The sequence below is a fragment of the Streptomyces sp. NPDC111606 genome (genome assembly GCF_055656945.1).
This window is the reverse complement of sequence record NZ_JBVKBY010000001.1, coordinates 510,658-567,729: the sequence shown is the minus strand read 5'-3', so window position 1 is coordinate 567,729 and position 57,072 is coordinate 510,658. Positions and strand designations below refer to the sequence as shown.

The following is a 57,072-nucleotide window of genomic DNA, read 5'->3' as shown; positions in this document are numbered from 1 at the left end:
CGCGGGATACGAGCTGGAGTCCGTCATCCCCAGCTGGCGGGAAGCCAAGGTGCTTGTCGAGAACGACTCGTACCGGCCGCCCTACCTCGCCAAGAAGAAGATGAACGGCGGCCAAGTAAGGCTCTACATCTTCGTACCCGAGGTGTTCGCCGCCCCGGCCGACGAGGACGGAGAGTGACATGGCCCTCCGGTCTCAGGTAAAAACCCTCCCTCTCTCCGGCCAGAGTGCGTACCCCCGCTCATGGGGACGAACTCCGCAGGTCAACTCCTATCCGGTAGGGGTACGCGGCCGTGCGTACCCCCCGAGGGCGGGGCCAAGGGGTACGCGGCCGTGCGTACCCCCAACGTCCCGAGCATCACCGCAGCTCAGGCGGTACGAGACACCCCCCGCTATAGGGGGTACGCAGTCGTGCTCTCAAGAGAGCCTGTTTTTCCATCGCAGGCAGACAGGAGTAACCGACAGTGACCCGTGCCCGCCACCGCTGCGCCGTATGCGACCGCCCGCTCAAGGCCGGCCGCGGCAAGCCCTGCGTCCGCGACTGCGGCGCCCGCCTCTGCCGCACAGCCCACATCCCGCCGTGCAACGACGTTCACGGCGGCCAGTGCCCCAACTTCCAACCCATCGAAAGGAACTGACCATGAACAACCCGCTGACCCAGGAAGACCCCACCGTCCACGCCGTGTACGCCGGAGGGCAGTGGCGAGCTCGGGGGCGCAACCTCACCACCCGCGACGTCACCACCCTCCAGCAGGAGTTCGCCCGCAAGGTCGAGCAGATCAACGGGCGCCGCGCACTCTCCGCCGAAGCCAAGCGCATCGAGATCGCCCGCGCCTACCGCGACACCCGCAACCAGATTCAGGCCGCCGGACAGATGGTCGTCGACCACGTCACCAACGAGCGCGCCCGCCTCTCCCGCAAGCTGTTCGGGTACGAGGGCACCGCCGACGCGCAGACCGTCATCGTGCGCCGCGACGCAGCCGACCGCGCGGCCAAACTCACCAACCCCGACGAGGCACAGCACGCACTCCAGCGGGCCGAGAACAACGGCGACGTCCACCTCGCCCAGGCCATCGCTGGACAGTCCTTCGCCAACGGCTGGGCGGACGTCGTCCATACCTGGTTCGCCGCCAACCCTCAGGCAGGCGACACGGCGAGGGAGCTGCAGGAACTGCCCGACCCCAACGACGGTGTGTGGCGCGTGCAGCACGCCATGACCTACTCGGTCGTGGCACCGCAGGAGCTGGCCGGCCTCGCCGACTACCAGCTCGACCGCCTCGCCGACACCGACCTCGACGGCGACACAGCAGCCTGACCACAGACTCGGCGTCAACGGCACCGACCTCGCAGGGCATGACGAGCATCGGGCCCATGGAGCGGGAGTCTTCACCGTTCTCGCCCGCACCAGCGCCGACCCCCTACCCCCCTCCCCCCCCGGGGGGGTGGGGGTAGGGCACAGGCACAGCAAGCAGTTGAGTTCGATCAACTCGAAGAACAACTCAAGAACGAAACAAGATCAAAAGACTTGAAATCGAATCGAATTGAGTCGATCAACAGGGTTCGAGCGGCGATTCGGCGAGCTGAACCAGGTACGACGGCCCCGAGGGGGCGCCGCTCGCCAGCCGCGGCCACCGGTGAGGGCCCTCTGGGGGTGGGGGGATACCCCCCTCCCGGGCCCCTGGGAGATCGGGCCCGTATAGCTCTCGACCTTATGCGTGCTCGCCGCGCTGTGTTTTTCCTGATCTTGGAAGGGGGCCGGAATGGCTCTGATGGATCCGCCCGAGGGCCTCGGCTCGCAGGGCACGTGTCTGTGGGAGGAGATCTCAGGGGCGTTCGTGCTGCGTGTCGACGAGCTGCGCATCCTCGGCGACGCGTGCCGGGAGGTCGACCTGATCGAGCGCCTGGAGGACGCCCTGCGGGATGCTCCGCTGGTTGTCACCGGCTCGCAGGGGCAGCCGGTGGCGAGCCCCCTGGTGCAGGAGCTGCGGCAGCATCGGTCCCTGGTGGCCCGCCTGTTGGCCGCGCTGAAGCTGCCCGACGAGGAGGACCAGGAGCAGCACGACGCACGGGAGCGCTCGGCGAAGGCCCGGCACGCGTCCCTTGCCCGATGGCGGGGGACAGCGTGAGCAGGCGCCGGCCCGCGGTCCGCGACGACGGGATGCCCGACTGGCTCGCCGAGTACCGGCCTGAGTTGTGGGCGGAGGACCTCGACGACCCGCTGCAGGTCTACTACTTCGGCCGCTGCGCGTGGCTCGACGCCCGCACGGAGTGGCAACAGGGCGGCGACCCGCAGCCGAAGATCCAATCCCCCAGACCCGTACACGGGGGCAGCGCCAATACGTCGCCGATCCCCGAGCAGGCCGTGCAGGGGGTGTCCCCCCAGGCCAATCGGGCGAGCGTTCAGCCGGTCGCCCGACCGATCAGAACCCGCTGACAGAGCAGCCCCTAGGCCCGCGCCATGGATGCCGCAGGGGGTGAACCCACCACAGAGAGGCTCAGAGATGCCGACGAAACTGGCACAGCAGATGAACACCCTGATCCGAGGCCAGCAGCCGCAGGCCACGACCGGACAGGGCAAGGCCGACGAGATCCGCGGCCTGTACAAGCAGGGCCTGCAGCAGCTGCGCGGCCAGCGCAACATGCACCCCGACGCCCGCCGCGTCGAGATCGCCCGCCTCTACTCGACCGCCCAGGCCGCGCTGCGCAAGGTGCAGCAGGAGCAGCTGCAGACCGACCGCGAGACGTTCGACAAGCTGGAACGCCAGCTGTGGGGATTCGATGACGTGCGGGCCTCCGCGTACAGCAGCGCCGACCGTGCGGCCGTCGACGGCACTGTGCGCGATGCACAGGACCGAGCTGGCCGGCTGAAGAAGCGAGGAGACGCAACGCGTGCTCTCGCCGAAGCCGAACAGGCCGGCGACAACGTGCTCGCCCGCGCCATTGCCAAGCGCGCTCACGACATGGATTGGGACGACTTGGTCGACGGCTACTTGTCCAGCAGGCCCACCGCGGCCGAGCGGTATCGGCAGGCCGCCGAGATCTACACCCGGCAGCACACCACGGGTGGCGCCCTGGCGCACGGATTCCTCGGCAGCCTCCGGGCGCCCGACGAGCTGCACGGCATGAGCGGCAAGGACATCGAGGCCATGGCCGACCCGGGCGAGCCGGCCGCATAGATCCGGCGTCAACGTCACCCGCTGCGGACGCATGTTGTAGGCCCGTCCGCACACGGGATCGATGGCGGCGAGCGAGTCTTTCCTCCTTTCCCTCGCACAGACCCGCCAGCGCCGACCGGAACGGGCCAGGCAATCGGGCCTGGCCCGTCCGGAGACCAACGATCACGGCCACGCGGGTGGGGGCGCACCCCCGCCCGCGCGCGTAGGTGACCGCGGGGGAGGGCAATTCGTGGCGCCGCGAATCAGAGCCTTTTGATCAACGGGAGGGGAGTCGGGATCGCGAGGCAAGACCCTCGGGGGACCGACGCGGCCAGCAAATGGCACGCCTGCTCAGAAAGTGCATGAGGGGGGCGGGCGCCGCTGATTGTCAGCGCCCGGTGGAACGATGACGAAGTTTGAGAGCTTGAGAGGAACCGTATGGCGAGCAAGAGCATCAAGAAGCGCCCGAACGGTAAGTGGCGTGCCCGGTACCGGGACCTTGCTGGCAAGGAGCACGCCCGGCACTTCGAGCGCAAGCTCGACGCTGAGCGCTGGTTGGACGAGGTCACGGCCGCTCTGGTGACGGGCGCCTACGTCGACCCGAAGGACAAGAAGCTGACGGTCGACCAGTGGTGCGACTTGTGGATCGAGTCCTACGCGAAGCGCGAGTCGACGGTGCGGCAGGCAAAGGTGCATCTGGCGCAGATCCGGGAGGAGTTCGGCCCGTTGCCGCTGATGGCGGTCGACGAGATGGCCGTGAAGAAGTGGATGGCTCGCCTGCAGCGGGAGGGTGTCTCTCAGTCGTACCGGTTCGCGCTGCACAGCCGTCTGTCCCAGGTGATGCGGGCCGCGGTGCGGGCGAAGAAGGTCACGGCCAATCCGTGCTCGCGGGAGACGTCGCCGGGCGGGGGCAAGCAGCGGCCCTACGTCTGCACGGACGCGCAGCTGTGGCAGCTGTACGAGGCCGCGGAGGAGAAGTACCGGCCCGCCCTGCTGCTGGGCGCGTTCGCCGGCCTGCGCACGGCCGAGGCGTGCGGCCTGCGCCTGGTCGACGTCGACCTCGACGCACGGACGGTCACGCCGACCGTGCAATACCCGGCCGTGCCCCTCAAGACGGAATCGAGCATGGCTGCCGTGCCGATCCCGGACGTGTTCGTCGGCGAGCTGAAGCGGCTGCTCGACGGCCGCACGGATGGCTGGGTCCTGCTCGACGACGACGCCGTGCAGCTGGGCCCGTGGAAGGTCGAGCGGCACATGCGCCGCATCCGCAAGCAGGTACCCGGACTGTCGCCGGTCTTTCGCTTCCACGATCTTCGGCACTACTACGCGAGCATGCTCATCGCGAGCGGCGCCGACGTGAAAATTGTGCAGCAGCGGCTACGGCACTCGAAGGCCACGACGACGCTGAACACATACGGTCACCTCTGGCCCGACTCGGACCAGTCGACCAGGGCCGCAGTCGAGCGTGCCATGGGCCCCTTGATCACTAACGCTGCGGACCCCCTGCGGACTGTCGATGAGTCCGCAGAGGGTCCGTCCAGCGTATAGCGCTGTTGATCTTTACACGTCGAAGTACAGCTCGAACTCGTGCGGGTGCGGACGCAGCTGCAGCGGGGCGATCTCGTTCGCGCGCTTGTAGTCGATCCACGTCTCGATCAGGTCCGGCGTGAAGACGTCGCCCTGGAGGAGGAACTCGTGGTCGGCCTCGAGGCGGTCGAGGACGGCCGGGAGGGAGGTCGGGACCTGGGCGACGCCCGCGTGCTCCTCGGGAGCCAGCTCGTAGAGGTCCTTGTCGATCGGCTCGGCCGGCTCGATCTTGTTCTTGATGCCGTCCAGACCCGCGAGGAGCAGGGCCGAGAACGCCAGGTACGGGTTGCCGGAGGAGTCGGGCGCGCGGAACTCGACGCGCTTGGCCTTCGGGTTGGAGCCCGTGATCGGGATACGCATCGCGGCGGAGCGGTTGCGCTGCGAGTACACCAGGTTGATCGGGGCCTCGAAGCCCGGCACCAGACGGTGGTACGAGTTCACCGTCGGGTTGGTGAAGGCGAGCAGCGACGGGGCGTGCTTGAGGATGCCGCCGATGTAGTAGCGGGCGGTGTCCGACAGGCCCGCGTAGCCCGCCTCGTCGTAGAAGAGCGGCTGGCCGCCCGTCCACAGCGACTGGTGCACGTGCATGCCCGAGCCGTTGTCACCGAAGATCGGCTTCGGCATGAAGGTCGCGGTCTTGCCGTTGCGCCAGGCGACGTTCTTCACGATGTACTTGAAGAGCTGCAGGTCGTCGGCGGCCGCGAGCAGCGTGTTGAACTTGTAGTTGATCTCGGCCTGGCCGGCGGTGCCGACCTCGTGGTGCTGGCGCTCGACCTGGAGGCCGGAGGCGGCCAGCTCCAGGGAGATCTCCGCGCGCAGGTCGGCGAAGTGGTCGACCGGCGGGGCCGGGAAGTAACCGCCCTTGTAGCGGACCTTGTAACCGCGGTTGTCCTCCAGCGCGCCCGTGTTCCAGGCACCCGCCTCGGAGTCGATGTGGTAGTACGCCTCGTTCTCGGCGGTCTTGAAGCGCACGCTGTCGAAGACGTAGAACTCGGCCTCGGGGCCGAAGTACGCGGTGTCGGCGATACCGGTGGAGGCGAGGTAGGCCTCCGCCTTCTTCGCCACGTTCCGCGGGTCACGGGAGTACTGCTCGCCCGTGATCGGGTCGTGGATGAAGAAGTTGATGTTGACCGTCTTGTCGCGGCGGAAGGGGTCGACGCGCGCGGTGGACAGGTCGGCGCGAAGCGCCATGTCGGACTCGTGGATGGCCTGGAAGCCGCGGATCGAGGAGCCGTCGAACGCGAGCTCCTCGGCCGGGTCGAAGGCCGTGGCAGGGATCGTGAAGTGCTGCATCACGCCCGGCAGGTCGCAGAACCGGACGTCGATGAACTTGACGTCCTCGTCCGCGATGAACTTCTTGGCCTCGTCGGCGTTCTGGAACATCCAGCTCCTCCTACTCCCGACCCGTCGGTCCGGGGTGGTAGTTCGGTCGTGCGGCCAGTGCGGTGGCACACGCTGGCCTCGACCCTAGGGACGGGTGATTTCTCGGGCGTGACCCATTTGTTTCGCACACGTTAACCGGACATCCCCGACCTCCCCCCACCTGTCCACATCGCAAAACGGGCACAGTACCGTGGTCGCGTGGACAAGAGGCAAGCAATCGGATCCTGGCTCTCGGGCCCCCGCGCGGCCGCCGAGGAAGCCGGTGTCGACTTCGGATACCGAGGTCAGCAGCTCGGACTGCCCGAGGAGGGACCGGGCTCCATCGCCCGCCCGGGACGCCGGCTCGGGGCACTGGCCGTGGACTGGGGCATCTGCGTCTTGATCGCATACGGTCTCATTACGGATGGCTACGGTCAGGCGACGAGCAACTGGGCGCTGCTGCTGTTCTTCCTGATGAGCGTCCTGACCGTGGGCACCGTCGGTTTCACCCCGGGCAAGCGCCTCTTCGGCCTGCGCGTGGTCGTCCTGGAGACCGGCAGCGTCAACCCGCTGCGCGCCCTGCTGCGTACGGCCCTGCTGTGCGTCGCCATCCCGGCCCTGATCTGGGACCGCGACGGCCGTGGCCTGCACGACCGGCTGGCCCATACGGTCGAGGTACGGATGTGACCTCCGTACGCCTCGCATAAGTCGAACGTACTCCTCGTACCGGACGGGCCGCACCCGGCGGTTCGCATACAACCTCCCTCATACGACGATGGGGCGCCCGGATCACTCCGGGCGCCCCATCGTCGTATGAGGGAGGTCAGCGGGCCTTCGGCCCGCCCTTCGGCAGCTTCATGCCCTTGGGCATCGGGCCCTTCGGCAGCGGCATGTTGCTCATCAGGTCGCCCATGGCCTTGAGCCGGTCGTTGGTGGCGGTCACCTGGGGACCGGTCAGCACGCGCGGCAGCTTCAGCATGGTGGTCCGCAGCTTCTTCAGCTCGACCTGGCCCTCGCCCGTGCCCACGATCAGGTCGTGCACCGGCACGTCCGCGACGATGCGGTTCATCTTCTTCTTCTCGGCGGCCAGCAGGGTCTTCACCCGGTTCGGGTTGCCCTCGGCGACCAGCACGATGCCGGCCTTGCCGACGGCCCGGTGGACCACGTCCTGGCTGCGGTTCATCGCCACCGCGGGGGTCGTGTTCCAGCCCCGGCCGATGTTGTCCAGCACAGCCGCGGCGGCGCCCGGCTGGCCCTCCATCTGCCCGAAGGCCGCCCGCTCGGCCCGGCGCCCGAAGACGATCGCCGACGCGAGGAAGGCGAGCAACAGGCCCAGGATGCCGAGATAGATGGGGTGACCGATCAAGAAACCGATCGCGAGGAAGACACCGAAGGTGACGATTCCGACAGCCGCGAGTACAAGACCGATCTTCTTGTCGGCCCTGCGGGTCATCTTGTAGGTCAGAGCGATCTGCTTGAGTCGCCCGGGGTTCGCAGCGTCCGCTGCCGTGTCCTTCCTCGCCATGCCACGAAGTCTACGTGCCCCCGGGAGCGCCGACGACGGCAGTGCCGTGCCGAGCGCACGGGGAGCGCGGCGGGGTCAGGGACGGACCGTGGTGACCTGGTCCAGAACGCGCTGCGCCTCGACCCGGTCCTTGGCGCGACGGCGGTCCTCCAGCACGGACGTCCAGGCGTTGCGGCGGGCGGTGCGCTGGCCGCTGCTCATCAGCAGCGACTCGACGGCACGCAGTGCAGTGGTGAACGACGGGATGGCGGTGGCGCGAACGGGCGCGGCCTGCATGGTGGAGGTCCCCCCTCGGGAATGGCGGCTTCGTGAGTGATGCACGGGGTGTACAAACAGGGTCACTGATTGGTGTTACCAGGGCGTGACCGACCGGTCAAACACCAATGAAACCTTGATGCGCGGCCCGAAACGCTTGACGCGGCCCTGACGTTGCCCCTATCTGCGGGGACGTCCAGGACCGCGTCAATCGGCCGCTGCCGAAGGGCAGTTGCTTGTGCGCAGATTCACATGAACCGAGTGGCACTCCGTGCCATCAGACGGCCTGAGAGGCGACGTAGGAGCCCCGCTTCTCGATGGCCATCTGGTAGAGCCGCCCGGCACGGTACGAGGACCGCACCAGCGGGCCGGACATCACGCCGGAGAAGCCGATCTGCTCGGCCTCGTCCTTCAGCTCCACGAACTCCTGCGGCTTGACCCAGCGCTCCACCGGGTGGTGGCGCACGGACGGGCGCAGGTACTGCGTGATGGTCACCAGCTCGCAGCCCGCGTCGTGCAGCTGCTGGAGCGCCTCGCTGATCTCCTCGCGGGTCTCGCCCATGCCGAGGATGAGGTTGGACTTGGTGACCAGGCCGTAGTCGCGGGCCTCGGTGATGACCTTCAGGGAGCGCTCGTAGCGGAAGCCGGGGCGGATGCGCTTGAAGATCCGGGGCACCGTCTCGACGTTGTGCGCGAAGACCTCGGGGCGGGAGGCGAAGACCTCCTGCAGCAGCTCCGGTACGGCGTTGAAGTCGGGGGCGAGCAGCTCGACCTTGGTGCGGCCGGCCTCGCGCTCGGCGGTCTGCTGGTGGATCTGGCGCACGGTCTCGGCGTACAGCCAGGCGCCGCCGTCCGGGAGGTCGTCGCGGGCGACGCCGGTGATGGTGGCGTAGTTCAGGTCCATGGTGACCACGGACTCGCCGACGCGGCGCGGCTCGTCGCGGTCGAGTGCCTCGGGCTTGCCGGTGTCGATCTGGCAGAAGTCACAGCGCCGGGTGCACTGGTCGCCGCCGATGAGGAAGGTCGCCTCGCGGTCCTCCCAGCACTCGTAGATGTTGGGGCAGCCGGCTTCCTGGCAGACCGTGTGCAGGCCCTCGCTCTTCACGAGGTTCTGCATCTTCGTGTACTCGGGGCCCATTTTCGCCCGGGTCTTGATCCACTCGGGCTTGCGCTCGATGGGGGTCTGGCTGTTGCGGACCTCCAGGCGCAGCATCTTGCGTCCGTCCGGTGAGACTGCGGACACGTCGGCTCCCTGTGCTTCGATTCTTCGGCGTACACCAGGGTACGCCCGTGCTAACCAAGCCCTGCTGTCAGGCCAACCTCATCGCTCCGGGGCTGATTCCCGGCGTCAGGCGGTCGCCTTCTCGATTTCCCGCGGCTTCAGGTCCGCGTTCTCCACCACGTCCCGCAGGTGCCGCTCGGCGACCGGCAGCACCTCGTCGATCGTGACGTCCCGGCCGAGCTCGGCGGCCAGCGAGGCGACGCCCGCGTCGCGGATGCCGCACGGGATGATCCGGTCGAACCATTTGTTGTCCGGGTTCACGTTCAGGGCGAAGCCGTGCATGGTCACGCCCTTCGCGACCCGGATCCCGATCGCCGCGATCTTGCGGTCCTCGCGCCGCTGGCCGGCGTTGGAGGGGGCGTACTCGGGGCCGTTCAGACGCGGGTCGAACTCGTCGTCCGTCAGACGGGGGTCGAAGTCCAGCGCGAGTCCGCCGAACGACGGACGCTGTTCGACCGGGTCGCCCAGGACCCACACCCCGCTGCGGCCCTCGACGCGACTGGTCTCCAGGCCGAACTCCGCACAGGTGCGGATCAGGGCCTCCTCCAGCCGCCGTACGTGGGCCACGACGTCCACGGGGCGCGGCAGCTTCTGGATCGGGTAGCCGACGAGCTGGCCCGGGCCGTGCCAGGTGATCTTGCCGCCGCGGTCCACGTCGATGACCGGCGTGCCGTCCAGGGGCCGCTCGTTGTCCGCCGTGCGCCGGCCCGCCGTGTACACCGGAGGGTGCTCGAGCAGCAGAACCGTGTCGGGGATCTCGTCCTCGAACCGCGCCGCGTGCACCCGGCGCTGCTCGTCCCACGCCTGCTGGTACTCGACGGCGTCCGCCCCGAACCCCATGCGCACGAACCGCAACTCACTCACGGCAAGCGCCTCCCTGGTGCCTAGAAGGTCGTAAGGCACAAAGAGTGCCTACGCCACTGTACGACCGGCTCGTTCGGGTGACGTCTCGCGGTCCGCGTCAGCCCGGTAGGGCAATCCTCACACGATCGGATGAATGGGCGGCGAAATGTGCGATCGGCTGCTTACTCTCCGCTACATTCGCGCCGTTCGAGCAGGCCAAAAGGGCTGCTCACCGGCAATCCGGGCACCCGCGGCCGTACGGCCCCGCAAGGCCCGAAAGGCAGGAGACCGCACCGCAGATGACGGAACGACCCGCGCAGCGCACTCCCAACCGCCAGCTCGCCGCGCTCATCGCAGAAGCGGGATTCTCCAACGCGGGTCTCGCCCGCCGGGTGGACCAGCTCGGCCTCGAACACGGGCTTGATCTCAGATACGACAAGACCTCGGTCACCCGCTGGCTGCGCGGACAGCAGCCACGCGGTACGACGCCCGCGCTCATCGCCGAGGTCTTCACGCGCCGCCTCGGCCGCCGGCTCTCCGCCCAGGACCTCGGCCTCGACGCCTGCGCGCCCGTGTACGCGGGGCTGGAGTTCGCCGCGACACCGGAAGAGGCCGTCGACATCGTCAGCGGCCTGTGGCGCAAGGACTCGGGCAGTCACGCCGAGCTGCGCAAGATCGCGTTCACCCCGGCCGGCCTCGTCGTGCCCAGCCGGGACTGGCTGATCGGCCGCGCCGACGAGAAGGTCGCCCGGGGCGAGGCGATCGCCCGCATCCCGGTGCAGGGCCGCCCGACGGCCGTACCCAGCCAGCGCGGGCAGGCCGAGCGCGGCCCCGGCCAGAAGGTCACCGGCGGCGACATCGCCGCGCTGCGCTCGGTCGGCGAGCTGTTCCGCTCCCTCGACGACATGTACGGCGGCGGTCACGCCCGGCAGGCCCTGGTGCGCTACCTGGAGCACGAGTGCGAGCCGATGCTGCGCGGCACCTACGGCGAGCAGACCGGCCGCCGTCTGTTCGCGGCCGCCGCGGACCTCACGAGGCTCGCGGGCTGGACGTCGTACGACATCGCGGCGCACGGGCTCGCCCAGCGCTACTTCGTGCAGTCGCTGCGGCTCGCGCAGGCGGCCGGTGACCGTGCGTTCGGCTCGTACGTCCTGGTCACCATGAGCCGCCAGGCCGTCTACCTCGGGCACGGCCGTGAGGCCGTCCAGCTCGCGCGCGTGGCCCAGCAGGGCGTGGGGACCAGCGCGCCGCCGGTCGTGCAGGCCCTGCTGCACGCGTGCGAGGCGCGCGGACACGGCGTACTGGGCGAGGTGCGCGCCTGCACCGCCTCCCTGGTGCGGGCCGAACGTGCCCTCGAAGCGGCCCGCCCCGTCGACGACGTCCCGCACTGGGCGCGCTTCTTCGACGAGGCACAGCTCGCCGACGAGTTCGGCCACTGCCACCGGGACCTGCAGCAGTTCCGCGCGGCGGCCCAGCATGCCGAGCGGTCCCTGCAACTGCGCGCCCCCGCCTACGCCCGCAGCCGCCTCTTCTCCCGTGTCGTCCTCGCCTCCGCCCGCCTCGGCCTCGGCGAACTCGACCAGGCCTGTGCGTTGGGCGCGGAGGCGGCGGGCGCTGCCGCGGAGATGCGGTCGGTACGGGCGGTCGAGTATGTCCGGGACTTCGAGCGGAGGTTGGAGCCGTATCGGGATGCGGCGCCGGTGCGGGGGTATCGGGACAAGGTCGCGGCGTTGGGGTAGGGGGCATCGCCGTGACTCCGACCGGAGGTGTGCCCTCTGCGGCCGCGTTGTGGCTGGTCGTGTCCGCGCGGCGGAGCCGCATTTCGACACACCCCCGCGCCCTCGAAGAGGGGCGCGGGGGTTCCCGAGACCTATGCCGCTGCCCGTAACGGTTCCGCGCGGTGCAGGGAGCCCGCCGCTCCCAGGTCCGTCAGGATCGCCGCCGCGGCCCGGTGGGCCGAGTGCAGGGCTCCCTGGACCGTGCTGGTGTCGCGGTGGTCGCCGCAGACGTACAGGCCCGCCAGGAGGCGCACCGGGCGGCGCAGGTCGTGGGGCGGGCGCATGGCGGGGACGGCCTCCGGGGTGTGGTGCACGGCGAGGGTCTCCCAGCGTGCGGTGGAGGTGCCGTAGAGGCGGGAGAGGTGCATCCGCACGGCCGTGTCGACGTCGGGCGGTGGCGTGCCGAGGACCGTCGACGACACGAGTGTGCGGCCCGCCGGTGCGCGGCTCGGGTCGATCTGACTGATCACCGCAGTGTGCGCGACCGGGCCGCCCCGGTCGGCGTCGAGCAGCAGCGAGGCACCGGTCGCCGGCGGCTCGTCGGTCGTGTGGTGGACGACGGTCACCGGGTGGAAGTCCGGTACGCGCAGGCCCGGCAGCAGTTCGGCGGCGCTCCGTGCGTCCGTCGCCAGCAGGACGGCACGACAGCGGATCTCGCCGTGCTCGGCGGTGGTCACGGACGTCGTGGCGACCGATGTGACCCGCACACCGGTGTGCACGGTGCCCGGCGGCAACGCCTGTGCCAGCAGCTCCGGCAGCGCCTCGGCGCCGCCCTCGGGCACACACATCCGTCCGCTTGCGAAGGAACGCAGCGCCAGATCCGCGCACCGGCTCGACGTCGTCAGCTCCGGGTCGCACAGCAGCGCGGCGAGCAGCGGTCGCAGGAAGCCGTCGATCGTCCGCGCCGGAACACCCCGCTCCGCGAGCGCCTGCGCGGCGGGCAACTCGGGGCGGGCCAGCAACCGTTCGACGGGCAGGCCGGCCAGCCGGGCGAGCGCGGCGCCGAGCCGGGCCTGGTCGACGGCCGTACCCAGCGGTGCGCCCGCGCGGACCCGCGGTATGGGCGTCTGTCCCGGAACTCCCCGTACGGGCCCGGTCCTCGGGGCGCTCGCCAGGGCGCGCACCGCGTGGAGTGCGCCCCTCGCGCGCCGGGCGCTCAACGGGCTCGCCACCGCGCCCGCGCGATGCCGGCGCCCGTCGCTGTGCAGCAGTACGCCCGGCGCGAAGGGGCGCAACGCCAGCGCGTCGAGCCCCGGCGTCAGCCGTAGCTCCGGATACGACGTCGACAGGAGCTGCCCGATCCGGTCGAGCCGGAACCCGTCGACCTTCTCGGTCGACATGCGGCCGCCCGGGTAAGGGGCGGCCTCCAGCACTGCGGTCCTCACTCCTGCGCTGGTCAGCCGATGTGCCGCGGAGAGTCCGGCGACCCCGGCTCCCACGATGACGACGTCCGCCTGGTACGCGGGCTCAAGCACGTGCCCCTCCTCGAGGTTGCGCGGCCGGTGGAGACGTCATGCCCCCAACTGGCTCCGGGGATACCCGAGTTCGGGTCGAGGTTAGGGCTGTGATCGGTCAAAAACAGTCGCGCATGGGCAGAGCACGGTCGCACAGTGGTCGCATACGGGCGCTCGGTGCCGCCCGGCCGATACATGGCGGGCGCCCGGCTTGACCCTTCGATTACTTGGCGGCAGCTCGGATCGCCCCCTCGATGTCCGGGAACGCGAAGGTGAATCCGGACTCCAGTAGCCGCTTCGGCAGCACCCGTTGGCTGCCCAGCACATCCCCGGCCAACTCGCCGAGTACCGTCCGCAGCACCGGCTCGGGGACCGGGAAGAGCGTCGGCCGGTGCAGGACCCGCCCCATCGCCTCGGTGATCTCACGGTTCGTCAGCGGCTGCGGCGCCGTCACATTGAACGGGCCCGACAGATCGTCCCGGTCGATCAGATGCCGGATCGCGGCCACCTCGTCGTGCAGTGAGACGAACGACCAGTACTGCCGTCCGTCCCCCAGCCGCCCGCCGAGCCCCGCCTTGAACAGCGGGAACAGCCGCCCCCAGGCCCCGCCCTGCCGGGCCACCACCAGCCCCGTGCGCGGGAACACCGTCCGTACGCCCGCCTCCTGCGCGGGTGCCGCCGCGCCCTCCCACTCCACGGCCAGTGAGGGCAGGAAGCCCTCCCCGGGCGGGGCGCTCTCGTCGACGGCCCGCTCGCCGGTCTCGCCGTAGTAGCCGATCGCGCTGCCGTTCACGAACACCCGCGGCGGCTCGTCCAGCGATGCCATCGCCTCCGCCAGCGCCGCCGTACCCTGCACCCGGCCGCTCCGGAGCTTCGCCTTGTACGCATCCGTCCAGCGCCGCGAGCCCACGTTCGCGCCGGCCAGATTGACCACGGCGTCGCACCCGGCGAGCCCGGCCGCGTCCACGTACGTGCGCTCGGGGTCCCACCGGACCTCGTCCGCCGAGCCGGGTGCACGGCGCACCAGCCGCACCACCTCGTGCCCGTCCGCGACCAGCGACCGCACCAACGCGCCGCCGATCAGTCCGGAGGAGCCGGCCACCGCGATTCTTGAAAGTTCCATGACCTCAATCCTGCCGTTGACCACATAAAACCCCGGTCGGGCTCCCGGGCTCCGGTCGTAGGGTGACGCTCATGCCCGAGTCGTACAAAGCCCGTATACGCGCTGCTCTGCTCGATGACGAGGAGGAGCTGTCCCACCTCGACCGTGTCACGTGGTCGCCGATGCACGCGGTCATGCCCGAACCGCGCCCGCCCTACCCGCCGTTCTTCTCCGAGCACCACGCCCCGGGCGACCATCTGGTTGCGGAACTCGACCGCCGTATCGTCGGCTACGTCCGCCTCGGCTTCCCCACTCCGCTCGCCTGTAACACCCACGTCCGGCAGATCCAGGGCCTCGCCGTCGCCGACGAGACCCGTGGCCTCGGCGTGGGCCGGGCGCTGATCCGGGCGGCCATGGAGGAGGCGCGCCGCAGGGGCGCACGCCGGCTCACCCTGCGCGTCCTCGGTCACAACACGCCGGCGCGCAAGTTGTACGAGTCCGAGGGGTTCGTGGTGGAGGGGGTACTGCCCGAGGAGTTCTTCCTGGACGGGCGGTACGTGGACGATGTGCTCATGGGGCGCAGTCTCTGACACCGGCACCCCAGGGCCTCATGAGGTGACGAGTTCCCCCGTGTCCACCGCCGCCGTCGCGTCGGCCGCGCGCTTGGCGTCGGCGGCGACCTCGGCGACCGTGAGGACGTAGCCGGTCCGGTCGTCGGAGGTAGAGCGGGCGAAGACGACCCCGAACACCTTGCCGTCGGTGGTCAGGAGCGGGCCGCCGGAGTTGCCGGGGCGGACGGTGGAGCGGATCGAGTAGATCTCGCGGGTGACGGTCTCGTCGTTGTAGATGTTCTGGCCGGTCGCCCGCACCCGGTTCGCGACCGTCGCCGCCTGGAGGTTCAGGTCGCCGTCCTCCGGATAGCCCGCAACGACCGCCGAGTCGCCGCGGGTGGCCTCGTCGTCGAACGACAGGACGGGGGCGCGCAGATCCGGGACGTACAGCACGGCGACGTCCCGGTCCGGGTCGAAGAGCACCACCCGCGACTCGTACGACCGCCCGACGCCGCCGACCCGCACGCTGGGCGCGTCGATGCCGGCCACCACATGGGCGTTGGTCATCACGTGCTGCGGGGAGTAGACGAAGCCGCTGCCCTCGCGGCCCTGGGTGCCCGCGGTGCCCTCGATCTTGACCGTGCTGAGCTTGGCGGCGTTCGCTGCGGCCGTCGTGACGCTGTCGCCGGAGGGCTCGGCGACCTCGGCAGTCGACTCGTTCTCGAACGGGTTGAAGACCTGCGGGAAGCCGGCTTCGGTGAGCGCGGAGGTGGCTCCGGAGAACCAGGCGGGGGTCGTGTCCGGCATCGCGTCCTGCACGGTCCCGAGCAGCCGGGAGTCCCGGATGGCGGAGGTCAGCAGCGGGGAGGAGGACGCGGCGAGAACGCTTGCGGCCACCCAGGCCACGATCAGCACGGCCACCGAGTTGGCCACGGCCCCGCCGACGCCGTCCGCCACCCTGAGCGGCCCGCGGTCCAGCTCCCTTCGCAGCCGCAGCGCCAGCCGTCCCGCCAGCTCGTGCACCAGCACCGCCGGGAGCAGCACGGTGAGCACCGCGGTCACGGTCGCCCCCGTCGTACCCGGAGTGACCAGGTCCATCATCCACGGCAGGATCCATACGCCGATCACCGCGCCGCCCACGAAGCCGGCCAGCGAGACGCATCCGGCCACCAGTCCGCGCCGGTATCCGGACGCCGCGTAGGCGAGGATCACCAGCAACAGCAGGATGTCGAGCAGGTCCACAGAGCCGCCTTTCTCTCGGACCCCTTAGTACGCGCGCGAGACGCCTGTTGATCAGTGCCCGCGCACGCATCGCCGGGAACCGGCCACGCCGCGTGCACCTGGAGAAACGCCCCGAACCCGGACGATGGTTCCACCGGGTGTCACACCACACATCGCGGGCGGACCGGATCCGTCGGACAGTAGGACCATGCGTGCCTTCCGACGGGTAACCCGAAGGGTCTTCCGAGGAACACGGGGGAGACGAAGACCACGTGCCGTACGAATACCGTGGGCTGCGGGAATGCGGGGGGTGGACCGGGGCTGGAGTGAGGCTGCGCCGGGGGACGTGCGGGGGGCTGGGGGAGGTGCGGGCCGGGATCCGTTACGGGGGGATTCGACGGGGGCTGCGCGGACAGCGGGCCTGGACGGTGCGGCGGGAGGCGCGTCGGCATCGGCCGGTGAACCGTCGGGGGACACCTCGCGGGGAGCCGACGCGGATGGTTCGGAGCAGGCTGCGGGCGGGCCCGCTACGGGACGGGTGGAGGGGGAACGGCCCGTACTGCGGGACGGGCCACCCCTGCGGGATCAACCGCCCGCGGGGGATGAGCCGCCCGTAGGCGACCAGTCGGCCCCCCAGGGGCCGTCCACCGCCGGACAGGGGCCTGCCCTCCAGGGGCATCAGGGGCAGTCGCATCTGCGACCGCGGCAGGCCGTGCCGGAACGGCAGGTCGGGCCGGTGCCCGGTGATGTGGTGCCGCAGGCCGGGGTCGGGCGGTCGTCGGCCGGTCGGTGGGCCCAGGTGCAGGCACGGAGCCGGTGGCAGCCGCTCTCGGGGTGGCGGGTGCACCCCGTCGCGTTCGCGCTGCTCGGCTGTGTGCCCGGCCTCGCCGCCGTGCTCGCGCTGGGGCTGTGCGCGAGTGGCGTCGAGCGGATCGTCGCGGCCGGCGCGCGGCCCGTCGCGGCGCGGCCCGCCGCCTCGCATCAGGCGCCCCGGCCCACCATCGTGCCGAGGTCGGCCTGGCTCGACGACGAGACCCGGCGCGCCCAGCCACCCCCGCGTTACGACGACACGGTCGTCGCCGTGTTCGTCCACCACACCGACTCGCCCAACGGCTACGACTGCGCCGACGTGCCCCGCATCATCCGGTACGTGTACGCGGGCCAGACCGGCTCCCGCGACTGGGACGACATCGGCTACAACTTCCTCGTCGACCGCTGCGGCACCATCTACGAGGGCCGCGAGGGCGGCATCGCCCGGCCCGTGACCGGCGCCCACACCCAGGGCTTCAACCACCGCACCACCGGCATCGCCGCCATCGGCACCTTCACGGCCGGCGTCCCCGTGCCGAAGGCGATGACCGAGGCGATCGCCGCGCTGGCCGCCTGGAAACTGGGGCTCTCCGACACGGACCCCCGCGCGAAGGTCCGCCTGACCTCCAGCAACAGCTACAGCCGCTACGCCTCCGGCACCACCCCGGCGTTCCCCGCCATCGCCGGCCACAACGTCGGCTACATGACGAGCTGCCCGGGCGCGGCCCTCAGCGAGCGTCTCCCGGAGATCAGGGAGACGGCGGCCCGCTTGCAGGGCAGGCACTGACACACGCGATGTCGCCAGCGCCGCCTCCGAGCCGCCGTGAGGCAGTACGGCCGAGGAGACCTCCGACGCCAGGTGCAGCCCCGCGTCAGGACAGCCGTTGGTGCGTGGGGGTGTCGCGGGTGCTGTCCCGAGTCGTGCGGCCGGGTACCGGTGCCGACCCGTGGCGCAGTGGACGCGGTCATCCGGGCGCGGTGCTCGTCCCGCCCCCCGGAGACGCGTGTGGCGGCGGCTCGTCCGCATCCGCAGGGAAGGCGCTGACGCGCGGCGTGTCCCTGCTCGCCCGAGCGGGCGCGCGCCGAGGACACCTCCGATGCCAGGCGCCGACGTCATCGTGGCACGCCCTCAGTTCGCCCCCCGAGCTGCGCGGCCGAGGACACCTTGAGGCCGGGTGCCCGGCGCCCGCGACGTACCACTCGGCGCGGCCCTCAGCCCGCCGACCGGAGATTCAGGAGGCGCAAGCCCCCTGGCCTGCAGGGCAGACAATGAACGCGCCATGCAAGCCGTACGTGATCGCGTCCCCGACCCCAACTGGCCAGCCGTGCCCCAGGCGGCCTCGGCGTGATCGTCCCGGGGCGGGCGGCACCGGTGTGACCCCGCCCCCGGGGCCGCCCTTGGCGTGATCGCCCCCGAGCCCCCGGCGTGACCCCCGCTCCGAGGGCTGCCCGCCCCGTGTGACCGATCCCAGGGCCGCCCCAGCACAATCCCGCCCCGCCTCACCGTCGCCCGAGATAGACCCCCAACGCCCGCTGCAACACCCGCCCCTGGCTCCCCACCGGCAGTTCCCACTCGCCGAGGTACTCCACCGCACGGCCGCCCGCGCCGGTCTTGAACAGGAGGCGGCCGAGGAGGCGGTCATCCTCGGTGAGGGTGGGGGTGATGGAGCGCAGGTCGTAGGTGTCGGCGCCCGCGGCCCGGGCGTCGCCCAGCATGCGCCACAGCAGGGCGCTGCTGGGGCGCAGTTCACGACCCCGGCGGCCGGATGCGGCGTAGGAGTGCCAGGCCCTGGAGCCGACGCTGATCATGAGGGCCGCGGAGAGCACCTCGCCGTCGTACTCGGCGAGGTAGAGCCGCAGCCGGTCCTCGTCCTCGGCGTTCAGGGCCGCCCACATGCGCCGGAAGTAGTCCAGCGGGCGGGCCTTGAAGCCGTCGCGGGCGGCCGTCACGGTGTACAGGCGGTAGAACTCGGGCAGGTCGGCCGCCGAGCCCCACGAGACCCGGACACCCGCCGCCTCGGCCGTGCGCAGCGACTGTTCCCAGTGCGGTGCGAGCGCGTCGCGCAGGTCGTCCACCGAGCGCCCCGCCAACGGGATCTCACAGCCGTAGCGCGGCTGACCGAGCCCGAACCCGCTCCCGTCGTCCTCCTCGCACCGTCGCCACCCCAGCCGCCGCAGCCGTTCCGCGGCGTCGAGGGCGTAACCGTCGATGCCGGCCGTGGGCACATCGCGCAGATGCCCCACCGCGCGGTCGGCGATGCCCGACGTCACGTCGGCCGCGTCCCAGTGGCGTACGACGAGCGGCGGGCCGATCCGGACCGAGAACGCCCCGATCCGCTTCAGGTGGGCGACGAGCGGGTCCAGCCACCGCTCCAGGCGCGGCGTACGCCAGTCGATCGCGGGCCCGTCGGGGAGGTAGGCCAGGTAGCGCCGGGTGCCGGGCAGGGGCCGGTACAGGACCAGCGCCGTCGCGACCATCTCGTCGCCGTCGAACCACCCCACGCTCTCCGGCAGCCAGTCGGGCTTCACATCGCCCCACTCGGGGATCTGCAGATGGCTCGCGTCGGGATACAGCCGTAGGTGGGCCAGATGCTCCTGGCGCGGTATCTCCCGCACGTACAGGCTGGTCATGGGCAGGGTGCTCCTGTTCGGTCCGGTCACCCTAAGCCGGAGATCACTCAACCGGTCAAGAGACGGAGGGTGAACCTTCCGGAAAGGCCCGCACAGGCTCAGGCCCGCACAGGCTCGCTCACAGCCTTCTCGTAGCCGACTCAACGATCTCCCCGAGGCAGCCTCCCTATCGTCATGCACACGCACTGACCGGAGGTGGGGATCATGAGCGGCAACAACGGCACGCGCCATCACAGCAGCAAGCGGGTCTGGACCGTGGTCTGCGCGGTCGCGACCGTCGTCCTGGGGCCGGCCGCCGTCACGGCGTCCGCGCTCGACCAGGCCAACGGGGCGCCGATGCACCACACGGTGAAGGTCGACCCGGCCCGGACGCAGGCGTACCTCCCGTCGGACCCCGGCCGCAGGCGGACCGCCGCGGCCTGATCCGCTCGCGCCTTCCGCCGCCCGGCCCTTCTCAGTCCTTGAACCGCTCCCACAGCTTGGGATACCGGTCCGCCAGCGCCCGTTCGTTCTCGAAGTCGACCGGCGTGCCCTCCGGCTCAGGGGGCGCGGGCGGGATGCCGAGATCCGGGGCGACGGTGCCGGTGAGCTGTTCGTAGGCCTCGTCCGCGGCGTAGCCGAGCTCCTCGGCGTCGCCGTCGAACTCCTCGTCGAAGTCGTCCAGCAGGTCGGCGAGCGAGTCGGGGTCGTGCACACCGCCCTCGTACACCTCGCGGCCCTGGCCGATCAGCCAGCACCGGAAGAAGTCGAACGCGTCGTCGCTGGCCCCGTCCAGCAGAACCCAGGCGGCGCCCCACAGGTCCCAGGTGTACGCGCGGTTGTAGCGGGCCTCGAAGTGACGGGCGAAGTCGAGCACCGACTCGGGGTCCTGCTGGAGCAACCGCTCCACAAGCAGGTCGGCCTGCTCCTCGGGGTCGCCCTCGGCGGCCTCACGGGCGCCGTCCACCAGCTCCCAGAACTCCGTCTCGTCCATCACGGGTCCAGCATCGGCCCTGCGAGGGTGGGGCGCACGTGGAGTGCGACGGATTGTTATGGGCGCACGGGCCTTGGGCCAATCGGGCAGCGCGGTGTCCGGCCGGCGTCCGGCTCACGCTCCGTACAGCGCGGCCAGCCGTATCGCGTCGTCCGTGAACCGCTCCCTCAGCGACTCCGGCGCCAGCACCTCGATCTCCGGCCCCAGCGACGCGAGCTGGGTGTGGGCGACCTCCTCGGACTCCACGGGCAGTGTCAGCGTCACCCAGCCGTCCCCGTCCGGGGCGTCCGCCGCCCGCAGTGCCTCCCGCGCGGACTGCGGATCGACCGTGTACGGCAACCGGCGCACCCCGCCCGGCGACACCCGCACCACGATTTCGGCCCGCAGCAGGGACCGCGCGAACTGCTCGGCCCGCTCCTCCCAGAAGCCCGGCAGATCGAACTCCCCGTCCCGCTCGAACCGCTCCTCACCCCGGTCCACGGCGGTGAACCGGTCGATGCGGTACACCCGGTACGAGCCGTGTCCCGCCACGCGGGCGCACAGATACCAGACCCCCGCCTTCAGCACGAGCCCGTACGGCTCCAGCTCCCGCCCGACCTCGCTCTCCCCGCGCCGGTACCGGGCCACGATCCGCCGGTCGTCCCACACCGCGTCCGCGACGACCGGCAGCAGCTCGGGCGTCTTCGGCTCCTTGAACCAGTTCGGGGCGTCCAGATGGAACCGCCGGGCGGCGGAACGGGAGGCGTCCCGCAGCGAGGGCATCAGGGCCGCCGACACCTTCAGCGTGGCGGCGGAGGCCGCGTCCTCCAGCCCCATCTCGCGCAGCGCGCCCGGAACGCCGCTCAGGAACAGCGCCTCGGCCTCACTCCGCCCGAGCCCCGTCAACCTGGTCCGGTACCCGCCGATGAGCCGGTACCCGCCGGCCCGCCCCCGATCCGCGTACACCGGGACCCCGGCCTCGGACAGTGCCTGCGCGTCCCGTGTGACGGTCCGCTCCGAGACCTCCAGCTCGCGCGCGAGTTCGGCCGCGGTCATGGAGGGCCGGGACTGGAGAAGCAGCACCATCTTGATGAGCCGGGCAGCACGCATACGGCCATCATGCCGGGGCCCACTGACAACGAACCCACCGACAACGAACCCACTGGCGACGGCCCCGCTGACGACGGCCCCAATGACAACGAAGGGGCACGGCGACCGCCGTACCCCTTCGTCCGAGCTCCTGCCTTACAGGCCGTACTTCTCGCGTGCTTCCTTCACGGCCGTCGCCTTGACCTCGCCCCGCTTCGCGAGCTGGGCCAGGGCCGCGACGACGATCGACTCGGCGTCGACGCCGAAGTGGCGGCGGGCCGCCTCGCGGGTGTCGGAGAGGCCGAAGCCGTCCGCGCCCAGCGAGGAGTAGTCCTGCTCGACCCACTGCGCGATCTGGTCGGGGACCTGGCGCATGTAGTCGGAGACCGCCAGCACCGGGCCCTCGGCACCCTGGAGCGCCTGACGAACGAACGGCATCCGCTCCTCGCCGCGCAGCAGGGCCGCGTCGGCCTCGAGGGCGTCCCGGCGCAGCTCCGTCCAGGACGTCGCCGACCAGACGTCGGCGGCCACGCCCCACTCCTCGGCAAGCAGCTTCTGTGCCCGGAGCGTCCAGTGGATCGCCGTGCCGGAGCCGAGGAGCTGGATGCGCGGGGCGTTCGCCGCCGGGGACAGGCCCGCCGACTCCGCCGTGTTGAAGCGGTACAGGCCCTTGACGATGCCCTCGTCGACGCCGTCCACGGCGGGCTTCGCGGGCTGCGGCAGCGGCTCGTTGTAGACGGTGAGGTAGTAGAAGACGTTCTGGTCCTCGCCCGGGGCCGCCTCGCCGTACATCCGGCGCAGACCGTCCTTGACGATCGCCGCGACCTCGTATGCGAAGGCCGGGTCGTACGTCAGCGCGGCCGGGTTCGTCGCCGCGATCACCGGCGAGTGACCGTCGGCGTGCTGCAGGCCCTCACCCGTCAGCGTCGTACGGCCCGCGGTGGCGCCGACGAGGAAGCCGCGGCCGAGCTGGTCGCCGAGCTGCCACATCTGGTCGGCCGTGCGCTGCCAGCCGAACATCGAGTAGAAGATGTAGAACGGGATCATCGTTTCGCCGTGCGTGGAGTACGCGGTCGACGCGGCGATGAAGTCGGCCATCGAACCGGCCTCGGTGATCCCCTCGTTGAGGATCTGGCCGTTCTGGGCCTCCTTGTAGTACATGAGCTGGTCGCGGTCGACCGGCTCGTACGTCTGGCCCTTGGGCGAGTAGATGCCCAGGGACGGGAAGAGGCTCTCCATACCGAAGGTGCGCGCCTCGTCGGGGACGATCGGCACCCAGCGCTTGCCCGACTCCTTGTCGCGGACCAGGTCCTTGATCAGGCGGACGAAGGCCATGGTGGTGGCCACGTTCTGGGAGCCGGACCCCTTGTCGAAGGAGGCGAAGGCCTTCTCGGCGGGGGCGGGCAGCGGCGCCACGGGGTGGACGCGGCGGGCCGGGGCCGGGCCGCCGAGGGCCGCGCGGCGCTCCTGGAGGTAGCGGACCTCGGGGGAGTCGGCGCCGGGGTGGCCGTAGGGGACCACGCCGTCGACGAACTGCGCGTCGGAGATGGGGAGTTCGAGCAGGTCACGCATCGTCTTGAACTCGTCCACCGTCAGCTTCTTCATCTGGTGGTTGGCGTTCTTCGACGCGAAGCCCTCGCCGAGGGTGTGGCCCTTGACCGTCTGGGCCAGGATGACCGTCGGCGCGCCCTTGAACTCGACGGCGGCCTTGTAGGCGGCGTACACCTTGCGCGCCTCGTGACCACCGCGGGAGAGGTGGAAGCACTCCAGGATCTTGTCGTCGCTCAGCAGCTTCGCCATTTCGGCGAGCTCCGGGTCCTTGCCGAAGAAGTCCTGGCGGATGTAGGCGGCGTCGCGGGTCTGGTACGTCTGCACCTGCGCGTCGGGTACCTCGCGCAGCCGGCGTACGAGCGCGCCGGTCGTGTCGAGCTGGAACAGCTCGTCCCACGCCGTACCCCAGAGCGTCTTGACGACGTTCCAGCCGGCGCCGCGGAACTGGGCCTCCAGCTCCTGCACGATCTTGAAGTTGGCGCGGACCGGGCCGTCGAGGCGCTGCAGGTTGCAGTTGATGACGAAGGTCAGGTTGTCCAGGCCCTCACGGGAGGCCAGGGCGAGTGCCGCCGTCGACTCGGGCTCGTCCATCTCGCCGTCACCGAGGAACGCCCACACGTGGGACGCGGAGACGTCCTTGATGCCTCGGTTGGTGAGGTAGCGGTTGAAGCGGGCCTGGTAGATGGCCGAGAGCGGGCCGAGGCCCATGGACACCGTCGGGAACTCCCACAGCCAGGGCAGGCGGCGGGGGTGCGGGTACGACGGGAGTCCGTTGCCGCCGGCCTCCTGACGGAAGTTGTCGAGCTGCTGCTCGTCCAGGCGGCCGTCGAGGAAGGCGCGGGCGTAGATGCCGGGGGAGGCGTGGCCCTGGATGTACAGCTGGTCGCCGGAGCCGTCCGCCTCCTTGCCCTTGAAGAAGTGGTTGAAGCCGGTCTCGTAGAGCCAGGCCGCGGAGGCGAAGGTGGCGATGTGGCCGCCGACGCCGTATTTGGAGCCGCGGGTCACCATGGCGGCCGCGTTCCAGCGGTTCCATGCGGTGATACGGGCTTCCATCGCCTCGTCGCCGGGCGCGGACGGCTCGGCGGCGGTCGGGATGGTGTTGACGTAGTCGGTCTCGAGGAGCTTCGGCAGCGCGATGCCGGTGCCCTCGGCCCGCTCCAGCGTGCGGCGCATCAGGTATGCGGCGCGGTGCGGACCGGCCGCCTTGGCGACCGCGTCCAGTGAGGCCTGCCACTCGGCAGTCTCCTCCGGATCACGGTCGGGGAGCTGGTCGAGCGCGCTCGGCTGGATGGCTTTGGGGTCGGTCATGTCGCCGCCTTCCTCAGTCGAAGGGGGTTCCCTCATCGGTAAGGGTTCGGGGGTGCCCTTTGTCTTTGGCAGGACAGGGCGGAGGGCTTGGGTGCAAGCCCGTGGGCGACTGTAACTCCCTGATCGATGATCGATCAAAGGGTGGAGGGCTAAAAGGTCCGGATACCGCGAAAATTGGCATCCGGTGCCGGGAGGGCAGGCACGCGGTGCCGCGTTTTCCCTGCTCACATGAGTTGTGGGCGGCTAGCTTGGGCGGCTTCGGCTCTCGGTGGCCTGTCCGCTCTGCTCGGCTCCGGTGCCCTGGTGCGTCATGCTCTCGTGGTCCTGGTGATGCCGAGCCGCCTGCTCGCGGTCATCACCTCGGCGGCGGCGCCGGCAGCGACCGCGACCGGCCAAGGCCATGACTCCGGCTGCGGTCATGCCGCCGAGGGCGCCGTGGAAGGCCGGCTTGCGGGGGTCAGGGGAGCATCGTCATCGCGGTGGATGCCGTGGACGCGGCCGCGGATGTCGCCGTGACCGGCTTTCATCGGCAGGTGCAGCCAGACCCGCCTGGCGGGCAATTCGCTCAGGCGTGCGCGGCCGCCGGACGCGCGCTCGTGGCGAACGCCTTCCAGAGCTGGATGGCCAGGCGCACCAGAACGGCCTCGAGGAGGGCGATCGCCACCTGGGTCAGGATCGTGCCGAGTATCTGCGGCATGGTGGCCGCCTTTCGTGTGCGTCGTGCGGGGTTACGCCTCCTTTGTCCGGGCCGATGTCATCCGGCAGGCTGCACACGGGTTGCCTGCGGGTGAACTTTCCCCAGCGCATCGACGGAGCCCCGGGCCACAGCGGGCACCAGCATCGACCCTGAGGCCGACGTCACCAGGGACCCCATGACGGCCGCCGTCACCGGGTCACGGCCCGCGTCGTCCTGGAGCGTCCGGAACACCCTGCGACGTCGTCGCCCCTGGCCACCCCGGGCCGCCGTCCCGCTGCCCCGAGCGTCCTCGGCGGACGTGCTCTCTTCCGGGGCCGCCCCCAAGCCCCTGGCCCGTCGTCCTGAGCACCGTCTCCGGCCCGCACCCACATACACGCAGCCCAGCGTGCCGTTCACCTCGGCGCGGTTCACCCCGGGTAGGCGTCGCAGGGCTGTCTCCCGCTCGCGGGGCGCGGGGATCGTGCCGGGTTGGCCCAGGCGTCGTGGCTCGATCTGTACGCCGCCGGCGGTGGGCCAGAGGCCGGGCGTGCCGGGGCGCAGCGGCGGGCCGATCAGTGGGCGTGCCGACGGTACGGACGTCAGCCTCTGTGTGACGGACCGGGCGTATGTCTGGAGCCGCGCTCGTCGCAGCGGCCCGGGAAAGAGGCGGGACGGCAGCCCCGGGCCCGGCTACTCGCCCTCGTGCCGCGGTGCGCACCCGAGTACGTGGGCCTTGACCATCTCGGCGATCCGCGGATCCCGGCGCTGGAACGCGGCCACCAGCTCCTCGTGCTCCTCCGCGTACGACTGCTGCACCGTCCCCAGCCACCGGATCGACAGGGCCGTGAACACCTCGATGCCGAGCCCCTCCCAGGTGTGCAGCAGCACCGAGTTGCCCGCCGCCCGCACCAGCTCGCGGTGGAAGGCGACCGTGTGCCGCACCTGGCCCGTGCCGTCGGAGAGGCGGTCGGCCTCGTACAGGGCGGCGACATGCGGCTCCAGGGCGGAGCAGTCCTCCGCGAGGCGGTCGGCCGCGAGTTCCGCGGCGATGGCCTCCAGGCCGGCCCGGACCGGGTAGCTCTCCTCCAGGTCGGCCGCGGTCAGACTCCGTACCCGTACGCCCTTGTTGGGCGCGGACTCGATCAGCCGCAGCGACTCCAGCTCACGCAGCGCCTCCCGCACCGGCGTCTGACTGACCTCCAGCTCGGTGGCGATCCGTCGCTCCACGATCCGCTCGCCCGGCTGCCAGCGCCCGCTGATGATCCCCTCCAGGATGTGCTCGCGGATCTGTTCGCGCAGCGAGTGGATGACGGGGGCGGTCATGAGAGCTCCTTAGGGCGCGTTTGACGTTTAGACAATAAGGCCGGGACGCTCCGACGGAGGGGCGCACGGGGGCGCTTTGGTGCAGGTGAGACGAGACTTACACGGAGACTTACCCGCCCGGTCGGCCCGACACAACGGCGATGCCCTCCCCCCGGAAGCCGGGGAGAGGGCATCGTCGTACTGGCAGACCGCATACAGCCGGCAGCGTCCTTACAGGCCGAGCTCGACCTCGAACTCGCCCGCCTCCAGGATCGCCTTGACCGCCGTCAGGTAACGGGCCGCGTCGGCACCGTCCACCAGGCGGTGGTCGTAGGACAGGGTCAGGTACGTCATGTCGCGGACGCCGATGACCGTGCCCTCCTCCGTCTCGATGACGGCCGGGCGCTTGACCGTGGCGCCGATGCCGAGGATCGCGACCTGGCCCGGCGGCACGATGATCGTGTCGAAGAGCGCACCGCGCGAACCGGTGTTGGAGATGGTGAAGGTCGCGCCGGACAGCTCGTCGGGCGTGATCTTGTTGGCGCGGACCTTGCCCGCCAGGTCGGCCGTGGCCTTGGCGATGCCGGCGATGTTGAGGTCGCCCGCGTGCTTGATGACCGGGGTCATCAGGCCCTTCTCCGAGTCCACCGCGATACCGATGTTCTCGGTGTCGAAGTAGGTGATCGTGCCCTCGGCCTCGTTGATCTTGGCGTTGACGGGCGCGTGCGCCTTCAGCGCCTGGGCCGCGGCCTTGACGAAGAACGGCATCGGGGAGAGCTTGACGCCTTCGCGGGCGGCGAAGGAGTCCTTCGCCCGGCCGCGCAGCTTCATCAGGCGCGTGACGTCGACCTCGACGACCGACGACAGCTGGGCCTGCTCGTGCAGCGCCTTGACCATGTTGTCGCCGATGACCTTGCGGATGCGCGGCATCTTGACGGTCTGGCCACGGAGCGGGGAGGCCTCCAGCGTCGGCGCCTTCTTCGCGGCGGCGGCCGGAGCGGCAGCGGCGGGAGCCGGAGCAGCGGCGGCGGCCTTCGCGGCCTCGGCGGCGGCGATGACGTCCTGCTTGCGGATACGACCGCCGACGCCGGTGCCCTTGACGGAGGCCAGGTCGACGCCGTTCTCGGCGGCGAGCTTGCGCACCAGCGGGGTGACGTAGGCGCCCTCGTCGGTCGGCTCGGCGGCGGCCGGAGCGGCCGGAGCCGGGGTGACCGGGGCCGGGGTGACCGGGGCCGGGGCGGCCGGCGCGGGAGCCGGAGCGGCGGGCTGGGGCGGAGCCGGGGCGGCAGCGGCGGGCGCGGCCGGAGCCGCGGGCGCGGCCGGGGCAGCGGCGGCGGGGGCCGGAGCCTCCTGGGCCGGGGCGGCCGCCGGAGCGGCACCCGCGGCACCGATGACGGCCAGCTTGGCGCCGACCTCGGCCGTCTCGTCCTCGCCGACCACGATCTCCAGCAGCGTGCCGGAGGCCGGGGCGGGGATCTCGGTGTCGACCTTGTCCGTCGACACCTCCAGCAGCGGCTCGTCGGCCTCGACGCTGTCACCGACCGACTTCAGCCAGCGGGTGACGGTGCCCTCGGTGACGGACTCGCCGAGCGCGGGCAGGACGACGTCCGTGCCCTCGGCGGAACCGCCGCCGGCGGCGGCCTCGGCGGTGGGCGCCGGGGCGGGAGCGGCCTGCTCGGTGGACGGGGCAGCGGCCTGCGGGGCCGGCTCCGGCTCGGCGGCCGGGGCGGGCTCGGCGGCGGGGGCCGGGGCGGCAGCGGGGGCGCCCGTGCCGTCGTCGATCACGGCCAGCTCGGCACCGACCTCGACCGTCTCGTCCTCGGCGACCTTGATGGAGGCCAGGACGCCGGCGGCGGGGGAGGGGATCTCGGTGTCGACCTTGTCGGTGGAGACCTCGAGCAGCGGCTCGTCGGCCTCGACGCGCTCACCCTCGGCCTTCAGCCAGCGGGTGACAGTGCCCTCGGTGACGCTCTCGCCGAGCGCCGGAAGGGTTACGGAAACCGCCATGGTTTCGGTTGCTCCTTACGAATTGCGGAAGTCTGAGTCGTCGCTTCGTCGACCGAGGGTCAGTCGTGCGAGTGCAGCGGCTTGCCGGCCAGGGCCAGGTGGGCCTCGCCGAGCGCCTCGTTCTGCGTCGGGTGGGCGTGGATGAGCTGGGCCACCTCGGCGGGCAGCGCCTCCCAGTTGTAGATCAGCTGGGCTTCGCCGACCTGCTCGCCCATGCGATCGCCGACCATGTGGACGCCGACCACGGCGCCGTCCTTGACCTGGACGAGCTTGATCTCGCCCGAGGTGTTGAGGATCTTGCTCTTGCCGTTGCCCGCGAGGTTGTACTTCAGAGCGACGACCTTGTCCGCGCCGTAGATCTCCTTGGCCTTGGCCTCGGTGATGCCGACGGAGGCGACCTCCGGGTGGCAGTAGGTCACCCGCGGGACACCGTCGTAGTCGATCGGAACGGTCTTCAGACCGGCCAGACGCTCCGCCACCAGGATGCCCTCGGCGAAGCCGACGTGCGCGAGCTGGAGGGTCGGGACGAGGTCACCGACGGCGGAGATGGTCGGGACGTTGGTGCGCATGTACTCGTCGACGAGGACGTAGCCGCGGTCCATGGCGACGCCCTGCTCCTCGTAGCCGAGGCCGGCGGAGACCGGGCCGCGGCCCACGGCGACCAGCAGGACCTCGGCCTCGAACTCCTTGCCGTCGGCGAGGGTGACCTTGACACCGTCGGCGGTGTACTCGGCCTTCGAGAAGAAGGTGCCCAGGTTGAACTTGATGCCGCGCTTGCGGAAGGCGCGCTCAAGAAGCTTCGAGCTGTTCTCGTCCTCGACCGGGACGAGGTGCTTCAGGCCCTCGATGACGGTCACGTCCGTGCCGAAGGACTTCCAGGCGGAGGCGAACTCGACGCCGATGACACCGCCGCCGAGGACGATCGCCGACTTCGGGACGCGGTCCAGGACGAGGGCGTGGTCCGAGGAGATGATGCGGTTGCCGTCGATCTCCAGGCCCGGCAGCGACTTCGGCACGGAGCCGGTCGCCAGCAGGACGTGGCGGCCCTGGACACGCCGGCCGTTCACGTCGACGGAGGTGGGGGAGGACAGCCGGCCCTCACCCTCGATGTAGGTCACCTTGCGGGAGGCGACGAGTCCCTGCAGGCCCTTGTAAAGGCCGGAGATCACGCCGTCCTTGTACTTGTGGACACCGGCGATGTCGATGCCCTCGAAGCTGGCCTTCACACCGAACTGCTCGCTCTCACGAGCCTGGTCGGCGATCTCGCCCGCGTGCAGCAGGGCCTTGGTGGGGATGCAACCCCGGTGCAGGCAGGTGCCGCCGACCTTGTCCTTCTCGATCAGGGCGACGTCCAGGCCCAGCTGCGCCCCGCGCAGGGCCGCGGCGTAACCGCCACTACCACCGCCGAGGATCACTAGGTCGAAAACGGTGCTGGCGTCGTTCGCCACGTCACGTCCTCCATGCATGTGCGCCTACGCCGGTCAGCGGTGACCGGTCGGCGGCTGGTGTCCGGCCGCTCTTTCTTCGGCCCTGTGGTGGGGCCCTGTCCTGCCGAGCCCCATCTTCGCACTTGTCCACACCGAACGAGACGCCGGGCCGGTGTGTGAGACGTCCCACGTTCAGTTGAGCGGGCGTGGACGGGGGCATGGAAGAGGGGGCTCCGCCCTACCCGCGCGCGGAGCCCCCTCACTCATGACAACGTCAGCCCAGGTCCCCGGCCGCCGTCAGCTCGGCGAGCCGGACCAGCGTCCGCACCGCGGACCCCGTACCACCCTTCGGCGTGTACCCGAAGGGCCCGCCCTCGTTGAACGCGGGACCGGCGATGTCGATGTGCGCCCAGGTGATGCCCTCGCCGACGAACTCGCGCAGGAAGAGCCCCGCGACCAGCCCGCCGCCCATGCGCTCACCCATGTTGGCGATGTCGGCGGTGGGCGAGTCCATCCCCTTGCGCAGGTGCTCCGGCAGCGGCATCGGCCAGGACGCCTCACCGACCTCCTCGGCCGCCTCGATCACCGCGGAGCGGAACGCGTCGTCGTTGGCCATGACACCGAACGTCCGGTTCCCCAGCGCCAGCACCATCGCCCCGGTCAGCGTCGCCACGTCCACGATCGCGTCCGGCTTCTCCTGCGAGGCCGCCCACAGCGCGTCGGCGAGCACCAGCCGGCCCTCGGCGTCCGTGTTGAGCACCTCGACGGTCTTGCCGCTGTACATGCGCAGCACGTCACCGGGGCGCACGGCGGTCCCCGACGGCATGTTCTCGGCGAGCGCCAGCCAGCCGGTGATGTTCACCCGGAGACCGAGCCGCGCGGCGGCGACGACGGCGGCGAACACGGCGGCGGCGCCGCTCATGTCGCACTTCATCGTCTCGTTGTGCCCGGCCGGCTTCAGCGAGATGCCGCCCGAGTCGTAGGTGATGCCCTTGCCGACGAGGGCGAGGTGCTTGTCCGCCTTGGCGTGCGTGTACGTCAGCTTCACCAGCCGCGGACCGGCGGCCGATCCGGAGCCGACGCCGAGGATGCCGCCGTAGCCGCCCTTGGTCAGCGCCTTCTCGTCGAGCACCTGCACCTTGATGCCGTGCTCCTTGGCCGCCGTCGAGGCGACCGCGGCGAAGGACTCGGGGTTGAGGTCGTTGGGCGGGGTGTTGATCAGGTCGCGGGCGCGGTTGAGCTCCTCGACGACGGCGGTGGCGCGCTCGATCGCGGCCTTGTGCTCCTTGTCGCGGGACTTGCCGCCGAGCAGCGCGGCCTCGGCGAGGGGAGCCTTGCCGTTCTTCTTGTCCCGGTCGCTCTTGCCGTTGTCCTTGTACGCGTCGAAGGCGTACGCCCCGAGCAGCACGCCCTCGGCGACGGCACCGATGTCGGCGGTGTCGGTCAGCGGCAGGGCGAACGCGGCCTTCTTGGAGCCGGCGAGAGCGCGGGCGGCGACGCCGGCGGCCTTGCGCAGCGCCTCGCCGTCGTAGTCGGCGTCCTTCTCGGGCGCGGCGCCCAGACCGACCGCCACCACGAGCGGGGACTTGAAGCCGGCGGGCGCGGGGAGCTTCGTCACCTCGCCCTCGGCACCGGTGGCACCGAGGGTCTCCAGGACGCCGGCGAGCTTGCCGTCGTACGCCTTGTCCACGGCCTCGGCGCCCGGTGCGACGACCGGTCCCGCGGCCTTGGAACCAGAGCCCTTGGCGACACCGATCACGATCGCGTCGGCGCGCAGGCCGGGCGCCGCGGCGGTGCTGAGAGTGAGAGCAGTCACGGTGGTGATATCTCGCTTCCAATGTGAAGTTGCAGTGGCCGATCGGTGTGGGTCGACCGGGCCCGACGGCCGACCATAGTTCCGACCTATGGGTGCGGTATCAGCGGGGCCTTCCCCGGTACGGCGAACACTCGGGACGAGCCTACGCTCGTGTGAGCGTTCGCTCATTCCTTCGGGCGTTCACCTGTCGGTGGCGTCGCGGTCATTTCTTGATTCTCGGGACCGGTGAGCTGAGTCACACTCGTCTGGTTCCGGTGAGCTGTCAGCTTGCCGCTTTGCATGATTTCCACGGATCCTCCGCCGATTCATCGCAACCGGCCACAAGAGGATCTTCTGGGGGGAAGGAACGATCAATGGCGCAGAGTGCGCACAGATGGAGAAACACGGCTGCCGTCCTTGCGGCCGCCGGTCTGCTGTCGCTGGGACTGGGAGTACCCGGCGCCGCGGCCGCGGGGGAGCCGCGCATCGATCTCAGGGTGCTGGTCGTGGACAACGGCGACGCCCCCGTCCAGGCCATCACCGCCCAGCTCAGGAGCACGGGCATCCCGTACACCACCGTCGACCTGACCGACGCCGACCGCCCGACCGTCACCGCCGCGTTCCTCAGCGACACGGTGGGCGGCACACCCCGCGCGAAGTACCAGGGCGTCGTCCTGCCCAACGAGGCGCCCTTCGGTGAGGGTTCCGCGGAGCAGACCGCGCTGGAGAGCTACGAGCGGACCTACGGCATCCCGCAGGTCGACGCCTACACCTGGGCCCACCCGGGCGTCGGCCTCGACTACACCAGCGAGGGCGGCTGGGCGGGCACCCTCGACGGGCAGCAGGCCTCGGTCACGGCCCAGGGCAAGGCGGGGTACTTCGGCTACCTCGACGGCGCCTTCGCGTTCGAGGACAACGACCCGTCCGTACTGGAGAGTTACGGCTACGTCGCCCGGCCCCGCGCGGGCTTCACCAGCTACGTCGACGTTCCCGTGCCCGGCGGGACCGGGCGCGGCAGCCTGGTCGGCGAGTACAACAACGACGGGCGCCGGCAACTGGTCGTGACCTTCGCGTACAACCAGTACCAGCAGCAGTTCCGCGTTCTGGCCCGCGGCATCGTCGAGTGGCTGACCCAGGGAGTCCACCTCGGCCAGGCCCGCAACTACTTCGCGGTGCACGTCGACGACGTCTTCGCGCCGGACGCCCGCTGGGACACCGAGCGCAACTGCACACCCGGTGACATCGACTGCGTGGGCGGTGGCGGCGAGGAGACCCCACCGATCCGCATGACGGCCGGGGACGCGGTCCGCGCCGCGCAGTGGCAGCGCGAGCAGGGCCTCAAGCTGGACATGGTCTACAACGCCGGCTCCGGCGAGGAGTGGAAGAGCGAGAACGGCGGCACCGACCCGCTCGCGAGCCAACTGCTCGCCGACAAGGCGCAGTACCGCTGGATCAACCACACCTACACGCACCCGTTCCTCGGCTGTGTCCAGGACACCTCGACCGTGCCGTGGAGCTGCGCCAAGAACGCCGACGGCTCCACGCGGTACATGAGCCGCGCGGAGATCTCGGCGCAGATCAGGGACAACCACAACTGGGGCGTCACCAAGGGGCTCCAGCTCGACCGCACGGAACTCGTGACCGGCGAGCACTCGGGCCTGAAGACCCTGCCGCAGCAGCCCGACGACAACCCCAACCTCGCCCGCGCCCTCGCCGACAACGGCGTCAAGTGGATCGCCTCGGACAACTCCCGCGAGCCCGCCCAGCGTCCGGTCGGCGCCGCGCTGACCGTGCCCCGGTACCCGATGAACGTGTACTACAACGTGGGTACCGAGGAGGAGATGGTCGACGAGTACAACTGGATCTACACCTCCACGGCGGACGGCGGCAGCGGCATCTGCGAGAACAACCCCGCCTCCACCTGCCTGGACGACCCGCTCGACACGGCCACCGGGTACGACGAGTACATCGTCCCACTGGAGGCACGCACCGCCCTCGGACACGCCATCAGCAACGACCCGCGCCCGCACTACGCCCACCAGTCCAACCTGGCCGAGGACCGGACGCTGTACCCGGTCCTGGACAAGGTGCTCGCCGACTACCGGGCGCTCTTCGCCGACAACACCCCGGTGGAGAACCTCGCGCAGAGCGCCATCGGCACGGAGCTGCAGCGCCGCGCCGCCTGGCAGTCCGCTCTCGGGAAGGGCTCCGTCACGGCGTACCGCATCGGCAACACCGTCACCGTCACCGCCCCGTCCGGGACCCAGATCCCGGTGACCGCACCGCAGGGGACCGTCAAGCAACTCCTCATCGGCACCACCGCGTTCGGGACGCCGTACGCGGGAGAGCGCTCGGCCTGGACCACGCCGGGGCTGCTGCAGACCGCTCTCAAGCTGAAGCTGCCGTAGGGCGGCCCAGCCGGACCTGAGGCGCACCCCGGCACATCTCACGACCGACCTGCCGGGGTGCGCTTCCGAGCCGGGGCACCAACTTGTTCCACAGGGGGGAACGCGCGTGATGCGCAATGGCCGTCATGTCACCATGCTCACCGAGGGCACCTATCCGCATGTCCACGGTGGTGTCAGCACCTGGTGCGACCAGCTGGTCAAGGGCATGCCGGAGGTCGACTTCCACCTCGTGTCCCTCACCGGGACCGGCCGCGAACCCGTCACCTGGGAGTTGCCGCCCAACGTCTACCGGCACACCTCCGTACCGACCTGGGGCCCGCGGCCGGGGCACAAGCGAGCGCCGTACGGCAGGGCCCGGCGCCGCTTCACCGACTCCTACGAGCGCTTCCTGCTCTCCTTCCTCGACCCCGAGGCCCACTGCGACTTCGGCGAGGCCCTCGACGAGCTGGCCGAACTCGCCCGCGACGGACGCCTGTCGGCGGCCCTGCGCACGGAATCCGCGCTGCGTTCGCTGATGTGGATATGGACGATGCCGCATCTGCCGACCGCGGCCGCCCGCCCCGCCGTCCATGACGCCCTGACCGCGACCGACCTGCTGGAACACGCCCTGCGCCCGCTCGGGGTCCGCATCCCCGAGGACTCCGTGGCCCACGCGGTGAGCAGCGGATTCGCCACCCTCCCGGCCCTCGCCGCCCGCAGGCTGGACGGCGTGCCCTTTCTCCTCACCGAGCACGGCATCTATCTGCGCGAGCGCTACCTCGGCTACCGCAGCGAGGCGCAACGCTGGCCCGTGAAGGCGTTCATGCTCGGCTTCTACCGCGAGCTGAACTCGCTCGGCTACCGCACGGCCGACCTGATCACCCCGTGCAACCAGTACAACCGCCGCTGGGAGGAGCGCGGCGGCGCCGCCGCCGACAAGATCCGTACCGTCTACAACGGCGTCGACCCGCACGCCTTCCCGCACGCCGGCCCCGAACCCGAGGTTCCCACCCTCACCTGGTGCGGCCGCGTCGACCCCATCAAGGACCTGGAGACCCTGCTGCGGGCCTACGCCATGGTCCGTGCCGAGCTCCCGGAGACCCGCCTGCGGCTGTTCGGCCCGGTCCCGCCCGGCGGCGAGGCCTACCGCACCAAGCTGGAGAAGCTCGCCGCCGAACTGGGCGTCACGGACGGCCTGACCTTCGAGGGCCGCATCACCGAGGTCTGGCGCGCCTACGCGGCCGGGCACCTCGTGATGCTGTCGTCCATCTCCGAGGGCTTCCCGTTCTCCATCATCGAAGCCATGTCCTGCGGCCGTACGACGGTCTCGACGGACGTCGGGGGAGTGCGTGAGGCCGTCGGCGACACCGGCCTCGTCGTCCCGCCGCGCGAGCCGGAGAAGATGGCGGCCGCCGCCCTCACCCTCCTGCGCGACGACGAACGGCGCCTGCGACTGGGTGAGTTGTCCAGGCAGCGGGTGATCGACCGCTTCACGCTGCGCCGCTCCGTGGACAACTTCCGGACGATCTACCAGGAGCTCGCGGGCAGCCCAGAGGTGTACGAGCCCACGCTGGAGACGGTCGCCGACTGGACCCTCGAACTGCGCGACCCCTGGTACGAGAAGGTCGCGACGGACGGAACCGGCTGGTGAGCGGCAGCCTCTGGATGCCACCCGGCTCCCGCCCCGACACCCTGCCCGCCATCCCGCACCAGCGCGACCGGCCCGGCTGGGCGCGGCCCGACCCCATCGACGAACTCGCCGCGCGCCTCGACGACTTCATAGCCGCCGCCGTCCACCCCGACGAGATCGCCGCACTGCTGGAGTCCGACGGCCTCTCGGACGACCAGATACGCGAGCGCTACGGCGTGAAGAACTCCTTCGCCCTCGCCGAGGAGCTGTACGAGCGGGTCGAGCGCCGCTACCCGGAGCCGGACGGCCCGGTCCACGACCCCTGGCGGACAGGCCTGCTCGGCTGCCTCCTGCGCGGCGTCGTCTTCGCCCTCCCCGGCTTCGGCTACGTCCTCGGCGCCCCGCTGCTCGCGGGCCCACGGGACGACGACGGCCTCCCGGCGGGCACCGTCCCGCTGTTGGCCGCCGCCTTGGTCGGCTGGACGTGGAACCAGGGGCTGGCCCATCGGGCCTACTCCTGGCTGGGGTTGGGCGACTGTGGCGCCGCCCGCCGTGCCCTGTTGCTGGGCGCGCCGGTGGGCGCGTTGCTCGGCGCCCTGGTGGCCCTGATTGTTGCGGGCGCCGCACAACCGGCCGCCGTCGCCTTCGCAGCCGGCCAGTCGGTCTACCTGGGCGCGGGCACCACCCTTCTGGTGATGGGCCGCGAACGGGTCCTGCTGGCCGCGTTGTTGCCGATGACGGCGGGCGCGGTCGTATCGCTTGTCCACTCCGTACCGGATGCCGCAAGACTGACGCTGCTCCTGGGTTCGTTGACGGTGGTGGTCGTTCTCGGCCAACGCGAGGTGGCGCCCCGAAAGGGGCGCGGGGCTGTGTCCGATATGCGGCTACCGCCGCGTGGGCGCGACCAGCCACAACGTATCCGCAGACGGCTGATGGCAATGGGCCCCCGCCTCTCCGCGTCCCTCCCATACGCCCTGTTCGGCCTGGCCACCGGCGTGCTCGTCCTCCATACGGCCCTGGGCGACATCCTCACCGGCGAGCAGCGCAGCGCCCCCGCAGCAGTTGCCCTCACCCTCAGCATGGGCCCCGCCGAATGGCTGCTGTACCGCTTCCGCAGCGGCAGCCTGGCGGGCCTGCGCTCCAGCAGCACACCGCGGGCGTTCCGGCGGACGACGGTGCTCACGGCCGTGGAGTGCCTCTCCGTCTACCTGGTCACCCTGCTCGCGCTCAGCCTCGCCACGTCGGCCCTGTGGCCGCACTCCTCGGGTTTCGACGGCGTCCGCCTCGCCGGTCTGCTCCTGCTGGGCGTGGTCCTGTGGACGGCCCTGCTGCTCCAGTCCTTCGGCGCGGTGGGCAGCGCGGGGGTCATCTGCTGCGCGGCCGCCCTCGCCCAGACGGTCGCCGTGCTGACGCACACCGGCAATCCGCACTGGGTCGGCCTGATCGTCCACGGGACGGCTGCGGTGGCCCAGGCCGCCCTGGTCTGCGCCCTGTTGGGGAGAGTGACCGCTCACCGATGACCGACCTGCTGATCCCCTACTACGAGCACCCGTCCGTCCGCCCCGCCGAATGGGACGCGATCATCGCCGCTGCGCCCCGCCTCCACGGCGTCGTACTGAACCCGGCCAGCGGCCCCGGAGAGGCGCCCGACCCGGCGTTCGCCGAGGTCGCGGCCCGTCTGCGGGCGGTGGACGTACGGGTGCTCGGCTACGCCGACACCGACTACGGCCGCAGGCCGCACGCCGACGTCGTACGCGACATCACTCGTCACCGCGACTGGTACCGCGCGGATGGCGTCTTCCTCGACCAGGTCGCCGCCGGACGCGAGGAGTTCGGCCACTACCAGCGGCTCGCGACGGCGGCCTGGGGTGCCGGCTGCGGCACGCTCGCCCTGAACCACGGCACGGCACCGCACCCGTCGTACGCCAGGATCGCCGACCTCCTGGTCACCTTCGAGGGGCCCTGGACGACGTACACCCGGCTCGGCCCGCAGTCGTGGCGGGGCGTCACCGGAGTGCGGCTGTGCCACTTGGTGTACGGCGTCCCGGCGGGCGTCGACCTGGCGGAGCCGGCGCGCGCCCGCGGGGCCACCGTGCACTGTGCGGTGCCGGGCGGGGGCGATCATCCGTGGGGCACGTTGCCGCACGGGCTGGCGCCCGCTCGGTGAGAGCGGCTCGGTGAGACGTCGTCGCGTCAGCCCAGTGACAGCACGACGAGCGCCGTCGTCGCCGCCGTCTCCGCGAGCCCCCCGAAGACGTCACCGGTGACGCCGCCGAAGCGGCGGGTGCAGTGCCGCAGGAGCAGCTCGGCGGCGGCGAGTGCGGCGAGGACCGCGAGGGCGGTGCGGGCGATGTCGGACGCCCCGAACATCGCTCCCGCAGCGGCGGCGACGCCGGTCACGGCCAGGGCGACGGCCACCGCGCCCCGTACGGGAACGACGCCGGCCACCGCGGCCCCCAGCCCCTCCGGCCGGGCGGCGGGAACTCCGGAGCGGGCGGCGAGGGTGAGCACCAGGCGGGCGGCGACGGCCGAGACGACGGTGGCGAGGGCGCCCCGGGCCCACGAGTCGTCGTACAGCTGCGCCAGCGCGGCCACCTGCGCCAGCAGCACGAACACGAGCGTGATGACGCCGAACGGCCCGATGTCCGACTGCTTCATGATCCGCAGCGCGTCCTCGGCGGGCTTGCCGCTGCCGAGGCCGTCGGCGGTGTCGGCGAGGCCGTCGAGATGCAGCCCCCGGGTGAGGACGGCGGGGACGGCGGCGCCGGCGACGGCGGCGAGGAGGGGACCGGCGCCGAGGAACAGCAGCAGCAGCGCCGCCGCTGCGGCAGCGCAGCCGAGGACCACCCCGACGAGCGGGGCGCACAGCATCCCGCCGCGCGCCGCCTCCCGGTCCCAGCGGCTCACCCTGACGGGGAGCACGCTCAGGGTGCCGAAGGCGAAACGGAGGCCGTGCAGGGGTGGCGGGGTCATGGACACGCCCGCAGACTAGCCCGGACGTCGTCCCCGCCAGGCGGCCCACCCCTGTCCCGGACACACTGAGACCATGGGTGACTGGTGGCAGCGCAACATCATCGAGCCGGGCAAGGTCCCGCTGCTGCTCGCCCTGACCGCCTTCGTGGTGACCTTCCTCGTCACCCGCCTGATCACCCGCATGATCCGCGCGGGCAAGGGGCCCTTCCGCAACATCAAGACCGGCTCCGTCCACATCCATCACGTCGTCCCCGGCGTGGTCCTCACGGTCATCGGCGGTTTCTGCGCGGTCGCGGGCGGCCAGCGCGGCTTCGGCTCTGCCGTGGCCGCCGTGGTCTTCGGGATCGGTGCGGGTCTCGTCATGGACGAGTTCGCGCTGATCCTGCATCTGGACGACGTCTACTGGACCGAGGACGGCCGCAAGAGTGTCGAGATGGTCGTCCTCACCACCGCCCTGGTCGGCCTGCTCCTGCTCGGCTTCGCGCCGTTCGGGGTCAACGACCTCGACGACGAGCAGATGCAGAACCGCGGCACCTTGCTCAGCACGATCGCGGGGAACTTCCTGATCGCCCTGATCGCCCTGTTCAAAGGCAAACCCAAGATGGCGCTCTTCGGGGTGATCATCCCTTTCGTCGCCCTGTTCGGCGCCATCCGGCTGGCTCGTCCGACCTCCCCCTGGGCGAAGCGTTTCTACCGCCGCCGCCCGCGCGCCCGCGCCAAGGCGCAGTTGCGCTCCTACCATCACGACAAGCGCTGGCTGGGCCCCAGCCGCAAACTTCAGGACTGGATCGGCGGGGCTCCCGACGTGGAGCCGCCCCGGGCCCTGGAGCGCCGCTGACGCACCGCCGCCAGCGCGCACAGCACCAGTGCCGCCGCGATGGCCGCGAGGTGCTCCTTCCCGGCGAGGTTCTCCTCCAGCACCACCTCGACCACCATCGCCGCGATCACCACCCCGGCCGTGACATACGCGCCGTGGCGCCAGCCGAGGAACACCGCGAGGCCCACCACCGCGGCCGACGGTCCCGTGTCCACGACCTGTGCGTCCGAGGCGGGCAGGCCGATCGGGTGGCCGGGGCCGAGCGCGATGCCCAGGCGCGCGTAGAGGGTGCCGGCGAGGGTCGCGACGTAGGCGATGACGAGGGTCCGCCACCAGCCCAGACAGAGCTCGGCGATTCCGAACACCAGCAGGATCTGCGCGAGCGCGCCCCACACCGGCAGATCGAGGGCCGGCACGAAGAGGGACAGCGGCGTCCGCAGGAGGGCAAGCCACAGTGGATCCTCGGCGCGTACGCCCCCGAGGTTCTTCACGAGCTGGTAGCCCCAGGACCGGTTCTGCACGAACTGCACGATCCCGGTCAGACACACGGCCCCGAGAGTCATCGGCACCGCCCGCCACCGCCGCTCGGCCAAGGCCCCGCGCGCGGCGAGATACAAGGACCCCCACTCGGCACGGGCCCAGCGGCCGAGGGTGTCAGCTCTCACGAGTGGGGATCATATGTCCACTCTCGGAGGGATCGTCCTTTTCGCCCCGAGTCGCCCGGTACTGCCGAGCCCCTGGCGTTTACTCGGCCTCCGCCGCCTCCGGGGTGTCCGGCGTCTCCGAAGCCTCCGGCGTCTCCGATTCCTTCGGCTGCTCCGGCAGTTCCGCCGCCAGCGCCGCCGCGGCCTGCACCATCGGCAGGGCCAGCATGCCCCCGGCGCCCTCCCCGACCTTCACGCCCTGGTCGAGCAGGGGCTCCAGGGCCATCCGGTCCAGCGCCTTCGCCTGACCCGGCTCCCCGCTGTTGTGCGCGGCCAGCCACCAGTCCGGCGCCCGGAACGCGATCCGCTGTCCCACCAGGGCGCAGGCGGCGACGACCACCCCGTCCAGCACGACCGGCATCTTCCGCACCGCGCTCTGCAGCAGGAACCCGGTGATCGCCGCGAGATCGGCCCCGCCCACCGTCGCGAGCAACTGCAACTGGTCCCCGAGCACGGGCCGGGCCCGGCGCAGCGCGTCCCGGATCGCCGCGCACTTGCGCATCCACATCAGGTCGTCGATGGCCAGTCCGCCCCGCCCGGTGACCACGGACGCGTCGGTTCCGCACAGCGCGGCGACCAGCACCCCCGCCGCCGTGGTCCCGCCGACGCTCACATCGCCGAGCACCACCAGATCCGTACCGGAGTCGGCCTCCTCGTCGGCCACCGCCACCCCGGCCCGGAAGGCGGCCTCGGCCTCCTCGGCCGTCAGCGCGTCCTCGATGTCGATACGGCCACTGCCGCGCCGCACCCGATGCCGTACGACCGCCTCCGGCAGCGACTCCGGGTCGCAGTCCAGCGCCATGTCGACGATCCGCACCGGAACCCCGGCCCGCCGTGCGAGCACCGACACCGGCCGGCCGCCCTCGAGGATCTCCCGCACCAACTCCCCGGCGCTGCCCGCCGCTCGCGCCGACACGCCGAGCTCGGCCACGCCGTGGTCGCCGGCGAACAATACGACCCGCGGCTGTTCGATCGGCCGTACCGGCACCGCGGACTGCGCGGCCGCCAGCCACTCACCCAGTTCGTCGAGGCGGCCCAGCGCTCCGGGCGGCACGATCTGACGCTCACGGCGCGCCTCTGCGTCACGGCGCACCCCTCCGTCGGGGCGCTCGATCAGATCAGTGAAGTCGTCGAGATTAAGCGAGCTCATTCGCCGAACAGTACCGGCACCGGTCGAACAGAACGGCGCCACATGGCCACCACGGGCTCCGCCACGGCCCCACCCCATCCGAGCGACGTCGTTGCACCCAAGATCGCCATCCCATACGTTCCGTTTTGCCGCGGATTGTCGGGGCATGCTCGCCCCACCCGCCGTCCGCCTCCGCCGTACGCCCCCCGCGTACGCCCTCGCGCCCGGGAGCCGCCCATGACCGCGACCGCCCCCTCCGAACGACGCCGCGCCGACTGCGCGTTCACCCTCTCCAGATGCCGGGAGCACACCTACGTGCCCCGCCATCTGCGGCTCACGCGGCTGCCGTACCGCCACCTGAGAGCCGCGGCCCGCGCGGCGCTGGCCTTCCCCGAGCCGGAGAGCTGGCTGGACGTGGGCACGGGATACGCCCGTTTCCCGGAGGTGGCGAAGGAACTCTTCCCGTACACGGCGTTCGACGGCCTCGACCTGACCCACCGCGTCCTGGACGCCCGCGTCGCCGAGCGGGTGGAGGAGGCCCACGTCGGCCACCTCACGGACCCCCGCATCACGGCCCGGCTGCGGGCCCGCTACGACATCGTCAGCATGTTCCGCCACCTGGAACACGCCCAGGACCCCCGCAAGGAACTGCGCGCCGCCCTCGCGGTCCTGCGCCCGGGCGGCCACCTCCTCCTCGAACTGCCCAACCCGCGGGGCGTGTTCGCCCTGCTGCTCGGCAGGTGGTGGATCCCGCACAGCCGCCCGGGCCACCTGCACCTGATGCCCCTGAACACCCTGCGCGAGGAACTCAAGGCCCTGGGCTGCACCGTCCTCTCGGCGGACCGCCGCGCCGCGCACATCCCGTACGACTTCGCGGCCTTCACCTCGCGGGTGCTGACGAACCTGCTGCCCGCGCCCCTGTCCCGGGCGAGCGCACCCCTGGTCGGCGTGGCCTGGGCGCTGGACCACCTCCTGGCCCCCGTGGTGCGCCGCACCCGCCTGTCGAACACGTACCGCGTCATCGCCCGCAAGGAGCCGGCCGCACAGCCGACCGCACCACCGGCCGCGCTGCCGATCGTGCAGCCGGCCCCACCGCCCTCAGCCGCGTAGCACCCACGCCTGCCCGGCCACCACCAGCAGCACCTGCTCGCACTCCCCGGCGAACGCGGCGTTCAGCCGCCCCAACTCGTCGCGGTACCGCCGCCCCGACGCCGTCGCCGGCACGATCCCCGACCCCACCTCGTTCGACACGGCGACCACGGTGCGCCGGGTGCCCCGCACCGCCTGTGTCAACTCCCGCACCCGCTCCCGCAGCGCCTTCTCCCCGCCTTCCGCCCACACCGCGTCGTCCCACGCCCCGACGGCGTCCATGGCGTCCGTCAGCCACAGGGACAGACAGTCGATGAGCAGCGGCGGCCCGTCCTCGGCCAGCAGTGGCACCAGGTTGCACGTCTCGGTCGTACGCCACGACCCCGGCCGGCGCTCGCGGTGCGTGGCGACCCGTGCCGCCCACTCGGTGTCCCCGCCCCGGGTGCCCCCGGTCGCCACGTACAGGACGTCGGGAAACGCCTCCAGCCGCCGTTCCGCCTCCACCGACTTCCCGGACCGGGCCCCGCCCAGCACCAGGGTCCGCCGCGGCACGTCCGGCACGTCCTCGTACGCCCCCACCTCCAGCGTCGTCCCGTCCGGCACGGCCCGGGCGCCCGCCGCGGCCAGCCGCCGGCGCAGCTCGGCGCCCGGCGGCGCGTCGTGATCCAGGTGTACGGCGATGACGTCCGTCGTCGGCCCGACGGCCCCCACCGCCCGCAGCTTGGCCAGCGCGTCCGGGCGCCCCACGACATCGGCGACCACCATGTCGTACATCCCGACGGCCCCCTCCACCAGCCCGGCCGGCGCGCCCTCCGGCGGCAGATACAGCAGCCGCTGCCCGTCCGGGCCGGTCACCGCGTACCCCGTGCCCGGATGGTCCATCGCCACCGCCCGCACCCGATGCCCCGTCAGCAGCGCCAACTCCTGCCCGTCCGGCACCCGCCCGGGCTGCGGCAGCCCGGCCGGCACCTCGACGGCGGGCCCGTTGTGCGGATGCGACAGCAGCACCTGCCGTACGTTCGCCAGCGAACGCCCGGCCCGAGCCGCCGCGAACGCCGCCCCGGGCGTCAGATCGAGCAGCAGCGCCCCGTCCACGAGCAGCGCGGTCGCAGCCCGCGCATCGTTCCCGAGCGCGGTCGCACAAGCCGCGCAGGGACAGTCGGGGCGGGGGAGTCCCGCGGGGGCACCGGTGCCGAGGAGAGTGAGTTCCACAGAACTGATTTTCGCTTGTCGGCGCGGGTCTCGCGCTCCCCGCTCCCGCCTTTGCTCGAGCAGGGGGACCCCCACGACTAGGCTCAGGTCAGAAGCCGGACGTAGATCCGGCTTCGGCTCTGCACGTGCTGACACCTTGGAGGCGTACATGGCGGCATGGACGTGGCGGTTCGAGAAGGCCGACGGGGCGGAGGTCCAGCCCGCGGTGCAGCCCGAGGAGTTCACCACCCAGGGGGACGCCGAGTCGTGGATCGGGGAGCACTGGAAGGCACTGCTCGAGGGCGGTGCGGACCAGGTACGGCTGCTCGAGGACTCCACGGAGATCTACGGGCCGATGAACCTGCACGCCGACGCGTAACGCTCACGGGGGCGAGGGCATCGCGGCCCTCGCCCACCCCGTCACTGCTCACCCAGCGTCACATCCACCGTCTTCTCACTGCCGTTGCGGGTGTACGTCACCTTCGTCCGCTCGCCCGGCTTGTCGGCGGCCAGCGACTCGGACAGCGAGGTGATGGTGGTGATGTCCGTGTCGCCCAGCCGGGTGATGATGTCCCCGGGCGCGAGACCGGCATTGTCGGCCGCCCCGCCCGTCTGCACCTGGACGACGGCGACGCCGGCGGCCTGGTAGTCGTCGTTCACGACCGTACGGGCCGTGATGCCGAGCGCCGCCCGGCCCGAGTCGGTGACCCGGCCGTCCTTGATGATCTGGTCGGCGATCGTCTTCACCGTCGACGCCGGGATGGCGAACCCGATGCCGGGCGCGGCGCTGTCCCCGAGGTCGGGGTCGGTGGCGGCGAGGGTCGGGATGCCGATGACCCGGCCGTCGAGGTTCACCAGGGCGCCGCCGCTGTTGCCGGGGTTGATGGCGGCCGACGTCTGCACCATGTTGGCGATCGTCGCGCCCGTACCGCCGTTGTCGCTGCCCTCGGTGACGGTCCGTCCGGTCGCCGAGACGATGCCCTGCGTCACGCTGGACGACAGCCCGAGGGGTGAACCCATCGCCAGCACGATCTGCCCGACCTCGACCTCGGCGGAGTCCCCGAGCGTGGCCGCCTTCGGCCCGTCCGGCATGTCGTCCACCTTGATGACGGCGAGGTCCTGCTGGGGGTACGAGGAAACGAGCCGCGCGGTGACTTCTTCCTCACGGTTCGCGATCGTCACGCGGAAGGTCTTCTCGTCCCCGACGACGTGTGCGTTGGTGACGATGTGCCCCTGGCCGTCGTAGATCACGCCCGATCCGAGGTCGCTCTTGGCCTGGATCTGCACGACCGACGGCAGGACGTCCTTGATCACCTTCAGATAGCCGTCCTGCAGATCCTCGGTCGCCGTGAGCGCCTTCGGAGCGGCGGCATGCGCGGCCTGCGTGGTCGAGCCCTCCTGCCCGCCCGAGGACGACGCCCCGGAACAACCGGAGAACCCCCCGAGACAGCAGCAGAGCCCGAAACCCGAAAGAGCGAGCCGCACGGCACGGGAACGGCGAGCTTCCATGCCCCGAGTCTCCCCGCGGGCCGAGCACCCGGCCCGTACTGCTCACCCGAACGAGCTGAAGGGGCCCTGAGGACCACCGGCTCGAGCGGCGGGGGCGGTTCGGGGAGGCGGCCGGTCCGCCCTGGTGCCGTGAAGGCCGTCGAGCGGGGGCTGGGGCCGTCCCGCTCCGTCTCGCACAGGCACGTCGACTCCGGCGTCCCGCTGACTGTGCTCAGCGGCCCGGGTTTCGGCGGGTGCGGAGTCCGGAGCGGTTGGGGCGGTTCGGGGAGGCAGCCGGTCAGCCTCGCTGCTGTGGACGCGGTCGAGCGGGCGTCGGCGTCGGCCCGCTCTGTTTCGCGTACGGACGCACAGGCTCCCCGAGCCGCGCAGGGACGGTCGACTCCGGCGTTTCGGCGGGCGCGGTGTCCGCAGCGCCGGGGCGCTTCCGGGAGGCAGCCGGTTCGTCTCGCTGCTGTGGACGTCGTCGAGCAGGGGCTGGCGTCGGCCCGCTCCGTCTCGCGCAGGGACGGCGCGGGCTCCCTGAGCCGTGCAGGGATCCCGGCTCCGGCGTCCCGCTGACCGTGCTCAGGGGCCGGGTTTCGGCGGGTGCGGAGTCCGTAGCCGCGATGGGCTCAGCCCCGCACCCCGCACAGGTGCAGCAGCGCTGCGACGCTTCGGTAGGGGTCCGTCTTCCCGGCTCGTTCCTCGACTGCCAGCAAGGTCTCCACGTCCGGCGGGGTCCCCGCCCCGTCGGCGGCCGTGTCGGTGAATACGCGCACCCCGTACCAGGCGTGCAGCGGTGCACCGATCCCCGCGAGCGTCGACGTCAGGTCGGCCAGCCGGTCGGCCCGTACGTCCAGTCCCAGGCGATTCCGGTAGGCGGTCGTGTCGAAGGCGGTCAGCGCGCCAGGCCAGTCCCCGCCCAGCCCGGGCCGCATGGCGAGCGCGTCGCCGTTGCGGACGAGCAGCGACAGCAGCCCGCCCGGGGCGAGCATGCGGGCCAGCCCGGCCAGCAGCGGATCGGGCTCGTCGATGTACATCAGGACGCCGTGGCAGAGCACGACGTCGAAGCTGCCCGGCAGAAAGTGGACGCCGGTGTCCCGCCCGTCGCCCTGGACGATGCGCACCCGCTCCCGGATCCCCTCCGGCTCGCCGGCGAGCTCCTCGCGGGCCGTGGCGATCATCTTCGGGTCCTGCTCCACGCCGGTCACCTGGTGCCCGGCCCTGGCCAGGCGCAGCGCCTGCGTGCCCTGGCCCATCCCCACGTCGAGCACCCGCAGCCGCTGCCCGACGGGGAACCGCCCGGCTATCTGCTCGTCGAGCTGGCGGCCCACCAGCTCCCGTCGTACGACATCACGCAGCCCACCCAGTTTGTCGAGCCACGCATCCGCCGCACCCCCGGAAAATGCGGTTGCGCTCAGGGCCGCTCTCCGCGCTTGACCTGAGGCTTCGGCAGCCGGAGCCGGCGCATCTGCAGGGAACGCATCAGCGCATAGGCGACGGCGCCGCGCTTGTTGTCGTCGGGGAAGCGCTCGGCGAGCCGCTTCTTCAGGCGGAAGCCGGTGACGGCCGAGTCGAGCACGATCAGCACGATCACGATCAGCCACAGCAGCAGCGCGATGTTCTGCAGCGACGCCACCTGGACCATGCTCAGCACGAGGATGACCACGGCCATCGGCAGGAAGAACTCCGCGATGTTGAAGCGCGAGTCGATGAAGTCACGCGCGAACTTGCGGACCGGACCCTTGTCACGGGCCGGCAGATAGCGCTCGTCGCCCCCGGCCAGCGCCTGACGCTGCTTCGCCAGGGCGGCACGGCGCTCCTCGCGCTGCCGCTTGGCGGCGTCCTTGCGCGTCAACGACGTATTGGCCACGCTGCGACGCTGCGACTGGGCCGCACTGCGCTTGGGCGTGGGGCGGCCCTTAGGGGCCTCGGGGTGACGGGTCTCATTGGAGTCGGTCACCAGCGCCTTGTCGGCGGACTGGGCCTTCTCTTCCTTGGCACGGCTACGGAACACAAAACCCAAGGGTACGGGGTGCCAGGGGTTGGACCCCAGCCCCGTGGGGAACGATCCGGCAACACCAGTCGTCGTAGGGGGACAGAGGGGACGTTGCAGACGGTTCCTCCGACGGTCATGAGGGAGGCACGTGGGCGGCACCGGGTCGGCACCCGGGAGTCACCTACTCCTTACGCCGGAGCAGGAGCGTGAGCAGTCGTCCTTGGGGATGAGCGCATCCGTCCCCGAACAGTGCGGTAATGGATGCAGGGCCCGTACTGTGGGTTCTGTCGCAGGTGCTGGAGTGGAGTCCGTCAGAAGGGGGCGCGCGAAGCCCATGAGCGGTGTCATGAAGCGTATGGGGATGATCTTCCGCGCGAAGGCGAACAAGGCCCTTGACCGGGCCGAGGACCCGCGCGAGACCCTCGATTACTCGTACCAGAAGCAGCTGGAGCTGCTCCAGAAGGTCCGCCGCGGCGTAGCCGACGTGGCCACCTCGCGCAAGCGCCTGGAACTCCAGCTCAACCAACTCCAGCAGCAGTCGTCCAAGCTGGAGGACCAGGGCCGCAAGGCGCTCGCGCTGGGCCGTGAGGACCTGGCCCGCGAGGCGCTCTCGCGCCGCGCCGCCCTCCAGCAGCAGGTGACGGACCTGGAGACGCAGCACGCGACGCTGCAGGGCGAGGAGGAGAAGCTCACCCTCGCGGCCCAGCGCCTACAGGCGAAGGTCGACGCCTTCCGCACCAAGAAGGAGACGATCAAGGCCACCTACACCGCCGCCCAGGCCCAGACCCGCATCGGCGAGGCCTTCTCCGGCATCTCGGAGGAGATGGGCGACGTCGGCCTGGCGATCCAGCGCGCGGAGGACAAGACGGCGCAGCTCCAGGCCCGCGCCGGAGCCATCGACGAACTCCTCGCCTCCGGCGCCCTCGACGACCAGTCCGGTATGCACAAGGACGACATCCAGGCCGAGCTGGACCGGCTCTCCGGTGGTACGGATGTAGAGCTGGAACTGCAGCGCATGAAGGCGGAGCTGGCGGGCGGTTCCTCGTCGCAGCAGGCGATCGAGGGCGGCGCCGGCCAGCCCCAGTCGCAGTCCCAGCAGCAGCCGCAGGACACCCCGCGCTTCGACAAGCAGTAGTCCCGGGAGACGGGGCGGCCCATCGCCGAGGAGGGCGACATGATCGTACGGATCATGGGGGAGGGGCAGGTGAGTCTGGCCGACAGCCACCTCACCGAGCTGAACAAGCTGGACGACGTGCTCCTGGAGGAAATGGAGAACGGCGACGGCCCAGGTTTCCGCGCGACCCTCCACGCCCTTCTCCAGAAGGTCCGCGAACTGGGCCAGCCCCTGCCCGACGACTCCCTGGAACCGTCCGAACTGATCCTTCCGTCCCCGGACGCGACGCTGGAGGAGGTCCGGGAGCTGCTGAGCGACGACGGCTTGATCCCGGGCTGAGCCCTTCAGGTCCGCAGCGGGTCTGGGGGCCGCGGGCCCCCAGCGACTACCGTGAGCAAGCGTGAGCACCCTCCAACGCGCCCGGCGGCATCTCAAGGCGCACCCCATGGCGCTGGACGCGGCGTTGGCAGTCGGCGTACTGGTCTGCATGGTGTCCGGCTCGTTCGTGGACCCGCATGGGAAGAACGGCGTGACCTGGGGTCTGCGCACCCCGGACACGCTGAGCCTGGTGCTCATCACCTTCGGCGCCGCAGCCCTGGTCTTCCGCCGCCGCGCCCCCATGACGGTCCTCGCGGTCACCGGCGCCGTCTCCCTGATCGAGTCCGTCACCGGCGACCCCCGCGCCCCGGTCGCCATGTCCGCGGTGATCGCCCTCTACACCGTCGCCTCGACCACCGACCGCACCACCACCTGGCGCGTCGGCCTGCTCACCGTCACCGTCCTGACCGGTTCCGCGATGCTCGCCGGCCCCCTGCCCTGGTACGCCCAGGAGAACCTCGCCATCTTCGCCTGGACCGGCATCGGCGCCACCGCCGGCGACGCGGTCCGCAGCCGCCGCGCCGTCGTCACCGCCATCCGCGAACGTGCCGAACGCGCCGAGCGCACCCGCGAGGAGGAGGCCCGCCGCCGGGTCGCCGAGGAGCGCCTGCGGATCGCCCGGGACCTGCACGACGTCGTCGCCCACCACATCGCCCTCGTCAATGTGCAGGCCGGCGTCGCCGCCCACGTCATGGACAAGCGGCCCGACCAGGCCAAGGAGGCGCTGGCGCATGTACGTGAAGCCAGCCGCTCCGCGCTCAACGAACTCCGGGCGACCGTAGGCCTGCTCCGGCAGTCCGGCGACCCCGAGGCCCCCACCGAACCCGCCCCCGGCCTGGAGCGCCTCGACGAACTCGCGGGCACCTTCCGCAGCGCCGGCCTCCAGGTGGAGGTCGCCCGTGCCGACCAGGGCACCACGCTCCCGGCCGCCGTCGACCTGGCCGCCTACCGCGTCATCCAGGAGGCGCTGACCAACGTGCAGAAGCACGCGGGCCCGGACGCCAAGGCCGAGGTCAGCGTCGTCCGCGTGGGGCCGAACGTCGAGATCACCGTCCTCGACGACGGCGCCGGCGAGGACGACACGGCAGACGGCGGCGGCCACGGCCTGCTCGGCATGCGCGAGCGCGTCACCGCCCTGCGCGGCACCCTCACCACCGGCCCCCGCTACGGAGGCGGCTTCCGCGTCCATGCGATCCTGCCGGTCAAGAGCCGTACGCGCGCCGCGGAGGACGCCGTATGACAACGGGCGGCCCCCTCTTCGTCGTATGCCTCACCGCCGTATGACAACTGAACGCCCCCACCGCCCCGCACAAGGGCCCGGAGAGGACCCCGCATGACGATCCGCGTCCTGCTCGCCGACGACCAGGCCCTGTTGCGCAGCGCCTTCCGGGTGCTGGTCGACTCCGAGCCCGACATGGAGGTCGTCGCCGAGGCGTCCGACGGGGCGGAGGCGGTGCGGCTGGCCAGGGAGGAGCGGGCGGACGTCGTCCTGATGGACATCCGGATGCCCGGCACCGACGGCCTCGCCGCCACCCGCATGATCAGCGCCGACCCGGCCCTCGCCCACGTCCGCGTCGTCATACTGACCACCTTCGAGGTCGACGACTACGTCGTGCAGTCGCTGCGGGCCGGCGCCTCCGGCTTCCTCGGCAAGGGCTCCGAACCGGACGAACTCCTGGCCGCCATCCGCGTCGCGGCCGGCGGTGAGGCGCTGCTCTCCCCGGCCGCCACCAAGGGCCTGATCGCCCGCTTCCTCGCCCAGGGCGACGGCGCCGACGACGACCGCGACCCCGCCCGCGCCGAGCGGCTCGCTGCGCTCACCGTCCGGGAGCGCGAGGTCCTGGTCCAGGTCGCCGGCGGGCACTCCAACGACGAGATCGCCGAGCGGCTGGCGGTCAGCCCGCTGACGGTGAAGACGCACGTCAACCGGGCCATGTCCAAGCTCGGCGCCCGCGACCGGGCGCAGCTCGTGGTGATCGCGTACGAGTCCGGGCTGGTACGTCCGAGGGTGGAGTGAGCTCGACCCGGGTGTACTGCGCCCGGAGTATGCGCCGGATAAGGAACGGGACCTGCGGCCTACGAAACCGGTCTCCCCGATGGCTCAGGGTGTAGGGGCGGGCGCTCATCTGTGCCGCACATGCGTGTCCCACGCGTGTGCCGTGGACGCGCCCTGCCTGATTCCTGCCTGACCCCTGCCTGATCCAAGCCTGATCCAAGCCTGCGCCTTGCCGCTTCTGCCGCTCACAGAAGAGAGACCCTGAACCATGTCCTGGCTGTCGAAGTTCAGCCTTGCCCAGCGTGCCCTGATAGGCCTGATGTCGATCATCGCGATCGTCTTCGGCGCCATCGCGATACCCCAGCTCAAGCAGCAGCTGCTGCCCTCCATCGAACTGCCCATGGTGTCCGTGCTGGCGCCGTACCAGGGTGCCGCGCCGGACGTGGTCGAGAAGCAGGTCGTCGAGCCGATCGAGGACAGCCTCGAGGCCGTCGACGGCATCACCGGCGTCACCTCCACGGCCAGTGAGGGCAACGCCGTGATCATGGCGTCCTTCGACTACGGCCCCGACAACCAGCAGCTGGTCGCCGACGTCCAGCAGGCCGTCAACCGTGCCCGCGTCGCGCTGCCGGACACCGTGGACCCGCAGGTCATCGCCGGTTCCACCGACGACATCCCGACCGTCGTCCTCGCCGTCACCTCCGACCGCGACCAGCAGGCGCTGGCCGACCAGCTCGACCGGACCGTCGTGCCGGATCTGAAGGACATCGACGGCGTCGGCCAGGTCACCGTCGACGGCGTACGGGACCTCCAGGTCACCGTGACCCCCGACGACGCGAAGCTGGCGAAGGCGGGCCTGACCTCGGCGGACCTCGCCGAGGCCCTGAAGGCGGGCGGCGCCACCGTCCCGGCGGGCTCCTTCGACGAGGGCGGCGACAACCGCACCGTCCAGGTGGGCGGCGGGTTCACCTCGCTGCAGCAGATCAAGGACCTGAGGGTCACCGGCTCGGGCGGCCCGGGTGGCGGTGCGGACGCCTCCGGGAAGAAGCCGGTCCGCCTCGGCACCGTCGCCACCGTCGAGCAGGAGCAGGCCGCGGCCGACTCCCTCACGCGCACGGACGGCAAGCCGTCGCTCGCGGTCGCGGTCACCATGGACCGCGACGGCAGCGCGGTCGCGATCTCCGACGCGGTCCAGGACAAGCTCGCCGGGATGCGCAAGGACCTCGGCTCCGGCGCCACGCTCACCGTGGTCAGCGACCAGGGGCCGGCGGTCTCGAAGTCCATCGACGGCCTGACCACCGAGGGCGCGCTCGGCCTGCTCTTCGCGGTCCTCGTCATCCTGGTCTTCCTGGCGTCGATCCGTTCGACACTGGTGACGGCGGTCTCGATCCCGCTGTCGGTGGTCCTGGCCCTGATCGTCCTGTGGACGCGCGATCTGTCGCTGAACATGCTGACGCTCGGCGCGCTCACCATCGCCATCGGCCGGGTCGTCGACGACTCGATCGTGGTCCTGGAGAACATCAAGCGGCACCTCGGCTACGGCGAGGAGCGCCAGGAGGCCATCCTCAAGGCGGTCCGCGAGGTCGCCGGCGCGGTCACCTCCTCCACCCTCACCACGGTCGCCGTGTTCCTGCCGATCGGCCTGGTCGGCGGCATGGTCGGCGAGCTGTTCGGCTCGTTCAGCCTGACCGTGACGGCCGCGCTGCTGGCGTCGCTGCTGGTCTCGCTGACGGTCGTACCGGTCCTGTCGTACTGGTTCCTGCGGGCCCCGAAGGGCACCCCCGAGGACGCCGCCGAAGCCCGTCGGATCGCGGAGGAGAAGGAGGCGAAGAGCAGGCTCCAGCGCTTCTACGTCCCCGTCCTGCGCTTCGCGACCCGCCGCCGTATGACCAGCGTGCTGCTCGCGATCGTCGTCCTCTTCGGCACGTTCGGCATGGCGCCGCTGCTGAAGACGAACTTCTTCGACCAGGGCGAGCAGGAAGTCCTCACCGTCAAGCAGGAGTTGAAGCCGGGCACCAGCCTGGCGGCGACCGACGAGCAGGCGAAGAAGGTCGAGAAGCTGCTCGCCGACACCGAGGGCGTGAAGGACTACCAGGTCACGATCGGCTCGTCCGGCTTCATGGCGGCCTTCGGCGGCGGCACCGACACCAACCAGGCGTCCTACCAGGTGATGCTGGAGGACTCGGCGTCGTACGAGGACGTACAGGACCGCGTCGAGGCCGGCCTGGAGAAGCTGGACGGCATCGGTACGACCACCATCGCGGCCGGTGACGGCTTCGGCGCCCAGGACCTGAGTGTCGTCGTGAAGGCGGCCGACGCTCAGGTGCTGCGCAAGGCGTCCGAGCAGGTGCGCGAGGCGGTGGCCGGCCTGGACGACGTCACCGACGTGTCCAGCGACCTGGCGCAGAGCGTGCCGCGCATCTCGGTGAAGGCCAACGACAAGGCGGCCGCGGCCGGCTTCAACGACCAGACCCTCGGCCTGGCCGTCGCCCAGGCGGTCCGCGGCAACACGGCGGCTCAGGCGACTCTCGACGACACCGAGCGGGACGTCGTCATCAAGTCGGCCAAGCCGGCGACGACGCTGAAGCAGCTTCAGGACCTGAGCCTGGGCCCGGTGAAGCTCGGTGACGTCGCGGACGTGAAGCTGGTGGACGGCCCGGTCTCGATGACCCGCATCGACGGCCAGCGCGCGGCCACGATCTCCGCGAAGCCGACCGGCGACAACACGGGCGCGGTGAGCGCGGACCTCCAGTCCAAGATCAACTCGCTGACCCTCCCGGCGGGCGCGACGGCCTCGATCGGCGGTGTCTCCGAGGACCAGGACGAGGCGTTCGTCAACCTGGGCCTGGCGATGCTGGCGGCGATCGCGATCGTCTTCATGCTGCTGGTCGCGACCTTCCGCTCGCTCATCCAGCCTCTGATCCTGCTCGTCTCCATCCCGTTCGCGGCGACGGGCGCGATCGGCCTCCTGGTGGCGACCGGCACCCCGATGGGCGTCCCCGCGATGATCGGCATGCTGATGCTGATCGGCATCGTGGTGACGAACGCGATCGTGCTGATCGACCTCATCAACCAGTACCGGAGCCAGGGTTACGGTGTCGTCGAGGCCGTGATCGAGGGCGGCCGCCACCGCCTCCGCCCCATCCTCATGACGGCCCTGGCCACGATCTTCGCCCTCCTCCCCATGGCCCTGGGCGTCACCGGCGAGGGCGGCTTCATCGCCCAGCCCCTGGCCGTGGTCGTGATCGGCGGCCTGATCACGTCGACCCTCCTCACCCTGCTCCTCGTCCCGACGCTGTACGCGATGGTGGAACTTCGCAAGGAGCGCCGAGCGAAGAAGCGACAGGCGAAGCGGGACAGGAAGGCGGGGGTGACTGCGGAGCCGACGCCGGCTGCGTCGTCGGACTCGGACGAGCCGGAGACGGCTGGGGTCTGACCCTACGGTCCTCATGAAGACAGCCCGTCCCGGGAGAGCCTGGGGCGGGCTGGGCCGTTGTCTGGATCAATCCTTGCGGCTCACTCGGACGCGATCCAGACGGGGATGCCTACCGGAACGGGATGTTGAGCCAGGGGCTGCCGGGGTCTGCCATCAGGATCCGGTGGACGGTGACCATGTCCTCGTACCAGCTGCCGAACTTGTCGTTGTCGAATTGCAGGCAGCGGCCGAGGACGAATCCGACGGAGAAGTCCTGCCAGGACTTGTAGCGGCGTGCAGCGCGGTGCCCGACTTCGACAACGGCCGCCTCGGCTTCCGGCAGTGTGCCGAAGCGGGTGCTCAGGCCCCAGCGCGCCATGCAGGAGGCGCGCCCGAGGTACCAGGCGTCGACGGAGGTGACGTGCTGGCCGTCACCGAGGAGACCGTCGGCCCGCATGCGGGCCTCGTAGCGGGTGATACGGCCGATGAGGTGTTGGATGTCTTGGATGCGCGCCTCGGTCTCGGCCGCGGGAAGAGGAGCCGTGTTGGTGACGCCGTCCGGGGTGAGCAGGGTCCCGCTTCCCGCCCGCCGGTGCAGAACGCGGGCGGCAGTCTCGTGCCAGTGGCCGGTCTCGACGTGGCCGCCCGTGTCCTGGGCGATGGCGTGGCGCACACCGAGGACGAACTCACAGACCGGGTCGGCGCGTTCGGTGTCCAGCAGGGCGCGCTGTTGCACCTGCCACTCGGAGTGGCTGGTTATGCCCCACGACTTACGTAGCATCCGGCGCTCTGTGCGGTAGCCGTGGCCGTGGTAGGCCAGGGCGTTCCAGGGACGTCCGTGGTGGACGATGATGTGAGCCCCGCAGGCCAGCCCATGGGCCACGGGGCCGCGCAGTGGGCCGCCCACTCGCAGAGTCCGCAGCGCTGCCTCGTCCGACGGGCCGTTGGTGTGCTTGGCGTACTGAGTCCAGGCGTGGGAGTGCGGCGGCGCGGCGGGCAGGAACGCCTCGCACGGACTGCCCGGATTGATGACGATCATCTCTGGAAAGTCGGGCGTCCAGCCCTCCGTGAACCACGCGAGCTCTCGCCAGTCGAACACGCGGTGCGTCTCTGGCGCGGGCAGCATGCCCTCCGTGTACACCGCCCACACCCTGCCACCGAGAACACGGGGGTCGTGCCCGAAAACGGAATAGGTGTTCAGGAACCTGGCCTCTGCCTTGTCCCGCAGTACCTCGAAGTACAGCCGATTCCGTGCGAGCGTCTCGAAATAGGCTGGCCAGTCTTCACGGGATCGGGCGTCGAGCAATGCCTGTTCCACTTCTGTGGGAGGGGTCCAGGCGGGTGGGGTGGGAGGCCCGAAGGCTGCAGGGGGCGGACCGAACGGCAATGTTCACCTATCGTTCTATCGGGATGTGAGGACGTGTTAGTGATTCCGCTCCGGAATTCCGATTGGGGCAACCTGATCCCCCTCCGTTGTCACCGGATGAACCTCCGTTCTGTACGCGGCAAGGTCAGACCAGTGGCGCACGTCCGCGAGTAAGCCGCCCCGACGTCCGCCGTTCAGCTGTTCAAGCGGGGTTGTCGCAACCTATGAGCTGACCGTCTTCGAATTCCGTGATGCCGCAGATGCTCTGACGTCACGAACCTTCGGCTCGGACTCTCCTTGCGATCTCGATGTCGTCAGACAGTGCGCTCAGGCGTGGGGGGATTCTGGAATTGTCAAGGACGACCACGTGCAGTCGATCGCCGACCTTGGGCGAGACTGCATCTTCCCACCAGAAGGGATGTTTCCTCAGGTCAATGAACCCCTCGGATTCTCCCATGTCTACCAACACGCCGACGGGGCTGACCAATGTAACCGTGACGTCCAGTTCATCATTGATTTCGATCACTCTGTCACCCGTTCCCGCCAATGGGGATCCATGTCCGGTCAAGAGTCAACTCGTTGAATCTCGCAAGCTTGTCGACTGGAATGGTGAACTCGATTCTGGGGGACGCCTCTGGCCCCTTCAGGTCGTATCTGTTCATATATGGTGGCATGGCGAATTCACTGAGGAAATCCGGATGCATGTCGTAGCGAATCATCCCATTCGCGAAGTTCCTGCCGGCGGGGCTCATGTATTCGGCTGCGACGCTGCGTTCTCCAAAATATATCAGCCCGTCGGAAGGTAGGCCTCCTCCTATGTCCACCCCGCGTTGATGATTGGCGGGATCGGGGCCATGTTGCAGCTCGAATTCCGCGTCCTTGGCCTTCGGTGTCCGGTAGATGGGGAAGGAACTGTCACACGGCGTCAGGCCAAGCGGGTCGATCCATGAGTGTGGGTTGTGGACGTAGGTAGCGGGATTGTCCGCGGGTGCCAGCCCGAGCGGGTCCAAGGTGGTGTAGCGGGCCGTCTCGGGGTCGTAGTGCCGGTGGAAGTTGTAGTGGAGGTCGGTTTCGGGATCGAAGTACTGGCCAGGGAAACGCAAGGGCGTGTAGGCGTTGGCCGTGCGGTTCCAGGTGGTCGTGCCCCAGAGGGTGGTGCGGGTGTGCCAGGCGATGTCGCCGTGTTCGTCGACCAGTTCCGTGGGAGCTCCGACGAGGTCGGTGATGATCGCGTAGAAGCGCTGGTCGATGTCTTCCTGGGACGCGTCGCCCGCCGTCTTGCGTTCGGTCTGGGTCAGAGGGCGTATGCCCTGGTGGTCCCACGTGAGGGTGATGGCCGACTGGTCGGTTCCCGGGGTGTGCGTGGTCTGTTCGCACAGGGTTGTGCCGTCCCAGGTGAAGTCCACCTGTTCCAGGACGGTTTCGGCGTCAGCGGCGAGGCGTTGTTTGGCGATGCGGCGGCCCAGGGGGTCGTAGTGGTAGCGCCAGGTGGTGCCGTCGGGGGTGACGACGGAGGTGAGGCGGTCTTCGGTGTCCCAGGTGTAGCGCCAGGTGTCCGGTTTGCGGGAGAGGCGGGTTTTCTGGCGCAGGGTGATGCGGCCGGCTTCGTCGTGTTCGTAGCGGACGTTGCCCGCGCGCGTGATTCGGGTGCCGGTGTAGGTGCGCTCGCCGGTGGCCTCCTGGCCCGGCATGGAGTCCGGCCAAGCCGCTCGGGTCTGGTTGCCTGCCGCGTCGT

The 57,072-nt window shown here is 70.9% G+C and carries 50 protein-coding genes (2 of these 50 cut by a window edge); 23 read left to right on the top strand and 27 right to left on the bottom strand.

Annotated elements, in window-relative coordinates:
• The 6 genes from ACZ7M7_RS02590 to ACZ7M7_RS02565 all read left to right on the top strand — a co-directional run.
• On the top strand, positions 1-178 hold the 3' end of the coding sequence (locus ACZ7M7_RS02590; RefSeq protein WP_472112032.1) for a DUF927 domain-containing protein. Its footprint begins 1,529 nt before the window's first position; 178 of the gene's 1,707 nt are visible here — the last part of the coding sequence; its start codon lies beyond the left edge, outside the window; the stop codon is at positions 176-178.
• A gap of 460 nt (positions 179-638) precedes the next feature.
• On the top strand, positions 639-1,313 hold the full coding sequence (locus tag ACZ7M7_RS02585; RefSeq protein WP_472112030.1) for a hypothetical protein: 675 nt from the start codon (positions 639-641) through the stop codon (positions 1,311-1,313).
• 445 nt (positions 1,314-1,758) lie between these two features.
• Complete coding sequence (locus ACZ7M7_RS02580; protein WP_472112027.1) at positions 1,759-2,124, top strand: hypothetical protein; 366 nt, start codon at positions 1,759-1,761, stop codon at positions 2,122-2,124.
• On the top strand, positions 2,121-2,432 hold the full coding sequence (locus ACZ7M7_RS02575; protein WP_472112024.1) for a hypothetical protein: 312 nt from the start codon (positions 2,121-2,123) through the stop codon (positions 2,430-2,432). The genes ACZ7M7_RS02580 and ACZ7M7_RS02575 overlap by 4 nt, the downstream gene beginning before the upstream one ends.
• Before the next feature lie 67 nt (positions 2,433-2,499).
• Complete coding sequence (locus ACZ7M7_RS02570; protein WP_472112021.1) at positions 2,500-3,174, top strand: hypothetical protein; 675 nt, start codon at positions 2,500-2,502, stop codon at positions 3,172-3,174.
• Positions 3,175-3,591: 417 nt separating this feature from the next.
• Entirely contained in the window at positions 3,592-4,701 is a 1,110-nt protein-coding gene (locus ACZ7M7_RS02565; protein ID WP_472112018.1) for a site-specific integrase, read from the top strand.
• A 12-nt stretch (positions 4,702-4,713) separates the two neighbouring features.
• On the opposite strand, the gene glnA is transcribed toward ACZ7M7_RS02565, so the two are convergent.
• The gene (gene glnA / locus ACZ7M7_RS02560) at positions 4,714-6,123 is read right to left on the bottom strand and encodes a type I glutamate--ammonia ligase (protein WP_369270575.1); all 1,410 of its coding nucleotides are present in this window, start codon (positions 6,121-6,123) and stop codon (positions 4,714-4,716) included.
• Positions 6,124-6,321: 198 nt separating this feature from the next.
• Here glnA and ACZ7M7_RS02555 point away from each other — a divergent pair, with 198 nt between their 5' ends.
• Positions 6,322-6,789 carry an RDD family protein gene (locus tag ACZ7M7_RS02555; protein ID WP_383596292.1) on the top strand — a complete coding sequence of 156 codons (468 nt, stop codon included), beginning with the start codon at positions 6,322-6,324 and terminating at the stop codon, positions 6,787-6,789.
• Positions 6,790-6,925: 136 nt separating this feature from the next.
• Here the strand turns inward: ACZ7M7_RS02555 and ACZ7M7_RS02550 are convergent, their stop codons facing one another.
• The 4 genes from ACZ7M7_RS02550 to lipB form a co-directional block, all read right to left on the bottom strand.
• Entirely contained in the window at positions 6,926-7,627 is a 702-nt protein-coding gene (locus ACZ7M7_RS02550; RefSeq protein WP_383596295.1) for a DUF4191 domain-containing protein, read from the bottom strand.
• A gap of 75 nt (positions 7,628-7,702) precedes the next feature.
• Positions 7,703-7,903 (bottom strand): SCO2195 family GlnR-regulated protein, encoded by a 201-nt coding sequence (locus ACZ7M7_RS02545; protein ID WP_328882127.1) that lies wholly within the window; start codon positions 7,901-7,903, stop codon positions 7,703-7,705.
• A 256-nt stretch (positions 7,904-8,159) separates the two neighbouring features.
• Positions 8,160-9,125, bottom strand: a complete 966-nt coding sequence (gene lipA / locus ACZ7M7_RS02540) for a lipoyl synthase (protein WP_383596298.1) — start codon at positions 9,123-9,125, stop codon at positions 8,160-8,162.
• A 105-nt stretch (positions 9,126-9,230) separates the two neighbouring features.
• A complete protein-coding gene (gene lipB / locus ACZ7M7_RS02535) occupies positions 9,231-10,028 on the bottom strand; it encodes a lipoyl(octanoyl) transferase LipB (RefSeq protein ID WP_383596300.1) in 798 nt (265 codons plus the stop codon).
• 278 nt (positions 10,029-10,306) lie between these two features.
• Between lipB and ACZ7M7_RS02530 the strand changes: the two genes are divergently transcribed.
• Positions 10,307-11,746, top strand: coding sequence for a regulator (locus ACZ7M7_RS02530; protein WP_472112012.1), 1,440 nt, complete (start codon positions 10,307-10,309; stop codon positions 11,744-11,746).
• A gap of 131 nt (positions 11,747-11,877) precedes the next feature.
• Here ACZ7M7_RS02530 and ACZ7M7_RS02525 read toward each other — a convergent pair whose 3' ends face one another.
• Entirely contained in the window at positions 11,878-13,260 is a 1,383-nt protein-coding gene (locus ACZ7M7_RS02525) for an NAD(P)/FAD-dependent oxidoreductase (RefSeq protein WP_383596306.1), read from the bottom strand.
• A 202-nt stretch (positions 13,261-13,462) separates the two neighbouring features.
• A complete protein-coding gene (locus ACZ7M7_RS02520; protein WP_472112009.1) occupies positions 13,463-14,362 on the bottom strand; it encodes a TIGR01777 family oxidoreductase in 900 nt (299 codons plus the stop codon).
• A gap of 71 nt (positions 14,363-14,433) precedes the next feature.
• Between ACZ7M7_RS02520 and ACZ7M7_RS02515 the strand changes: the two genes are divergently transcribed.
• Positions 14,434-14,931 (top strand): GNAT family N-acetyltransferase, encoded by a 498-nt coding sequence (locus ACZ7M7_RS02515; RefSeq protein WP_472112006.1) that lies wholly within the window; start codon positions 14,434-14,436, stop codon positions 14,929-14,931.
• Positions 14,932-14,949: 18 nt separating this feature from the next.
• Here ACZ7M7_RS02515 and ACZ7M7_RS02510 read toward each other — a convergent pair whose 3' ends face one another.
• On the bottom strand, positions 14,950-16,134 hold the full coding sequence (locus ACZ7M7_RS02510; protein ID WP_383596315.1) for a MarP family serine protease: 1,185 nt from the start codon (positions 16,132-16,134) through the stop codon (positions 14,950-14,952).
• Positions 16,135-16,954: 820 nt separating this feature from the next.
• On the opposite strand from ACZ7M7_RS02510, the gene ACZ7M7_RS02505 reads away from it, so the two are divergent.
• Entirely contained in the window at positions 16,955-17,710 is a 756-nt protein-coding gene (locus ACZ7M7_RS02505; RefSeq protein ID WP_472113871.1) for a peptidoglycan recognition protein family protein, read from the top strand.
• Positions 17,711-18,423: 713 nt separating this feature from the next.
• On the opposite strand, the gene ACZ7M7_RS02500 is transcribed toward ACZ7M7_RS02505, so the two are convergent.
• A complete protein-coding gene (locus tag ACZ7M7_RS02500; protein ID WP_472112003.1) occupies positions 18,424-19,554 on the bottom strand; it encodes a lipid II:glycine glycyltransferase FemX in 1,131 nt (376 codons plus the stop codon).
• Between the two features lie 204 nt (positions 19,555-19,758).
• Here ACZ7M7_RS02500 and ACZ7M7_RS02495 point away from each other — a divergent pair, with 204 nt between their 5' ends.
• Positions 19,759-19,977, top strand: a complete 219-nt coding sequence (locus ACZ7M7_RS02495) for a hypothetical protein (protein WP_472112000.1) — start codon at positions 19,759-19,761, stop codon at positions 19,975-19,977.
• A gap of 31 nt (positions 19,978-20,008) precedes the next feature.
• Here the strand turns inward: ACZ7M7_RS02495 and ACZ7M7_RS02490 are convergent, their stop codons facing one another.
• The 8 genes from ACZ7M7_RS02490 to ACZ7M7_RS02455 form a co-directional block, all read right to left on the bottom strand.
• Positions 20,009-20,527 carry a DUF4240 domain-containing protein gene (locus tag ACZ7M7_RS02490; protein ID WP_383597639.1) on the bottom strand — a complete coding sequence of 173 codons (519 nt, stop codon included), beginning with the start codon at positions 20,525-20,527 and terminating at the stop codon, positions 20,009-20,011.
• Between the two features lie 114 nt (positions 20,528-20,641).
• Positions 20,642-21,616 carry a helix-turn-helix transcriptional regulator gene (locus tag ACZ7M7_RS02485; RefSeq protein ID WP_383623989.1) on the bottom strand — a complete coding sequence of 325 codons (975 nt, stop codon included), beginning with the start codon at positions 21,614-21,616 and terminating at the stop codon, positions 20,642-20,644.
• A 135-nt stretch (positions 21,617-21,751) separates the two neighbouring features.
• A complete protein-coding gene (aceE, locus tag ACZ7M7_RS02480; protein WP_383623987.1) occupies positions 21,752-24,454 on the bottom strand; it encodes a pyruvate dehydrogenase (acetyl-transferring), homodimeric type in 2,703 nt (900 codons plus the stop codon).
• A 565-nt stretch (positions 24,455-25,019) separates the two neighbouring features.
• Positions 25,020-25,151, bottom strand: a complete 132-nt coding sequence (locus ACZ7M7_RS02475) for a hypothetical protein (protein WP_369270561.1) — start codon at positions 25,149-25,151, stop codon at positions 25,020-25,022.
• A gap of 669 nt (positions 25,152-25,820) precedes the next feature.
• Positions 25,821-26,453, bottom strand: coding sequence for a GntR family transcriptional regulator (locus ACZ7M7_RS02470; RefSeq protein WP_383596331.1), 633 nt, complete (start codon positions 26,451-26,453; stop codon positions 25,821-25,823).
• A 210-nt stretch (positions 26,454-26,663) separates the two neighbouring features.
• The gene (gene sucB / locus ACZ7M7_RS02465; RefSeq protein WP_472111995.1) at positions 26,664-28,439 is read right to left on the bottom strand and encodes a 2-oxoglutarate dehydrogenase, E2 component, dihydrolipoamide succinyltransferase; all 1,776 of its coding nucleotides are present in this window, start codon (positions 28,437-28,439) and stop codon (positions 26,664-26,666) included.
• Between the two features lie 59 nt (positions 28,440-28,498).
• Positions 28,499-29,887 (bottom strand): dihydrolipoyl dehydrogenase, encoded by a 1,389-nt coding sequence (gene lpdA, locus ACZ7M7_RS02460; RefSeq protein ID WP_328428260.1) that lies wholly within the window; start codon positions 29,885-29,887, stop codon positions 28,499-28,501.
• A gap of 253 nt (positions 29,888-30,140) precedes the next feature.
• Positions 30,141-31,682, bottom strand: coding sequence for a leucyl aminopeptidase (locus ACZ7M7_RS02455; protein ID WP_383596337.1), 1,542 nt, complete (start codon positions 31,680-31,682; stop codon positions 30,141-30,143).
• A 353-nt stretch (positions 31,683-32,035) separates the two neighbouring features.
• Between ACZ7M7_RS02455 and ACZ7M7_RS02450 the strand changes: the two genes are divergently transcribed.
• The 4 genes from ACZ7M7_RS02450 to ACZ7M7_RS02435 all read left to right on the top strand — a co-directional run bounded on the left by ACZ7M7_RS02450 (position 32,036) and on the right by ACZ7M7_RS02435 (position 37,845).
• Complete coding sequence (locus ACZ7M7_RS02450; RefSeq protein WP_472111991.1) at positions 32,036-34,069, top strand: hypothetical protein; 2,034 nt, start codon at positions 32,036-32,038, stop codon at positions 34,067-34,069.
• Between the two features lie 109 nt (positions 34,070-34,178).
• Positions 34,179-35,699, top strand: coding sequence for a GT4 family glycosyltransferase PelF (gene pelF / locus ACZ7M7_RS02445; protein WP_383596342.1), 1,521 nt, complete (start codon positions 34,179-34,181; stop codon positions 35,697-35,699).
• Positions 35,696-37,198, top strand: coding sequence for a hypothetical protein (locus ACZ7M7_RS02440; protein ID WP_472111988.1), 1,503 nt, complete (start codon positions 35,696-35,698; stop codon positions 37,196-37,198). Before pelF ends, ACZ7M7_RS02440 begins: the two co-directional genes overlap by 4 nt.
• Positions 37,195-37,845 (top strand): spherulation-specific family 4 protein, encoded by a 651-nt coding sequence (locus ACZ7M7_RS02435; protein ID WP_472111985.1) that lies wholly within the window; start codon positions 37,195-37,197, stop codon positions 37,843-37,845. The genes ACZ7M7_RS02440 and ACZ7M7_RS02435 overlap by 4 nt, the downstream gene beginning before the upstream one ends.
• Before the next feature lie 26 nt (positions 37,846-37,871).
• Here the strand turns inward: ACZ7M7_RS02435 and ACZ7M7_RS02430 are convergent, their stop codons facing one another.
• Positions 37,872-38,651, bottom strand: coding sequence for an adenosylcobinamide-GDP ribazoletransferase (locus ACZ7M7_RS02430; RefSeq protein ID WP_472113868.1), 780 nt, complete (start codon positions 38,649-38,651; stop codon positions 37,872-37,874).
• Positions 38,652-38,724: 73 nt separating this feature from the next.
• Between ACZ7M7_RS02430 and ACZ7M7_RS02425 the strand changes: the two genes are divergently transcribed.
• Positions 38,725-39,489, top strand: a complete 765-nt coding sequence (locus ACZ7M7_RS02425; protein ID WP_472111981.1) for a hypothetical protein — start codon at positions 38,725-38,727, stop codon at positions 39,487-39,489.
• On the opposite strand, the gene ACZ7M7_RS02420 is transcribed toward ACZ7M7_RS02425, so the two are convergent.
• Together ACZ7M7_RS02420 and cobT are read right to left on the bottom strand one after the other, a co-directional pair.
• A complete protein-coding gene (locus tag ACZ7M7_RS02420) occupies positions 39,429-40,133 on the bottom strand; it encodes a hypothetical protein (RefSeq protein ID WP_472111978.1) in 705 nt (234 codons plus the stop codon). The two genes, ACZ7M7_RS02425 and ACZ7M7_RS02420, sit on opposite strands and share 61 nt — an antisense overlap.
• Before the next feature lie 79 nt (positions 40,134-40,212).
• Positions 40,213-41,322, bottom strand: coding sequence for a nicotinate-nucleotide--dimethylbenzimidazole phosphoribosyltransferase (gene cobT, locus ACZ7M7_RS02415; protein ID WP_472111975.1), 1,110 nt, complete (start codon positions 41,320-41,322; stop codon positions 40,213-40,215).
• A 216-nt stretch (positions 41,323-41,538) separates the two neighbouring features.
• Between cobT and ACZ7M7_RS02410 the strand changes: the two genes are divergently transcribed.
• Positions 41,539-42,411, top strand: a complete 873-nt coding sequence (locus tag ACZ7M7_RS02410; RefSeq protein ID WP_383596361.1) for a class I SAM-dependent methyltransferase — start codon at positions 41,539-41,541, stop codon at positions 42,409-42,411.
• Here ACZ7M7_RS02410 and ACZ7M7_RS02405 read toward each other — a convergent pair.
• Entirely contained in the window at positions 42,400-43,602 is a 1,203-nt protein-coding gene (locus ACZ7M7_RS02405) for a bifunctional adenosylcobinamide kinase/adenosylcobinamide-phosphate guanylyltransferase (protein WP_472111971.1), read from the bottom strand. The two genes, ACZ7M7_RS02410 and ACZ7M7_RS02405, sit on opposite strands and share 12 nt — an antisense overlap.
• Positions 43,603-43,750: 148 nt before the next feature.
• Between ACZ7M7_RS02405 and ACZ7M7_RS02400 the strand changes: the two genes are divergently transcribed.
• Entirely contained in the window at positions 43,751-43,960 is a 210-nt protein-coding gene (locus tag ACZ7M7_RS02400) for a hypothetical protein (protein WP_369270548.1), read from the top strand.
• A 41-nt stretch (positions 43,961-44,001) separates the two neighbouring features.
• Here ACZ7M7_RS02400 and ACZ7M7_RS02395 read toward each other — a convergent pair whose 3' ends face one another.
• The 3 genes from ACZ7M7_RS02395 to ACZ7M7_RS02385 all read right to left on the bottom strand — a co-directional run bounded on the left by ACZ7M7_RS02395 (position 44,002) and on the right by ACZ7M7_RS02385 (position 47,185).
• Positions 44,002-45,090, bottom strand: a complete 1,089-nt coding sequence (locus ACZ7M7_RS02395) for a S1C family serine protease (RefSeq protein WP_472111968.1) — start codon at positions 45,088-45,090, stop codon at positions 44,002-44,004.
• A 611-nt stretch (positions 45,091-45,701) separates the two neighbouring features.
• The gene (locus ACZ7M7_RS02390; protein ID WP_383596369.1) at positions 45,702-46,403 is read right to left on the bottom strand and encodes a class I SAM-dependent methyltransferase; all 702 of its coding nucleotides are present in this window, start codon (positions 46,401-46,403) and stop codon (positions 45,702-45,704) included.
• Positions 46,404-46,486: 83 nt separating this feature from the next.
• Entirely contained in the window at positions 46,487-47,185 is a 699-nt protein-coding gene (locus ACZ7M7_RS02385) for a DUF3043 domain-containing protein (protein ID WP_470947860.1), read from the bottom strand.
• A gap of 217 nt (positions 47,186-47,402) precedes the next feature.
• Between ACZ7M7_RS02385 and ACZ7M7_RS02380 the strand changes: the two genes are divergently transcribed.
• The 5 genes from ACZ7M7_RS02380 to ACZ7M7_RS02360 all read left to right on the top strand — a co-directional run bounded on the left by ACZ7M7_RS02380 (position 47,403) and on the right by ACZ7M7_RS02360 (position 53,992).
• A complete protein-coding gene (locus ACZ7M7_RS02380; RefSeq protein ID WP_383596371.1) occupies positions 47,403-48,203 on the top strand; it encodes a PspA/IM30 family protein in 801 nt (266 codons plus the stop codon).
• Between the two features lie 39 nt (positions 48,204-48,242).
• Positions 48,243-48,521 carry a PspA-associated protein PspAA gene (gene pspAA, locus ACZ7M7_RS02375; protein WP_383596374.1) on the top strand — a complete coding sequence of 93 codons (279 nt, stop codon included), beginning with the start codon at positions 48,243-48,245 and terminating at the stop codon, positions 48,519-48,521.
• 61 nt (positions 48,522-48,582) lie between these two features.
• Positions 48,583-49,800, top strand: coding sequence for a sensor histidine kinase (locus tag ACZ7M7_RS02370; RefSeq protein WP_472111963.1), 1,218 nt, complete (start codon positions 48,583-48,585; stop codon positions 49,798-49,800).
• Between the two features lie 93 nt (positions 49,801-49,893).
• Positions 49,894-50,577 (top strand): response regulator, encoded by a 684-nt coding sequence (locus tag ACZ7M7_RS02365; protein ID WP_472111960.1) that lies wholly within the window; start codon positions 49,894-49,896, stop codon positions 50,575-50,577.
• Between the two features lie 247 nt (positions 50,578-50,824).
• Complete coding sequence (locus ACZ7M7_RS02360) at positions 50,825-53,992, top strand: efflux RND transporter permease subunit (protein ID WP_472111957.1); 3,168 nt, start codon at positions 50,825-50,827, stop codon at positions 53,990-53,992.
• Between the two features lie 109 nt (positions 53,993-54,101).
• Here the strand turns inward: ACZ7M7_RS02360 and ACZ7M7_RS02355 are convergent, their stop codons facing one another.
• From ACZ7M7_RS02355 to ACZ7M7_RS02345, 3 genes are all read right to left on the bottom strand, one after another.
• Complete coding sequence (locus ACZ7M7_RS02355; protein ID WP_472111954.1) at positions 54,102-55,097, bottom strand: DUF1266 domain-containing protein; 996 nt, start codon at positions 55,095-55,097, stop codon at positions 54,102-54,104.
• 511 nt (positions 55,098-55,608) lie between these two features.
• Positions 55,609-55,863: a hypothetical protein gene (locus ACZ7M7_RS02350; RefSeq protein ID WP_472111951.1), complete on the bottom strand. Its 255-nt coding sequence runs from the start codon at positions 55,861-55,863 to the stop codon at positions 55,609-55,611.
• Positions 55,864-55,867: 4 nt separating this feature from the next.
• Positions 55,868-57,072, bottom strand: partial view of a putative T7SS-secreted protein gene (locus ACZ7M7_RS02345; RefSeq protein ID WP_472111948.1) — the end only. Its footprint extends 3,523 nt past the window's final position; the window shows 1,205 of its 4,728 coding nt (coding positions 3,524-4,728); the start codon falls outside the window, past its right edge — the gene reads right to left on this strand; the stop codon is at positions 55,868-55,870.

What these genes read in the sequence shown, in the direction of transcription:
- ACZ7M7_RS02585 (WP_472112030.1), top strand. Translation starts at nt 639, where the DNA reads ATGAACAACCCGCTGACCCAGGAAGACCCCACCGTCCACGCCGTGTAC.
- ACZ7M7_RS02580 (WP_472112027.1), top strand. Translation starts at nt 1,759, where the DNA reads ATGGCTCTGATGGATCCGCCCGAGGGCCTCGGCTCGCAGGGCACGTGT.
- ACZ7M7_RS02570 (WP_472112021.1), top strand. Translation starts at nt 2,500, where the DNA reads ATGCCGACGAAACTGGCACAGCAGATGAACACCCTGATCCGAGGCCAG.
- ACZ7M7_RS02565 (WP_472112018.1), top strand. Translation starts at nt 3,592, where the DNA reads ATGGCGAGCAAGAGCATCAAGAAGCGCCCGAACGGTAAGTGGCGTGCC.
- glnA (WP_369270575.1), bottom strand. Translation starts at nt 6,123, where the DNA reads ATGTTCCAGAACGCCGACGAGGCCAAGAAGTTCATCGCGGACGAGGAC.
- ACZ7M7_RS02550 (WP_383596295.1), bottom strand. Translation starts at nt 7,627, where the DNA reads ATGGCGAGGAAGGACACGGCAGCGGACGCTGCGAACCCCGGGCGACTC.
- ACZ7M7_RS02545 (WP_328882127.1), bottom strand. Translation starts at nt 7,903, where the DNA reads ATGCAGGCCGCGCCCGTTCGCGCCACCGCCATCCCGTCGTTCACCACT.
- ACZ7M7_RS02530 (WP_472112012.1), top strand. Translation starts at nt 10,307, where the DNA reads ATGACGGAACGACCCGCGCAGCGCACTCCCAACCGCCAGCTCGCCGCG.
- ACZ7M7_RS02520 (WP_472112009.1), bottom strand. Translation starts at nt 14,362, where the DNA reads ATGGAACTTTCAAGAATCGCGGTGGCCGGCTCCTCCGGACTGATCGGC.
- ACZ7M7_RS02515 (WP_472112006.1), top strand. Translation starts at nt 14,434, where the DNA reads ATGCCCGAGTCGTACAAAGCCCGTATACGCGCTGCTCTGCTCGATGAC.
- ACZ7M7_RS02500 (WP_472112003.1), bottom strand. Translation starts at nt 19,554, where the DNA reads ATGACCAGCCTGTACGTGCGGGAGATACCGCGCCAGGAGCATCTGGCC.
- ACZ7M7_RS02495 (WP_472112000.1), top strand. Translation starts at nt 19,759, where the DNA reads ATGAGCGGCAACAACGGCACGCGCCATCACAGCAGCAAGCGGGTCTGG.
- ACZ7M7_RS02490 (WP_383597639.1), bottom strand. Translation starts at nt 20,527, where the DNA reads ATGGACGAGACGGAGTTCTGGGAGCTGGTGGACGGCGCCCGTGAGGCC.
- ACZ7M7_RS02485 (WP_383623989.1), bottom strand. Translation starts at nt 21,616, where the DNA reads ATGCGTGCTGCCCGGCTCATCAAGATGGTGCTGCTTCTCCAGTCCCGG.
- aceE (WP_383623987.1), bottom strand. Translation starts at nt 24,454, where the DNA reads ATGACCGACCCCAAAGCCATCCAGCCGAGCGCGCTCGACCAGCTCCCC.
- ACZ7M7_RS02475 (WP_369270561.1), bottom strand. Translation starts at nt 25,151, where the DNA reads ATGCCGCAGATACTCGGCACGATCCTGACCCAGGTGGCGATCGCCCTC.
- ACZ7M7_RS02470 (WP_383596331.1), bottom strand. Translation starts at nt 26,453, where the DNA reads ATGACCGCCCCCGTCATCCACTCGCTGCGCGAACAGATCCGCGAGCAC.
- sucB (WP_472111995.1), bottom strand. Translation starts at nt 28,439, where the DNA reads ATGGCGGTTTCCGTAACCCTTCCGGCGCTCGGCGAGAGCGTCACCGAG.
- ACZ7M7_RS02450 (WP_472111991.1), top strand. Translation starts at nt 32,036, where the DNA reads ATGGCGCAGAGTGCGCACAGATGGAGAAACACGGCTGCCGTCCTTGCG.
- pelF (WP_383596342.1), top strand. Translation starts at nt 34,179, where the DNA reads ATGCGCAATGGCCGTCATGTCACCATGCTCACCGAGGGCACCTATCCG.
- ACZ7M7_RS02435 (WP_472111985.1), top strand. Translation starts at nt 37,195, where the DNA reads ATGACCGACCTGCTGATCCCCTACTACGAGCACCCGTCCGTCCGCCCC.
- ACZ7M7_RS02430 (WP_472113868.1), bottom strand. Translation starts at nt 38,651, where the DNA reads ATGACCCCGCCACCCCTGCACGGCCTCCGTTTCGCCTTCGGCACCCTG.
- ACZ7M7_RS02425 (WP_472111981.1), top strand. Translation starts at nt 38,725, where the DNA reads ATGGGTGACTGGTGGCAGCGCAACATCATCGAGCCGGGCAAGGTCCCG.
- cobT (WP_472111975.1), bottom strand. Translation starts at nt 41,322, where the DNA reads ATGAGCTCGCTTAATCTCGACGACTTCACTGATCTGATCGAGCGCCCC.
- ACZ7M7_RS02410 (WP_383596361.1), top strand. Translation starts at nt 41,539, where the DNA reads ATGACCGCGACCGCCCCCTCCGAACGACGCCGCGCCGACTGCGCGTTC.
- ACZ7M7_RS02400 (WP_369270548.1), top strand. Translation starts at nt 43,751, where the DNA reads ATGGCGGCATGGACGTGGCGGTTCGAGAAGGCCGACGGGGCGGAGGTC.
- ACZ7M7_RS02395 (WP_472111968.1), bottom strand. Translation starts at nt 45,090, where the DNA reads ATGGAAGCTCGCCGTTCCCGTGCCGTGCGGCTCGCTCTTTCGGGTTTC.
- ACZ7M7_RS02380 (WP_383596371.1), top strand. Translation starts at nt 47,403, where the DNA reads ATGAGCGGTGTCATGAAGCGTATGGGGATGATCTTCCGCGCGAAGGCG.
- pspAA (WP_383596374.1), top strand. Translation starts at nt 48,243, where the DNA reads ATGATCGTACGGATCATGGGGGAGGGGCAGGTGAGTCTGGCCGACAGC.
- ACZ7M7_RS02365 (WP_472111960.1), top strand. Translation starts at nt 49,894, where the DNA reads ATGACGATCCGCGTCCTGCTCGCCGACGACCAGGCCCTGTTGCGCAGC.
- ACZ7M7_RS02360 (WP_472111957.1), top strand. Translation starts at nt 50,825, where the DNA reads ATGTCCTGGCTGTCGAAGTTCAGCCTTGCCCAGCGTGCCCTGATAGGC.
- ACZ7M7_RS02355 (WP_472111954.1), bottom strand. Translation starts at nt 55,097, where the DNA reads ATGCTGCCCGCGCCAGAGACGCACCGCGTGTTCGACTGGCGAGAGCTC.